Source organism: Capnocytophaga sp. oral taxon 412 str. F0487 (genome assembly GCF_000271925.1).
In the GTDB taxonomy this organism is placed as follows: domain Bacteria; phylum Bacteroidota; class Bacteroidia; order Flavobacteriales; family Flavobacteriaceae; genus Capnocytophaga; species Capnocytophaga ochracea.
The window spans coordinates 1-57671 of sequence record NZ_AJZR01000039.1; the positions used below are offsets into that span (position 1 = coordinate 1).

Consider the following 57671-nt stretch of genomic DNA (forward strand, 5'->3'; position numbering starts at 1 on the left):
TTGGTGTGACGGTCATTGGGTCAGGTACTACCGTAATGGTCGGTGTACCCACCTTAATTACGGCAGTAGCTGTTTGACAGTTACTATTTGGATTAAGCGCTTCGCACTCTTTATAAGTAATGGTATAAGTACCTGCAGGTGTATTAGCAGGGATAGTTACCACTCCATTTTCAGGATTCAAGACAGGAACGTTACCACCGTTGATAGGAGTAGCAGGCACTACATTGGTAATAGTTACCGTGCCACCAGTTCCAGCTGTTGGTTTAGTACCTCCTAAACTATCATTGTCAAGTACACTGATTGTGGTTTGAGTTGTTAAACCATTAGGTATGTTAAAGGTATCGTCTTTCACTACTAAAGGAGTTACTCCTAAATGAATAGTAGAAGTACCTGTTTTTGTGTTACCAAAAGTGTCTTTGGCTACAAAAGTAACTGTAATAATACCGCCTGGTACTGTACAAAGGTCAGCAGGAGTATTATAGTTATTTGTAATAGTTGCTATCGCACCACAAGTATCGGTGGCGGTAGCTGTGCCGAGCCAATTGCTGATAGCCGTAGTAGTCGTAGTTGAGTTGCACACTATATTTAAAGGAGTAGGTGCTGTGAAAGTAGGAGCAGTAGTATCGTCTACTGTTAAGGTAACGGTTACGATGCCACTAGTACAGCCCGCAGTGCTAAGAGCGCGTACATAAGCCGTTTGGGTAGTGCGAGTGGTTACGTGAGTAATCATAACAGGTGCCGTAGTGCTTGAAACAGTAGCTGTAGGGGCAGTGTACCAAAGCAAGGTAGTACCCGTAGGGGCAGTTACATAATTAGCAAACGACACAACATTACTAGTTGCTGTTGGACAAAGAGTTTTACTACCGGTAATAAGGGTAGGTAAAGCTACAGTAAGTACATCTACCTTAGCTACAGTACTTGTAGCTACGCCACAAGAACCAGTTACTACCGCATAGTAATAAGTAGTGCCCGTAGCTGTAGTAGGAGGTGTATAGGTAGCTACGTTAGCTCCCGTAATAAGAGAGCCTCCCGTATTGTTATTGGTTGTATTAGAATACCATTGATAAGCAAGAGTGCCTTCACCCGTTGCTACTACATTGAGAGCTGTAGCTGTAGCATCCTTACAAATAGGAGTTGTAGGAGTTACTGGCTGAGTAGTGATAGTAGTAACCGCTTGTTTAGTATAAGTGAACTCATTAGAGTATACCGTAAGGTTATCACATAAACCTACTATATCAGCTGTATATCTTACCCTAAAAGTAGCACCACTTGGAGTATTATTAGGATTTATAGAGAAAGTACGTATCCGAGCATTTGCATTATTGCTATATACTTGATCGTAATAGTTTTCCCAAGGAGAGGTAGGTGTTTTACGATATTCTAATTGGTAAGCAAAGAAATTACCTCCTCCCAAATTTTTAATTTTATTGCTATAATCGGGAGCAATAGTAGCCTGAGCACTTATAGTACTATTTGTATTACAAATACCATTAATATTATTGTAATTAGGAGTATTAATAGTAATGATATCCGAAGCGGTAAGTACTTGTACTCTTGCTACTGTACTGGTTACTGTACCACAAGTACCCGTAACTGCTACGTAGTAGTAAGTGCTACCCGCAGTTGTAGTAGGAGGTGTATAGGTAGCTACATTAGCTCCCGTAATAAGAGTACCTCCCGTATTGTTATTAGTTGTATTAGAATACCATTGATAACTAAGCGTTCCTTGCCCAGTAGCTGTTACACTAAGAGCCGTAGGTGTAGCATCTTTACAGTAAGCTACTGAAGTTGCAGGTTGAGTTGTGATAGTAGTACTAGCGTTTACATTCAGTTTTACCTCATTAGAATATTTAGTGAGAGTACCACAGAATTCTGCACTATTACTATAAGTATATTTTATCCTTACTGTAGCCTCATTGTAAGCTAATGCTTTTAAAGCACTAGGCTTATAGGTAAGGTCATTAGTCACACTATTGTTAGTTGTAATTGTTTCCCAAGTAGTGCTACCTTTCTTTTTAGCTTGTAATTCATAGTTAAGCGTTCCTCCTGCATAGGCTGGAGTAATGGTAGCTTTAGCAAGATAAGAAGGAGCATTTCCTGTATTATCACATACTGTTTGCTCTGTGAGAGCTGTATTTACTGTAATAATATTTGCTTTTTTTACCGAAGTAGGACACATCTCTACCAAATAGCCTGCCGCTTGTGCATCACTACTGTCCTCTATGGTTATTTTTGTAAAAGGTTTACTAGAAGTTACTTTATAAGCTATATCTGTTACCTTTGTAGGGTTCTTTACCGAAATAAGGCGACTGTTAGCACTTGGATTAGTTACATTTACATCGTTTCCATTACATCTAAAAGCCTCTCTGAGAGTAATATCACCACAGTCTACACTAACTTTTGCTCTATCATAAGCGCTAATACCATTTCCACCTCCCATTCCTACAAACCAAAGTTCAGCTTCTGTTACAGGCTCTTCAAAAGTATAAGTAAGTGTTTTAATATTGTTGTTACTATTAAGTACCCAAGGTAAATCGCCACTATAGCTACTTTGGCAATAAATAGAACTCCTAGGCTCTCCTGCATTCGAAAAATTACCCTTGCCTGTATAAGAACGCGTTACCTTTACTCCTCCCATAGTAGCGGTTGCATTTTGTTCTCTTCCAAACTGAGCGTTAGGCATTGTATCACAACTTGCATCTGCAATAATAGATGCTAAACAAATTTCCACGAAGAAACCATAACCACCTGTTTGTCGTTGTTTTTCTATAACTTGTAACACAAGTTCTGTAAAAGGCTCTGTAGAAGTAATCCCTATTTTAGCATCCGTAGTCTTATGATCTATAGATGATATTTCATTACCAGAGACAGTAAGTAAATTATTCTCACCACAAGTAGAACGTGCGTGTAAAGTTGCCGTTCCTTTATTAGTTGTTATTTTAACCACATCTATATGAGGATAAGATTGCCATCCACCAGACTTACGTGTTCCACTATAACCAAAGGCTGCTAAAAAAACTTCAACATCTATTACGGGCTTACTAAACTTATAGGTAATTTTGCTTACCTTGTTAGAGTCCATAAAAGGATATTTCTTGCCACCAAAAGTATTCTTACGAGATTTACCACAATAGGTTTCGTCACTTTGCGTATCTCCAGGAATAGTTTCCTGATTAGAATACATAATCTTATCAATAGACCAGCCTCTCGTTTCTAATATGCGAGTTACTGTAATACCTCTAACAACAGCGGTTTCTTCTACTCTTTTTTCAGTAGGTGTACCTACTGTTGTATAAACAACAGGCTCAGGCATAGAATTACAAGACTGCACTTGTGCTTCTACCCCCTCAAAAGAGATTAAGAAAAATGCTATAGCTAATAGAATTTTAGTGATATTTTTCATTCTTGTTTTGTAAAAAGACATTGTTAGTGATTTATTTTGGGCGCAAAATTAGTAAAGATTTTTTACATTCTCTACACTGAAGCAATAATTAACACAGTTTTAACAAGTTTAAGGGTAAAAACAACCGTTTTTAATTCTTTTTAAATCTCTTTTTCTTTACACTTTCTACTCTTTACCTTTCCTTACTTGTGTAAAAAATAACACTGTTATATCTTCTGTTTCTGCTGTAATCTGTTTTCTCTTTCATAAGGTAGGTATGAGCTATAAGAAACGCATTAGCCGAAAGGGAAAAAGGTAGCTTCGCTACAAAAAGTCTCGCACAGATTTTACAGAAGTATACTGTAAAAAGAAACTGTAAATCAGAGTTATATATTGAACGGACATTAACTCTTAATTTCGTGTGTTTGCTCTATTTGCTAATCGTTTTGCTTGTTGTGTTACGACTTTTTTTGTATCTTTGTCCCCTCATTTCACTGTTAAAACTATGTTTCAAGGAGTACTTCAAAAAATGCTTACCGAATGGGCTGACCCCATACGGTATTACTTGCCAATGAAAGGCGATTTTGTGCTGATGAACCAACTCATCGGAAAGGATATAACGCTCCAATTTGTACGCTTTCAGTGTATGAATTGTGGGGAAAATAAGCCTATCTTCCGTCAGGGTTATTGCAAAGAGTGCTTTTTTGAAGTCCCTCAAACCGCCGATTGGGTGATGCACCCCGAACTTAGCAAAGCGCATTTAAACATCGAAGAGCGCGATTTGGGTTATGAGCAACAAATGCAGTTGCAACCGCATTATGTGTATCTTGCCAATTCCAGCGACGTAAAAGTGGGGGTAACACGCAAATCACAAGCTCCAACCCGCTGGATCGACCAAGGGGCGCACGAAGCGCTTATACTTGCCGAAGTACCCAATCGCTATTTGGCAGGCATCGCCGAAGTCGCTCTTAAAGCTCATATAGCCGATAAAACTAACTGGCGCAAAATGCTCACCAACCAAATCACTCCCGTAGATTTATTGCGAGTAAAATTAGAGGTGCGCGACTTTGTCCCCGACCAAGTACAACCTTACATCACCGAAGATATCACCCCTTTGCACATTCATTTCCCCGTAGAAAAATACCCTACCCAAGTACGCTCTCTGCAACTGTTGCAAACCCCTACTTATAGTGGTAAACTAATGGGCATCAAAGGGCAATACCTTATTTTTAGCGACAACACCGTCTTTAATGTGCGAGGTAACGAAGGACTGGTGATTAATTTACAAATTAACTGATTTTTCAATTAATTTTTATACCTTTGCAAAAAAAGAATAATTATGTGTGTATTAGTATATCCAAAAGATGAAACCCAAAAAGCAGTGCTAACTTCGTTTTTAGAAGAGAAAAATATAGATTTTGACTATAATATTTCAGATAGTGAGACTTCTAATGAGTATTTGCAAGTGCTTTTGAAACGAGCTAATGAAATTACAGAAAATCCTGAACAAGCAGGAAGGGCTTTTGATGAATTTGATAAAAAAATGAGAGCAAGATATGGATTTTGAGCTAATGATTCATCGTCAAGCCGAAATAGACTTGGAAGAAATTGTAGTTTACTACAATAAAATAAGAGAAAATTTAGGATTTGAAGTATATGAGGAGATTTATAGCTATATACAAGAAATAAAAAGTCGCCCCTTTTCTTTTAGAAAAGAAATAGAACAAGTGCGTGTTTGTTTTACTAAAAGATTTCACTTTGGTATTTATTTTCTTATTGTAGAAGAATTGTCAAAAATTTGGATTATAGGAGCTATAAATGCTAAAGAAGACCCTAATAAATTATTGAGAAGACTTACTATTATCAATATTCCTCAAAAATGATTGATATCATACACTTTGCCAAAGGTGCGAGCCGCACAGGCAGTTGTAGCACGACGTGCAATTAGAACCTTTGGCAAAGTTTTTTATCTAATAAAAACAAGTGTATTTCCTTCTGAAAACTTTTCTGAGAACGCATATCCATCAGTGTTAAACCCTTTCAAATCTTCTACTGAGCGAATCTCGTTTTCTGCTAAAAAACGCACCATACGACCCCGCGCTTTCTTCGCATAAAAACTAACGACTTTCAGCGTATCTCCTTTATAATCTTTGAAAATAGGTGTAATAACGGACACTTTTAGCTTTGTGGTATCAATTGCCTTAAAATATTCTTCACTGGCAAGATTGATAAACAATTCTTCTTCTTGTAATTCGTCGTTCAATGCGTGAGTGATTTTGTCTTTCCAAAAAGCATATAGATTTGTAGCCTTCCCTACGGGTAGTTTGATGCTCATTTCCAATCGATAAGGCGTGATAAGGTCTAAGGGTTTAAGCAGTCCGTATAGCCCAGAGAGAATACGCAAAGACCTTTGCAACTTATCCATTTGCGTTTCGGAGAGAGAATAGGCATCGAGTCCTTCATACACATCGCCATCGTAAGCAAAGAGTGCCGGACGCGCATTTTGTGGAGTAAAAGGCAATGAGAGCTGTTGGTGTCGTTGCCAATTTAGGTCGGCGAGCTTTTGGGAGATATGCATTAGGTTTATGAGTTGCTTTGGAGAGAGTGCTTTAAGGGCAGTGCTTACCTCGCCAATTTCCTTTGGGAAAATAGCCGAAGAGTGTACGGTAGTAGGTAGGGCTGATGTTTCGTTAATGGTTTTGGCAGGAGAGATAACGATTTTCATAGTGATATATAATTAACGGGGCAAAGTTACAAAACAAATGACAATTCGCAATTGATAATTGACAATTGAATAGGGGTGAGACATTTGATAGACTTTAAACGGAACTATGATGGCTTTATAGTGGGTCTTCAGTGGGTCTACAGTGGCTCTACAGTGGGTCTACAGTGGGTCTACAGTGGCTCTACAGTGGGTCTACAATGAAGACTAACCAAAGATTAATAGAATACTAATAGAACTTACAATGTTGTTACTATCAACTGTATCTCTCGTTCTGTGGGTCGAACTTGTCCGACCTAAAATAATTAACTACTATTTTTCATTGTTATTTAAAAAGAAATGCTTATCTTTGCGCGAATAAACACCCGTGTAACTTACACTATGAAATACATTATTACCCTTATGGGATTATTTAGTTTTGGAATGACTCACGCTCAGATTCAGCGTGTAGAACCGCCTTTTTGGTGGGAAGGAATGCACTACAGCCAAGTGCAGGTATTGCTCTATGGCAAAAACATCGCTCAGTACAATGTGGAGAGCGATTTGCCTATTGTAAACATACTGAAAACAGAAAACCCTAACTATCTGTTTGTAACCGTCGATACCAAAGATAAAAAAGCGGGCAACTATACCATTTCGCTATTGCAAAAGAAAAAGAAAGTGGGCAGTGTTCGCTACGAATTAAAAGCGCGTCGTGAGGGCTCGGCTTACCGCAAGAGTTTCGACAGCAGTGATATGATTTATCTCATTATGCCCGACCGCTTTGCCAATGGCAAACCCGACAATGATTCGCACCCTGCACTTACTGATAAGCTCAACCGCTCAGATTCTTTCGGTCGTCACGGGGGGGACATTCAGGGGATTATCGACCATTTGGATTATATACAATCCTTAGGTGCTACGGCTATATGGAGTACGCCCTTATGTGAGGACAACGAACCACAACATTCTTATCACACTTATGCCCAAACCGATGTGTACAGAATAGACCCGCGTTATGGTACTAATGAAGAGTACCGACAGCTCTCAGCGGCTTTACACAAGCGCGGTATGAAGCTCATCAAAGATTATGTAACCAACCACTGGGGCAGTCAGCATTGGATGCTGAAAGACCTGCCTTGCTACGACTGGTTACACCAATTTCCTGGTTATGGACAGAGCTCTTTTAGGATAACTACTCAGATGGACAGCAATGCCTCGGAATGGGACAAAAAGTACTGCGAAAAAGGTTGGTTTGCACGCTCTTTGTCTGACCTCAATCAAGCGAACCCATTGGTACTAAACTACCTCACCCAGAACGCGATTTGGTGGATAGAATACGCCGACCTCGACGGTTTGCGTGTGGATACTTATCCGTATAACGACAAAGCAGGCATTGCCCAATGGACGAAAGCTATTACTGATGAATATCCTTATTTCAACATTATGGGCGAGGTATGGCTTACTGAAAGCGCACAAGTGTCGTATTGGCAAAAGGATAGCCCTATTAGTGCGATACAAAGCTATAACACCTACCTGCCTACGGTAATGGACTTCCCGCTCTTCGGTGCAATAGGTGAGGCTTTCCGTACCACACCTTCGTGGGACAAAGGTATGATGCAACTCTACGACAACTTTGCGAACGACTTTCTGTATAAAGACATCAACAATCTGCTCATCTTTGCAGAAAATCACGATACGGCACGTATCAATCACGTATATCCTAAGATAGAGGATTATAAGATGATTATCACATTGCTAGCAACGGCACGTGGTATTCCGCAATTGTACTACGGTAGCGAGATAGCAATGGCAGGCGACAAGAGTAAGGGCGATGGAGATATACGACAAGATTTCCCTGGTGGCTGGGCAGGCGATACGCAGAACGCTTTTAGCGCTTCGGGGCGTACGGCTACTCAGAAAGAGTATTACGATTTTACGGCTAAACTCTTCAATTGGCGTAAGGACAAAGCCGTAATTCACTACGGGAAGACCAAACAATACTTGCCTGAAAATGAAGTGTATGTCTATTTCCGTTACAACGATACCGAGACCGTAATGGTAGTGCTCAACAACAGCGAAAAGAGCCAAACGCTCCACCTAAACCGCTTTGCCGAGAGTTTGGCGGGATTTTTGAGGGGGAGAGATATTATCTCGGGGAAAGAGGTCTCTCTGAGTGGTGACACTTTAGAAATATCTGCTAAAACTCCTATGCTCATTGAATTAAAATAACAAAGGTATATGATGAAAGAACCTATTAGTTTAGATACAGCCTTACAGATTGTAGGCTCATTAAAAGTAAGGGCTATTAAGGAAAAATCTACTTTAACTAATTTGGTAGAGAAGGATGCGTTAGACCAAAAAATTAAAATGTATTTAAAGGAAGAAAAAATGCTATATGGTACTGATGATATGGCAAGGCTTTCTGTTATGGATAAAGTAGTACATTATTATAGTCCGCTAATAAAACAAATGAATGGAGTGCTATAAAATTGAGGATATTTTTGAAAGAGAGAAAGCAGACCTTTTATCAGGTTTAAAATCTCAAGAAAATCCTATTGCCTTTATATTAGGAGGACAGCCTGCATCAGGAAAGAGTGGTCTAGCAAAAGCTATCCTAAGACAATTTCCTGACAAAGATTTTCTTTTTGTAAATGGAGATATTTACAGAGAGTTTCATCCTAAGGCTAATGAGCTTATAAAATATCCTGAGAGATACTCAACAGAGACGCAAATATTCTCTAACTTTTTTACAGAATCACTTATACAAGAGGCTATTATCCATAAATACAATATCATTGTAGAGGGTACTATGCGCAATCCTGAAGTACCTTTGCGTACGGCATTGTCTTTTAGAAAAAACGGTTTTAATGTGGAAGCTTTTGCGATTGCAGCTCCTGCACTCTTTACCGAATTAGGTTTTTATTTGCGCTATCAAGAAGAAAAAGATTTTCAAGGATATGGACGATTGTCAGATAAAAATTCCCACGACAGAGCAGTAGAAGGCTTACTTCACTCATTAGACCGTTTGTACAACGAAAAGGCGGTAGATAAAATACATCTTTACAATTATCAAGCTGAAAAACATTTAGAAACTTTCTCATTGAGGGAACAGCAATGGGATATAAATATTTTGCCTTCTACAGAAGTTATAAAAGCAAGGAGACAACAATTTCAGGATAAGACACTTCGTTTGCAACTGATAGCACGAGCTTACTCTGTTATACCGCGAATGTCCCCACCTATAAAAGCTATAGTAGAAGCACTTATAGAGCAGTTAAAAGACTAAAGAATGAAAAACATCATTACAATAGGATTGCTAATAGGGTGTGTGTTCTTTGGGAAAGCACAGAGCGAGGCGGATAAATGGCTAAAAGCAGTATCGGCACAACAAGGTATTGCCATTGAGTGGCAGGAGCGCAAAACCTCTCTTGCTTCTGAGGGTATTCGCTCTTTTGTGGGTTACTACCAAGACAATTTTGTAGCGACCCTTTCGATAGGAGGACAGAGCGTGTCGGGGAGTTTCCACTACCGAGATACATCGTATGAGATAAACGAGCAAAAAGGACAATTGGTCTTTTCGCCTAATAAAGATTTCCGATGTGGCACTACCGATACGCCTCATTTGCACCCAAGCCCTTCGACAGCACGTCCTACAATATTAGCCGAAGAAACCGCTCCTACCATTGCCAACACACAAACACTAAGAATATACCGCTTGGCAATGCATATCCCTTATAGTACGTTTAGCACAGAACACTTAGAGAAAAACATACAAAAAGTAAAAACATTTTGGGCAGATACTGAAAACTTCTTGAATGAAGTGTACCTACGCGATTTAGGAGTGCGTTTTGAATTGGTAAACGATGAGCGTCTCATCATCAAAGACGAAAGCAAAGAGACTTTTGCAAGCTTTCACAATGCCGATTACGTTAAGGATCATTCAACAAAGGTTATCAATGAACTTATAGGAGAAAATAGTTATGACGTGGGTATCTCTCTTGCATATACCGCTTCCTTAAAAAAAGGAGTAAGAGGATTGGCTTATCTTAAAGGTGTTTATCAGGCTAATACCAAAGCTGATGCCGTAGCAGTACTTACCAAAGAAGTCATAGCTCACGAGATAGGACACTTATTCGGTGGTAAACACACTTTTGGTAGCTATAAGGGCTCAGAAGCCTACGATAGTGAAAAGACGGAGTATGACAGAGGTACTTCGGTGATGAGCTATGGCAGTCCGCGTGACTTTTTCTCGCTGTCGAGCATTCAGCGCATACGGGAACTATTGACGAAAGTACCCGTGAAAGCTCACGACAAGACTTTCACTACTCAAGCCCCTCGCATAGACCACAGCAAGATTAAAAGTCATTATACAATTCCCAAGGGTACTTTCTTTCAATTCAATATCCCCGCTATCGACCCCGATAGTGCAGAACTGCTATACACCGTAAACCAACACGATGTGCGCAATGGTGCTGAAACCCCTATAACACAATACATTATCTACAAACCTACTCCTGCTAACCCTGTAACTATCAAAACAGAGTATCATAAAGACTCAGGTAGTGTAATAGCCAATAGTGGCTTAGCTCAACAAACTACGGGTACTTTTACCTTTTGGTTGGGGGTGAGCGATGCACAACCCCAACAGTCAGCTGATTATATAGTACAATACGATTTGGCTGAAACCAAAGTAACGGTAAAAGACGGTACCCCCTTCAAAATTACGACTACCCCAAAAAGCGAATACAAAGGAGGTACTCAACTCACCCTTAGTTGGAACGTAGATAATACTATTTTCAAAGACACCAAAGTGCGTATCCTACTCTCAGATGATTTAGGCAAGACGTTTAAACATATAGTAGTAGCAGAAGCCGATAACAATGGCAGTAAAGAAATCACCTTGCCTAATATTAGCACTACCCAAGCCGTCTTAAAAGTAGAAGTAATCGATGGTTTAGCCTTTGACCTTACTAACTACAACCCTAAAAATGGAGGTTTTACCATTGAAAAGAATTCAGCCCTTCCCGAACCTCTCCTTTGGGCATCACTTCCTAATCATCTTACCCTTTCTTGTGAACAATCTATTCCAGCCGTAACACTTCCTACTGTTACAGGTGGTTGTACTCCTGTGGTTACCCTTCAAAAAGAAGAACGCATCAAAGGCAATTGTGACTATACTTATACTATCAAACGCATTTTTATAGCTACCGACACTTGTAACCAAACACTTACTTATACTCAAACTATTAACGTAATAGATAAAACTCGCCCTACTTTTGTAGAGGCTTTACCCCAAAATATGAGTATTAAAGAAGGTGAAACAATCCCTACCCAAGTAACGCTCACCGCTACTGATAATTGTGGCACCGCTACTGTTACGCCTTCTCATAAAGAAGTAAAAACTAATGGAAAAGTCTCTCAGCTTATCTATATGTGGGAAGCTAAAGATGCTTGTGGCAATGTTACTACCCACCAGCAAATTATTACCATTGTACCTAAAACAACTCCTATACCTCTTACTTGGGCAACACTTCCTAACAATATAACCGTAGATTGTGCCAAAGCTATTCCAGCTGTGCAAACCCCTACCACACAACGAGGCTGTGCTAAGGTAGTGATTACTCGCGCCGATAAAGAACTCAACAAGCGATGCCTTAACAACTTCACGTTAGAGCGTACTTTTACCGCTTCCGATGGTTGTACAACTCTTACCCATACCCAGCGTATTACCGTAGCCGATACCACCCCACCTACTTTTGTAGGGACTTTACCTCAAGACCTCACGATTAAAGAAGGAACACCTATCCCCCAACAACAGAGTATTTCAGCAGAAGATCCTTGTGCAGGACAACCTACTGTTACAATGTCTCCAAAAGAAGAAACTCTCACTAACGGAAAGCTCTATAAAGTTGTTTATAAGTGGGTAGCGTGTGATGTGTGTGGCAACAAAAGGGTGCATACGCAAACCATTATCATTACCCCAGTAATACCACAACCACCTACACCGCCAATAGTTCCTTCTGTTAAAGAAGTGGTGATTTACAATGCCGTTTCTACTCAAAAAGGCTCAGATAACTATTTCAGAATAGAAAATACAGATGAAAACCGACCTATTACCTTACTTATTTTTGATGAAATGGGCTTGAAAGTATATGAAAGTAACCATTATCAACAAAAAGGTGAATATTTTAGAGGCTATCCTAATGTAAAAGGAGTGATAGGAAGCAAACGCTTAGCAGGTACTTATTTCTATGTGGTTACCTACTATTTCAAAGGACAGCAAGAAACAAAAAAGGGATTCCTATATGTAAGATAACTTGTTAAATTTTGCTTGCTATTTGTTAATTGTTTTGTACCTTTGCGCCGTTTTTTAAAACCAAACTAATGAAACATATATTACACTACTTACTTTGGCTATGCCTAAGCATAGAGGTAGCCAATGCACAAACTAATATCCAAAGTGTTATAGCTCTTTTTGCTGAAAAACCCTCTGTAGAATGGGCTCCCCCTATTCCTAATTCACCTTCTATGCTCGTACAATGGCAAGCGCGAACTACTTCTAATGGTTTCTACTCGTTTGTAGGTTATTACCAAGATCATTTTGTAGGTGTTATCAGCTTTGACAAACAGCAGTTAAGCGGTGAAGTGTTTTACAGAGGAAAGTCCTATGTATTGGGAACTTCTCCCCAAGGAATGCTCACTGTAGAGGCGGTAACCGATGAACACGATTGTGGTGCGAGTTCTTTGGGAAAACAAGCCCTCACTGCCCGCAATTTCTTTCCCGAAGGCAATGAAGATAAGAACGACCCTCCTATCGAGCAACCTGAGATTTACAATTCACTTTATCCTAAAGCGCTCATTCACACCGATGGCGTATTCAGGCACTACCGCTTGGCAATACCGGTGGATTACAGCATTTACAATTCGGTATATTTTAATAGAAATGTAAATAAAATCAAAACGTTTTGGTATGCCACCGTTGCCTTTATGAATGAGTTATATCGCAATGATGTGGGGGTGGATTTTACTTTGGTAGATGATGAGGCACTTATTTTTACAACTGAAGAAAATCATTTATTCCGCAGAAGGGAAGCTGCTAATGAAGTGGTAAACAACGGTACTATCACCTTAAATAAGAAGTACGACCCTAAGAAGTACGATTTGGCAGTGATCCTAACTGATTATCGCGAGAACTACAATGGTTTGGCAGCGGTCTATGCAGTTTATGAGCAACACAACAAAGCTAACGCGGCAGCACGTCCTATAAAACCTTCTACCATTGCCCACGAAATAGGACATATGTTTGGTGCAGACCATACATTTTCTAACGGAGGACAATATTCTAGTAAAACTGAAACAGGCTCGGGTCAGTCGATTATGAGTTACGGTCACGAGCACCCACGCGATTTCTTTTCGCTTATAAGTCTGCAAGAAATACGCAAATTCTTGGGTAACTCTATGGCGTATTACGCCGATGAAGCACGTACCCAAGAGGCAGGTAAACGCGTAGAAGGTACAGGCTCTAACCTTGTTTATGGAGTAAAGAGCAACAACCGCCCCCCAGTGCTCGATAGAACGCATTTAAAGAAAACTTATACCATACCCGAAGAAACTTATTTTCAATTCTATCTCAACGCTACCGACCCCGAAGGCGATGCGCTTACTTATATAGCTCACCCCGCTGATAGGCGTTTTCACTCTACCAAATCTAACGCTCGCTTTATAACCTATAAGGGAAGAGCTGAAAGAAATATACGCTTTGAAACTACTTGGTTTGAGAGTGAACGCAATACCTTTGTACCCATAGGAGCTGCCGATTCTTACAAAGAAGGTAGTTTCACCTTTTGGTTAGCTGCTGCCGATCATAACAAAGACAATAGTAACCACGTAGTGAAATACGATGTAGAAGAGGTACAAGTGAAAATAGTCAAAGGTAAACCTTTTGAAATACAGAATTTCGACAATGGTAGTTGGGAGCAGAACAAGACCTACAAAGGAGGTCAGACAATTTCGCTTCATTGGCAGGTAGACGAGGCTATTTTTACCAAAGATAGTAAGGTGCGTATCCTTTTGTCAACCGACTCTGGTAAAACCTATAAGTATGTATTGAAAAAAGAAGTAGCTAATAATGGTACTTGCCAAGTAGAGCTTCCCAATATATCCGTAGGCACTACTCGCGGACATTTTGGCAAACAAAGAGGACAAGGCATCATCAAAATAGAAGTAATCGATGGCTTGGCTTATGCATTGTCTTGTACAAAGCCTTATCACGTAGGAGGTTTTATGATACAAAAAGACCCTACAAAACCTGAAACTACGCCAGAACCAGAACCTCAGCCTCAACCAGAGCCCAACCCGCAACCTCAACCTCAACCACAGTCCCAACCACAACCTAACCCAACCCCCCAACCCAACCCGCAGCCTAACCCTCAACCACAGCCTAGCCCGTCAGACTCTTCTGATTCATCAACATTACCTAATGCAACAGCTATTATATACAATGCTGTCTCAACTACTAACCCCGAGAACTATTTTAAAATAGAAAATGCTGACGAAGATCGCCCTATCTCGGTGCTCATCTTCGATGAAATGGGACTCAAAGTATACGAGAACAACTATTACGGCAAAAACGGTGAAGTGTTTAGGGGTTACTCTAATCTAAAAACTATAAGTAACAAACCTCTTGCAGGTACCTATTTCTATATAGTTACCTATTATAAAGATGGTAACTTAGAAGAAAAGAAAGGATTCCTATATGTAAGATAATCGGATTTCTTACCTGTTACCTAATACTAACGACTAATAACTAACAACAAATGAAAATATCAAAACTCTTACTACTCTGCTTCTTACTAACAGCAGTAACCAACGCACAACAAAAAGCTATTGAGGTCATACGCCTTTTTGATACAAACACCTCAGTACAATGGAATGTTCCTGTCAAAGGAAAATCTATATCGTTCAGTTGGCAAGCACGCCCCAATAGCCTTGCCCAAGAAGGCTTCCGCACTTTCGTTGCCTATCACAATGGCAATTTTGCAGGAACGCTCTCAATGAATAAAGCTACCCTATCAGGTGAAGTATGGCACGATGGTCATTCTTATTTCATCAACACTGAAAACGGAATGATCAAAGTTACTACTGATAAAGAGCACTTCACTTGTGGCACTTGCGCCGATGGGCAATGCTCCCAAGCCACAACTCCCACTTCCCAAAGACTACCTATGCAACTCGCGCCTGCTAATGCGATGACTGCACGTGGGGCAATACTGCACGAAGAAGCACTTCCGTCTGACGACAAAAAAGTGCTTTACAATACCAATGTACTCAGAACCTATCGTTTGGCTATGCTCATCGATTACAGTTTCTACAAAGAACGTTGTTATGGTGACATAAATAAGGTAAAAGAATTTATGACAAAAGTAGAGGCAGGACTCAATGAGGTATGCGGTAGAGAGATTGGCTGTCAATTTACTTTGGTGAACGACCCTCGTCTTATCATCACTACCAAAGACAAAGAAATATACGATTACCCTGTGGTAAGAGAGGTAGTGAATAGAGCGACTTCAGATTTCAATAACCTTATAGGCGAAAAGAATTACGATGCAGGTATTGTCTTTTCTATATACCGTGATAACCGTGGTTTGGCGCATTTGGGTGAAATTACAGGGAAACTAAAAGGTGGCTGTATCGCCAATCACGAGTTTTATATCATCCTTCACGAATTAGGACACTTATTAGGCTCTGCACACACCTTTACCATAGGAGGAGCAACCGCTTCTTCTCATACCGAGCCCGATAGAGGGAACTCTATTATGAGCTATATCAATGACCCTAACGGCACTTATTTCTCACTTCCGTCTATATACACCATCCGTAACCGTACCAATTTGCACGATGCCTATTACAGCGATAAAGCCCGTACTCAGTTGGTAGGCTTGCCACAAGACAATATCCCTTACGGTGAAGTTTCTACTAACCGTGCCCCTGTAATCCAACGTTCTACCTTAAAGAAGGAATACAAACTCCCCAAAAATACTTACTTTCAATTCAATATAGAAGCAACCGACCCCGATGGCGACCCCCTTCTCTATATGGCACATCAAGCCGATTTTAATCAATTTGGCAAAGCGCGTTTCCCTTCTAATCGCCCTACCGAAAGCAACCATATAGAGTTCTATCAACCCTATAGAAAAAATAATAACACTAATGAATGGGAAAAAGTACTTTATAAGTTCACAGGTGAAAACGAAACCGGCATTTTTACTTTTTGGTTAGGCGTATGCGACGGTAAAATAGGAGCTTACAAAAACGGAAAACCGCACGTAGCGCTCTATGATGTCTATGAAACCAAAGTAAATATAGTAGAAGGTAAGCCTTTTAGGATAACTAATATAACTAAAAGCAGTGCCGGAAAATTTAAATATGGTAAAGAAACTACTATCTACTGGGATGTTGATAAGAATGTTTTTGGCAACGATAGCAAAGTGCGTATACTCTTTTCAGACGATTATGGAAAAACCTATAAATACGTGTTAGCTGATGGAATACCAAACAACGGACAAGCTACGGTCATTTTTCCTACACAAGCCAAAGGGTGGAAAAATTCTAATCTTTTTGTAGAAGGTCTCTTTAAAATAGAAGTACTCGACCATATTGCCTATGCTGTGAGCACTGACACCCCAGGCACTTTGGATATGCACAGCCCTGACATTACCTTTAAAAATTTGCCTGAGCCTGTGATAACTGTTAAAAAGAATGCTATTCCCGAAAAACCTAACGTTACCGCCGAATCTCATTATTGTGGTGCTAATAAAAAAGCTGAGGTAACTTTTTCAGAAGAAGACCATACTACCTATTTATTGCGCAAATGGGTAGCAAAAGATAAATGCAACTATTCTGCTACAGCACAGCAATTTATCTATTACGAAAAAGAAGCGCCTACTAAAACCTTGCGTTTTGTAACTCCTCTTCCTGAGGATAAACACGTACAATGCCGAGGCGATATCCCTGCCAAAGCTGAATTAAAAGCAGAGGGAGCCGAAAACATTCACATAGACTATGAAGAAGAGTTTAGAGAAGGCGACCGTAAGTCTTACAAACTCACTCGCTCTTGGATAGCCTATGCCGATGGAGCTTTGCCTATCCGTTATACCCAACAAATTTTCCTCAAAGACACTCAAAAACCAGTGCTCTCGTCTTACCCTCCAAGTATGACCGTAAAGAGCGACGCCGATGTGCCTGTAAGAGAAAACCTCACTGCAACCGATAATTGTGATGGAGCTTTACAAGTAGTATCTAGCCAAAGCAGTGAAGACAAAGACGGTAAAAAAATAGTGCGCTACGTGTGGTTCGTAGAAGATAGCGCTCATAACGAAAACCGTTATGAACAAGTAATCACTATTGACCCTAACGCTCAAAATCATCAACCACAACCACAACCACAACCACAACCTCAACCTAACCCACAACCTCAACCGCAACCTAATCCGTCCGACCCGTCCAAATCACCCTCTGCGACACTTATAATATATAATGCTGTCTCAACTACTAACCCCGAGAACTATTTCAAGGTAGAAAATGCCGATGAAGATCGCCCTATCTCATTACTTATTTTTGATGAAATGGGCTTAAAAGTGTATGAAAATAACCACTATCAGCAAAATGGTGACTATTTCAGAGGCTACCCTAACGTAAAAGGAGTGGTAGGTAGTAAACGCTTAGCGGGTACTTATTTTTATGTAATTACCTACTATTTTAAAGGACAACAACAAACCAAAAAAGGAATTTTATACGTAAAATAGATATTACTAAAAATATAATTGATAAATGAATAAGATAGATATTTTATTACTGGTAATTCTGGCTTTCGGAGCTGTACGTGGCTTTATGCGAGGGGTTATCATCGAAATGGCATCGCTATTAGCTATTGTGATAGGTATCTATGGGGCGATACACTTTTCGTTTTTTACTGCCTCGTTGTTAGACAAGATTCTACCTGCCGAAAAACAAACCTTGGAGATCTTTGCATTTGGTATTACCCTCATTGTATTAATGCTGGGGGTAATGCTCTTAGCTAAAGTCCTTACCCAGATGCTCAAAATTGCCGAACTCGGTCTTCTGAACCGTTTAGCAGGAGCCTTGTTTGGCTTACTCAAAGTGGCTGTAATTGCAGGGTCGATGTTCTTGTTTTTAGAGCGTACCTTTCAAACCGAAAAGTGGCTCTCAGCCTCCGCTTTGAGTGAATCTCTTCTGTACAAACCCGTAAAGAGTATCAGTCAAGTAGTATACGCCAATGTATTTCCCGAGAAAGAGAAAAAAGAAGAGAAAAGTGAATAGTAAATGGAAGGGTTAGTCTATAAATCTACAGGAAGCTGGTACACAGTGAAGGACGTTGCTACGGAGCAGTTCTACGAGTGTCGTATCAAAGGCAAATTTCGCCTAAAAGGCATTAAGAATACAAATCCCATAGCTGTGGGTGACCGCGTGCTCTTTCGTTTGGAAGAGAGCAACAGAGGCGTCATTACCGAGATAAAAGAACGCGATAACTACATCATTCGTAAATCGGTAAACCTCTCTAAGCAAACTCATATCATCGCTTCCAATATCAACCTCGCTTTTTTGGTAGTAACCCTCAACAATCCGCCTACCTCTACTACTTTCATCGACCGTTTTTTGGTAACTGCCGAAGCCTATGGCATCAAAACCGTATTGCTTTTTAACAAAGTAGATACTTATACAGAAGACGAGCTCACCGAAGTGAAATACCTCGCTTCAATATACCGCAAGGCAGGTTATGAATGTATAGGTATTTCAGCTACTACGGGCAAAAATATCGATAAGGTAAAAGCTACTATGGAAGGAAAAACCTGCGTGGTATCAGGGCATTCTGGTGCGGGCAAGTCTACTCTCATCAATGCCATAGCTCCCAATTTACATCTCAAAACTGCCGAAATTTCTCAGCAACATCAGCAAGGTCAGCACACTACCACTTTTGCCGAGATGTTCGATTTGCCTTTTGGGGCACGCATTATCGATACTCCAGGTATCAAAGGCTTTGGTATGGTAGAAATCGAAAAAGAAGAACTCACCGACTATCTTCCCGAGTTTTTCGCTCTCAAACACCAATGTAAGTTCAATAACTGTCTCCATACCGATGAACCCCAATGCGCTGTAAAAGCAGCCTTAGACCGCGATGAAATCGCTTGGTCGCGCTACAAAAGCTATCTCCAAATCCTAAAAGGCGAAGAAAGCGTATACCGAGAAGGCGAAGGAGAGTAACGCAAAAAACAATATTAAAATAAAACACCTCCCTCTTACAAACAACAGACCTCCAATAGGAGGTCTGTTTTCTTTCGTTTTATTTCTGCGCAAATGCCCTTTATAGCAGTTTGAAAATCAAATCTTTATATAGCTATCCTATACCAATCGTCCAAGATTCGTATAAGCTTCCTATAAGCTTTCTATAAGCTCCCTACTACTAAAAAAGAGGTTATTTAAAGAATAAATGTGGGAAAAGAGTTTCGATTGGTTTCTTAACGAAAGCTATTTTTAATGTTGCTCCGAGAAATCCCCAACCATAACTAAAAAACTGTACCAGAAGTGCCCAAACCGATAAAAATCCTATCTTCACACTGCGGTTCTCTCGGGCACTGTCCCACCCTATCAATATAAAATAAGAAACGTATACAAGCAAGGGAGCGATGTGTCCAAAAAAGGCTAACAGTATAGCGCCACAAAGTCCCAAGGCAAAGCAAGTGGGCAACCAAAAAGTCAGCTTGCGCGTTTGTGGGTGCCAATGGTTAAGGATAGCCCGCGTCTGTCCAAATTTGCTCACTTGGGTACGGAATTTCGCCCACGAAATGCGCCGTTTGTGAAACACAAAAGCGGTAGGGATAAAAGCCGAATCAAAACCCTTTTCCCAAAGGCGTATCACTAAATCAGGGTCTTCACCAGGGTGTATTTTCCCAAAACCTCCCGTCGCCTCAAAAGCTTTACGCGATAAACCCATATTAAAACTGCGAGGTTCAAACCGCTGAATACGCTTTTGGCTACCGCGAATGCCCCCCGTAGTCAGCAAAGAAGTCATCGTATAGTTAATAGCTTTCTGAATATCGGTAAAGTCATCGGTAGCAGTATCCGAGCCCCCAAAACAATCTACGTAATGGGCTTGCAAGAAGTCATCTACCGCTTCCAAATAATGAGAAGGCAAAATGCAATCGGAATCTAAAATGAGAAAATAATCGTGCTGAGCGCGTTGCATACCGTAATTGCGCGAGTCGCCCGGACCTGTATTAGGTTTAGAAAGATAAGTAATCGATAAATCGTTTTGGTATTTTTTACATATCTGCTCTGAGGTAATAGTAGAGCCGTCCTCTATCACTACTACTTCAAAATCACCTTCGTAAGTTTGTGATGCAAGACTGTTTAGCAGTTCGTCAAGTTCCTCAGGGCGATTGTATATAGGGATAATAAAACTATATTTCATCTGTTAAAGTAATGTTAAAATTAAAAGATTTTGTAACATCTCTATAATACCATACGTATAATATGCGTATAAGAATCGACAAAATTAAGGATTTTTTCTGAATGAGACAACTAAAAATTACCAAACAGGTAACCAACCGTGAAACTGCGTCTCTTGATAAGTATTTGCAAGAGATTGGTCGTGTAGATTTGATTACTGCTGATGAAGAGGTAGAATTGGCACAACGCATTAAGGCAGGCGATGTAGCCGCCTTAGAAAAACTCACCAAAGCCAATTTGCGCTTCGTGGTATCAGTAGCTAAACAATACCAAAACCAAGGGCTTACCCTGCCCGACCTTATTAACGAAGGGAACTTAGGGCTCATCAAAGCAGCACAACGTTTCGACGAAACCCGTGGATTCAAATTCATTTCCTACGCCGTATGGTGGATTCGCCAATCTATTCTCCAAGCCTTAGCCGAACAATCCCGTATTGTGCGCTTACCGCTGAATAAAATAGGTTCTATCAACAAAATTAACAAGATGTATGCTTACCTCGAGCAGGCGAACGAGCGTGTACCTTCAGCCGAAGAGATTGCGCGCGAACTTGATATGTCAGTAAATGATGTGAAGGAATCTATGAAGAATGCAGGTCGCCACATCTCTATGGACGCACCTTTGGTAGAAGGAGAAGACTCTAACCTTTACGACGTGATTCGCAGTAACGAGTCACCTAACCCCGATAAAGCTTTAATATTAGATTCTTTGCGCACCGAGATAGAGCGTGCGCTCGAAACGCTTACCCCTCGCGAAGCCGATGTAGTTCGTTTGTATTTCGGTCTTTCCGACCAGCACGCAATGACCCTCGAAGAAATAGGTGAAACCTTCGACCTCACTCGAGAACGTGTACGTCAAATCAAAGAAAAAGCAATACGTCGCCTTAAACACACTTCCCGTAGTAAAATTCTAAAAACATACTTAGGCTAAGTGCGAGCTACACAAGCAATAATATCACACACTTTGCCAAAGTGTGAAACTTTGGCAAAGTTTTTTTCTTACCTCTTATCTCTTACCTAAATAATGGACTACACTTGGAACTTTAAACCACTACCACCGCAAGCCATTGTCGCTACTTTGCAACAAGAGCTCAACATCAGTGAGCCTTTGGCGATTCTTTTAGCACAACGAGGTGTGACTACCTTTCAGCAAGCAAAAGATTTCTTCCGTCCTACACTCTCACAATTACATAATCCTTTCCTGATGAAAGGAATGAAAGAAGCCGTTGCTCGTTTAGATCGAGCCTTAAAAAGTAACGAAACAATCCTTATTTATGGTGATTACGATGTCGATGGTACTAGCGCCGTTTCTTTAATGGAGCGCTATCTTAGCAACTTCACTTCTAAATTGCACACCTACGTCCCTGACCGATATACCGAAGGCTATGGTATTTCTTTTCAAGGAATAGACTATGCCGAGGCGCAAGGTTGTACCCTCATCATTGCGCTCGACTGCGGTATCAAAGCCATTGATAAAGTAGAATATGCCAAAGAAAAAGCCATTGACTTTATTATTGTCGACCACCACCGTCCTTCGGAACAAGTGCCCGATGCTATTGCCGTGCTCGACCCCCAGCAAGCTGATTGTCCTTACCCATATAAAGAACTCTGTGGTTGTGGTTTAGGGTTTAAATTAGCCCAAGCTTATCACGAGTATTTACAACGCCCGTTCAGCGAACTCATTCCTCTTTTAGACTTAGTAGCCGTCGCTACTGCTGCCGATATCGTACCAATGGACGGCGAGAATCGCTGTTTGACGTACTTTGGATTAGAAGTACTCAATAATAATCCATCGGCAGGCGTAAAAGCGCTTTTTGGAGAGCATCAAGGTAAAATTACCATAACCGATGTAGTGTTCAAAGCAGCACCTCGTGTGAATGCAGCAGGACGTATAGAACACGGCAAATACGCTGTTGCTCTCCTCACCGAAACTGATGAAGAACAAGCCGTACTTAAAGCTAAGGAAATAGACGCACTCAATACACATAGGAAAGAGCTGGACAGCAGTATCGCCGCCGAAGCTCTCAACCAAATAGAGGCAAATGGCGAGCAAGAACACTATACGTCGGTAGTGTTTAATGAAGAATGGCATAAGGGGGTGATAGGCATTGTTGCCTCTCGCCTTATAGAGCATTATTATCGTCCTACGGTAGTCTTTACTAAGAGTGGTAATAAGTATGCTGCTTCAGCGCGTTCGGTACAAGGATTTGATATTTACGAAGCTTTGGAACAATGCAGTGAGTATTTGGAGCAGTTTGGTGGTCATAAATACGCTGCCGGACTCACTTTGCGCCCTGAACAGTATCCGCTTTTCAAAAATGCCTTTGAAGAAGTAGTAAAGCAAACCATAGACTCTTCGTTTCGTATTCCCAAACTCTTTATAGATACCGCTTTGCCATTGAGCAAACTTACCCAAAAGTTGTATAACGTACTCAAACAGTTCGAGCCTTTTGGTCCTCTGAATCTCCCTCCGCTCTTCTATGCCGAAAACGTAATAGATACCGGCTTTGCCAAACGTATCGGTAAAGATGAAGAACACTTAAAACTCACCTTAAAAGAAGTAGGTACTACCTCGTATTACGACGCAGTAGGTTTTGGCTTAGCACATAAACTCCCCATAGTAACCTCTGGCAGACCTTTCAGCATAGTATATTCAATAGAAGAAAATCAGTGGAATGGCAGAGTAAGTTTACAGTTACAAATAAGAGATATAAAATAAAAAAGAGGTTATTAGAATACTATTCCAATAACCTCTTTTTTATTTGTTTCCTTACCTATTTCAAAGCCTCTAACGCTTTAACGTAGTTAGGCTCGTCTGTGGTTTCAGCTACTTGTTCTGTATAAACCACTTTCCCTTGCTCATCTAAAACTATTACACAACGTGATAATAACCCTTTTAAAGGAGTATCAGTAAAGACAATAGGGTAATGCTTTGCAAAATCACCTCTAAAGTCTGAAAGCATAGTGAGATTGTCTATTCCTTCAGCAGCACAAAAGCGAGTAAGTGCAAAAGGAAGGTCTTTAGATACACAAAGGATAGCTACATTGCTGAGTTTAGAAGCTTCCACGTGAAATTTGCGCACAGAAGCTGCACATACCCCCGTATCTACACTCGGAAAAATATTTAGTACAACTTTCTTTCCTTGAAAGTCTTTGAGTGTTACTTCAGCTAAATCATTCCTTACAGCTGAAAAATTAGGAGCTATAGTACCCACTTTGGGAAGTTCTCCAACAGTATGAGCTGGTTGTTCGTGAAACGTAATATTTGCCATAAAATATAGTTATTATTAATAATATGGAAATAAACAAAAATAGTGCCAAGGATTAAGTTTATAATAGAATTATTATTGAATACTTTCTGCAATGATATAACCACCCGTCCACGCATTTTGGAAGTTAAACCCTCCAGTAATAGCATCAATATCGAGTACTTCTCCTGCTAAATAGAGCTGAGGGTATAGCTTGCTCTCATAAGTCTTAAAGTTGATTTCAGAGAGTTTTACACCACCTGCTGTTACAAATTCTTCTTTGAAGGTAGCTTTGCCCTCTATGGGAAAACGATATTGGGTAAGAGCTTCAGCCAGCCGACGCAATTGTGTTTTGTTGAGCTCTGCCCACACTTGTTCAGGGGCGACTCCTGCATTTCCTAACAGAGCAGACCATAAGCGTTTGGGGAGTTCAAAAAGTGAGAAGCTTTGTATTGTTTTGCGTCCATTGTGTTGTTTAAACTCTTGGAAAACAGAGAGCGTTTCGTCATAAGAAAGCGCCTCTGTGAGGTTAGCGGTGAAATTTACTTCCATTAAGCATTGGTAGTTACATTCAGCTAGCACACGAGCCCCCCAAGCCGAGGCGCGCAATACCGCAGGTCCGCTAAAACCCGTATGGGTGAAGAGTAGCGGAGCAGTCTCAGTTATTTTTAGTGATTTTCCTTCTTTGCTAAGCAAACGTACAGAAGCATTTACAGCAATACCCGATAGTTCTTTTGTCCATTGGGTGGAAGTATGAAAGGTAAACAACGAGGGGACTGGTGGTATGATAGTATGCCCCAAATTAGCTAACAATTGCCATATTTTAGGATTACTGCCGGTGGTAATGACTACATTTCGAGTAATGTAGGTCTGCTTGGGCGTACTTACTTGCCAACCTTTGGGAGTAGGAGAGAAGGCTTGTACATTCTGCTCAGTGAAGAGCTCTATATGGTGTCTTTTTATTTCGTTGAGGAAGCAATTTACAATGCTCTCCGAAGTATTAGAAATAGGAAATACACGACCATCAGCTTTAGTTTTGAGAGGGACACCGTGAGCTTCAAACCAGTCCATTGTATCACCACACATAAAACGGAGGAAAGGACTGAGAAGTTCCTTACTGCCACGAGGATAGTTCTTTACGAGTTCTTGGGGAGTAAAGGTAGCGTTGGTGAGGTTACAGCATCCTCCGCCCGAAATGCGCACTTTGTGGAGTGCTTCTTTGCTTTTTTCGAGGATAACAATCTTAAAGTTAGGGTGTTTTTCAGCAGTATTAATAGCGGTGAAGAAGCCAGCAGCTCCTCCACCGATAATAAGAAGGTCGTACATAGTTATTTTACCCCAATAAAATTGAACTTATCGTCAAATTTGAGTTCTTGATCGTCGGTAAGTTCTGCTTCATATTTCTTTTTACTAAGGTTGCGCGATACTTCTTTGATAGATTCAAAAGGGAAAGTGGCACGTACGTGTGCTAATATTTTTTCGGGCACTACGTGATCGGGCACTTTGCCGTGACGAGCTTTAAGCTCTTTCCAATCGCCATCGCCGTTAAACTCTATTTCAAGTCCATCGCGAAAGATGACGGTGTACTCTTCGTCCTTGTAATCGGTGTCTTTCCATACCGAAGCGATGTGGTCTACCAAGAAATGCTCGCGCACAAAGTTGATAGCATCGGCAGGAAGGTCGTTAAAAGTTACTTTTTTGTCTTGTGCTGAGGCTACGCTGAAGGTAAGTGTAGCAGCAATGAGTAATAAAAAACGTTTCATTTTAGTCGTCTATTTTTAAGAATTTACCATTTAAGTTAAAAATGAGTTCTACCCCGTTAGAAAGGTCTACTTCGTATTTAGTACGCCCTTTTTTAATTTCTTTAACGATTACATTAGGGTAGTTTTTGTGCACATACTTAGTAATTTTTGTAGGAACAATCTTGGGCGAAACTTGTCCGTTGCGTGATTTCACTTCTTTCCAATTGCCATCAGCACGAAACTCTATTTCTGTGCCATCAGCAAAGAGCACGGTGTAGTCCTCTACTTTGCCTTTCTCGGTATCTTGCCATACCGAAACGATGCTATTAGCAGAAAAATGTTGCTTAATAAAACTTTGTGCACTAGCAGGCAAAGTACTTATAGGTACAAGACCTTCGTCTTGAGCGGTAGCCACTCCAAAAGCAAGTAAAGAGAAGACTACTGTTGATAATGTTTTGAATGTATTCATCTTTTTATAATTGATATGTTTTAGGCGACAAAGGTAGTTAAAAATAAAAAAAGTACCAAATGAATGGTACTTTTTATTAGTCGTCTATTCTTAGGAATTGTCCTTTAGCATTGAATTCCAAATCAAGTCCGTTGGCGAGTTCTACCTCATAGCCATAGCGTTTCTTTTGGATTTTGTAGATATCCGTCTGAGGGTAGGTTTTCTTTACGTACTGAGCGATACCATTAGGAATGAGTTTTGCAGGTACAGCCTGAGTGCGAGTTTTCACTTCTTCCCAGTCTCCATTGGCATAAAATTCAATTTGAGTACCATCGTTAAAATACACTTTGTAATCTTGGTCGTGGAAATCGTCGTCTTTCCATACCGATGCGATATCATTTACTTTAAAGTGTTGTTTTACGAAAGCTTGCGCCTTAGCTGGTAATTGTTCAAAAGTAATAGGAGTGTCTTTAGCTGATACGTTTTGTACTGCTATTACAGTCAATAAAAAAGTGGTGATAATTGATACTAATTTTTTCATTGTTTTAATCTGTTTTTAAGTTTAACGCTGCAAAGATACTACCTAATTTTGGAAAGAATTGGGAATAATTATCCGTCCATCTACCATCACCAGCTTTCTATCTGCCATAGTAGCCAATTCTTCATTATGGGTGACAATTACAAATGTCTGCTGAAACTCATTGCGCAGTTGGAAAAAGAGTTGGTGTAGTTTTTCAGCACTTTCGGAATCGAGGTTGCCACTGGGTTCATCAGCGAATACTACCGAAGGGTGGTTCATCAGGGCGCGTGCTACCGACACTCGTTGTTGTTCGCCTCCTGAAAGGGCATTGGGCTTATGGTCGGCACGCGAGGTGAGGTGCAAAAAGTCTAAGAGCTCCATCGCGCGCTTTTCGGCTTCTTTCCTGCCTACCCCTTTGATGAGTGCAGGAATGCAGATATTCTCCAAAGCAGTGAACTCGGGCAACAACTGGTGAAATTGGAAGATAAATCCGATATGTTCATTGCGGAATTTTGCCAAGGCTTTGGAGGATAACGACAATATATCCGTACCATTAATCACCAACGACGATGGCTTATCGGTATCAGGACTGTCCAAAGTGCCTAAGATGTGTAACAGGGTAGTTTTTCCTGCTCCTGAGGCACCTACTATTGATACAATTTCGCCTTTGGCAACGTTCACCGATACGCCTTTGAGCACTTCTAAATCTTTATAGGTCTTATGAATATTGGTAGCTTGAATCATTTATTTGGCATTTTGATAGATATATACTTCGGTAGCGCCTATGCCGTATTTGGCATATTCGGCATCGTAGAAAGTAACATTAGAATAACGTCCTAACAGGAATTCTAATTCGGTGCGCAACACACCTTCGCCTACTCCGTGAATAAACACTACCCGCTGGATACGCTGTGCAATGGCAAACTCTAACTGCCGACGAGCGGTTTCGAGTTGTAGGGTGAGCATATCGTAATTGCTCATATTTTTTGTAGAGTCAATCAGTTGCTCAATGTGCAAATCTACTTCCATTGGAGGGATGTTACGCTCTTTTTTAGTGAGTGGCGATTTGTTTTTGCGCTTGCTCACCACATCTTTGCGCAAACTTTCTTCATCTATATTTGTAAAAGCACCTTTTAGAGGTGCTTCTTCTTTAATAACAATTATTTCCTCAGGGCGAAAAGCGAGCTCAAACCCCTCAGTAGTAAGCACAGTTACCTGCTGAGGTGTAAGGCGCACTATGTGTCCTTTAATGGTATCGTCTAGTACTTCTATGTAATCTCCTATGTTCACTGTGTCAATTTGTAAATTTGCTAATTTGCCAATTTGCTAATTATCTTCTGGGTTTCTTATTTTCGTCGCTGGGTCTTGAAAGTCTTCCTCATTTCTTGAGGATAGGTTGCGCGAAATGCGATAGATACCTATCATCAGTAGGCTTATACCTATGATGAGCAATGCTTGGTCGTATTTGGGAAAAAGATAACGCGACAGTGCTACCAACACCCCTAAAATCATTAGTATGTAATTCATTTTTTATCAGGTTTTAGGTTTCAGGTATCAGGTATCAGGTGTCAGCCTAAAACCTGACTCCTGACACCTAAAACCTATTTAATTGCCAATATTCCTTTTGCGAGTTCAATCATTCTTGGGTCGCCCGTGTGCTTATTAGGCTCGTCTGAAAGTTTTACAGTAGGTACCCACTCGTTATCGCTGGTAAGTACCCCAGTGAGCTTCATCACTATGTTCATCGGACGTAAGCCTACATCATTAGTGAGGTCGGTACCTATCCCAAATGAAATACCTATTTTACCTTTACAAGCTTCGGTAATTGCTTGTACTTTCTTAGGGTTAAGTCCGTCAGAGAAGATAATGTATTTTGATAGTGGATCTATACCCATTTTCTTGTAGTGTGCTATTGTCTTTTCGGCAAAGACTATAGGGTCGCCACTATCGTGACGCACACCGTCGAACAACTTGCTAAACTTCTTGTCGAATTGCTTGAAAAACACATCGGTAGTATACGTATCGGATAGTGCTACCCCAAGGTCGCCACGGTACACATCCACCCAGTGTTCGAGAGAGAGTGCATTAGCCATTTTGTAGCTGTACTCAGCTGCGTGGAACATAAACCACTCGTGAGCGTGAGTACCTATGGGTTTTACCTTGTATTTCATCGCAAAATGCACGTTGCTGGAACCTATAAAGGTTTGGTTGTAGCCTTCCATTAAGGTATGCATCACGATGTCGTGTACGTGATATGAATGGCGACGACGGGTACCAAACTCGGCAAATACCACTTCTAATTCTTTGTATAACAGTTCTTTTTCACGAGTATTGGCTATCACCTGCTCGTCTGTCCAAGCGGTCGCTTTGGTGAGTTTATAGAAGAGCTCGCTAATTATAGAAAGTAGGGGCACTTCCCAAAGTATCGTACGATACCAATAACCCTCAACAGTTACCTGCAAGTCGCTACTGTTTTGTTCGATATGCACTTCCAAAGGGTCATAGCGATACCCTTCCAAAAAGTCTAAATACAGCGGACTCAAATAGGGGCAGTTATCTATCAAAAACTGCTTTTCGGCTTTGGTAAGTTTCAGTTTTGCCATATTGTTTACCTCTTCTCTCAAAGCCTCAGCAAAGCCATCGGGGAATTCGTGTTTGCCACGGTTGATAAAAGTGTAACGTGCCTTGTTTTTAGGAAATAATTGCACTACGCCACATTGCATAGTGAATTTGTAAAAATCGTTGTCTAATAATGAGTTTAGGATTGCAGACATATATTTTCAATTAACAATTTACAATGGATAATTAGTAAGTTCAAAAAACTTATTTTGGGCAAAGATAATAAATAAATTGCAATTATAACCGATTGCTTCCTAATTCTATTCCACCTATTTTTCGTCTTAGCTTCGGTTTAGATTCGCCTTAGGTTCGCTTTAGCTTCGATTAAAAAGAAATTAAATGTAGATAGTAATCATTTAGAATGATTTCTCTACCTGATTCAATGCTTCCAAGATAATATCACAGCCTTCTTTTATTTCTTCATCGGTGAGGGTAAGTGGAGGAGAAAGTCGTACGGCACGGTGTTCAAACAAGAGCCAATACACAATGAGTCCCCTATCTTGACAGTAATTCACTACAAAATCGGCGATTTCGGCAGTCTTAACGATAACCGCTAACATCAGTCCTTTACCGTTCACGCTTTCAATGAGTGGGTGTTGCAAATACTTGCGGAAGAGTTTTTCTTTCTCTAAGGTTTCAGCCATTAGGTCGGTAGTGAGTAGCTGGTTGAGGGTTGCCAACGAGGCAGCTGCTATTACAGGGTTGCCTCCAAAGGTAGTGATATGCCCCATTTTAGGACTGTGCGCCAAGAGTTGCATACGCTCATACGACGACACGAATGCCCCTACCGGCATACCGCTTGCCATACCCTTGCCTATTGCGATAATATCGGGGGTAAAGCCATAGTTTTGGAAACCAAAGAGCTTGCCGGTACGTCCGAAACCTGGTTGTATCTCGTCGATGATAAGCAGGGCGCCTACTTCTTCACAACGGCGTTTTACCTTGATAAGATAGTCGTTTTGGGGTTCGATAAACCCTGCTCCCCCTTGGATACTTTCCAAGACCACACCTGCCGTACGTTCGGTGATTTTCAGGATATCGGCTTCGTTGTTGAACTCTATAAAATCTACATCAGGAATAAGCGGACGATAAGCGCGTTTGCGTTCTTCATAGCCCATTAGGCTCATCGAACCTTGTGTATTGCCGTGATAAGCGTTTTTGGCAGCGATGAGTTGAGTTCTTCCCGTAGCGCGTTTGGCTAATTTTACTGAGCCCTCAATAGCTTCCGTACCGGAGTTTACCAAATAGGTAGTATTGAGTTCAGAAGGTAACTGCTCAGCAAGGAGTTTGCAGAAGTCTACTGCTGGTTTTTGTACGTACTCGCCGTATACCATTACGTGCATATAGGTAGCACACTGCTCTTGGATAGCCTTCACCACCGCAGGGTGACAATGCCCCAAAGTGCAAGCCGATACACCTGCTACAAAATCTAAATAACGCTTGCCATCGGTAGTATAGATATAGCTACCCTCGGCGCGTTCTACCTCCAACAATCGCGGATAAGGTGAGGTGGGGGCTTGATATTTTAAAAAATCGTGTTGTTGATTCATACTTTTGATTCTTAACTTTTCATTTTTCACTATTGCCCGTCTAATAATCTATCCAAGCTTACAATGTCTTGAATGAGCACTTGTCTTGCCTTACTGCCTTCAAACGGACCTACTACACCTGCGTGTTCTAATTGGTCGATGAGGCGACCCGCGCGGTTGTAACCTAATTTCAGTTTGCGTTGCAAGAGGGAAGCCGAACCTTGTTGGGCATTCACTACCACTTCGGCAGCTTCGCGGAACATAGGGTCACGCTCCGAGGGGTCGAAGTCTAAATCTACACCCTCTCCCTCAGGTCCTACATACTCAGGAAGCAAGTACGCATCGGGGTAAGCGCGCTGTGCCCCAATAAAGTCGGTAATGTGTTTTATTTCGGGGGTATCTACAAAAGCACATTGTATACGTACGGGTTCATTTCCTTGCGAGTAGAGCATATCACCTCGTCCAATGAGCTGTTCTGCTCCCGAGCCGTCCAAGATGATTTTAGAGTCTATTTTAGAGCTTACCTTGAAGGCAATACGCGTAGGGAAGTTGGCTTTAATAATACCAGTAATCACATTGGTCGATGGGCGTTGAGTAGCGATAATCAAGTGAATACCAATGGCTCGGGCAAGCTGTGCCAAGCGAGCGATAGGGAGTTCCACCTCCTTGCCTGCTGTCATTATCAGGTCGGCAAACTCATCTACCACCAATACGATGTAAGGTAAGAAGCGGTGTCCCTCGTTAGGGTTGAGTTGTCGCGCTTTAAACTTAGCATTGTACTCTTTGATGTTGCGCACTTGGGCATTTTTCAGCAGTTCGTAGCGGTTGTCCATCTCTATACAGAGGGAGTTCAGCGTGTTCACCACCTTTTTATTGTCGGTAATAATTGCTTCTTCACTATCGGGCAATTTAGCGAGGAAGTGACGTTCTATACGCTCAAATATCGAGAGTTCTACCTTTTTAGGGTCTACTAACACAAACTTCACTTCGGCTGGGTGCTTCTTGTAGAGTAGCGAACTGAGCACTACGTTTATCCCTACCGATTTACCTTGTCCGGTTGCCCCCGCCATCAGTAAGTGAGGCATTTTGGTAAGGTCGGCTACAAAAGTTTCGTTGCTAATTGTTTTTCCGAAGGCAATAGGCAGTTCCATTTCGGCGTGTTGGAATCGCGGTGCGGTAATCATCGTGCGCATATACACCATTGTAGGCTTCTTGTTTGGTACTTCAATACCTATCGTACCTTTCCCTGGAATAGGTGCGATAATACGAATACCAAGTGCTGCCAATGAAAGGGCTATGTCGTCTTCTAAGTTCTTGATTTTTGCAATACGTGTCCCCGCTTCGGGTACAATTTCGTAAAGAGTAACGGTAGGACCTATGGTCGCCTTTATCTTCTCTATTTTAATTTTGTAATCGTTTAGCGTTTGTACGATTGTATTCTTGTTTTCCTCCAATTCCTCTTGGTTAATAACAATACCACTGTCTTTGGGGTCGTCTAAGAGGTCGAGTGTAGGGAAACGGTAATCGCTAAGTTCTAACGTTGGGTCATACTCTCCATAGTTCTCTACCAATTGCTTAGCCAGAGCCTCGGGGTCTATTGCCTCTGTTGGCTGAGTAGGCGTTACCGTAAAATCAGGTTGTTCCTCTTCGGGAATATTAGTGATTTCCAATCCTCCCTCTTGTCCATCAAGGCGCGGAATTTCCTTTTTATGGGTAAAAGGGTCTAACTTTTCGTTTTCACCCTGTGGAATGATAAAGTCTAAATCGCCCTCATCAGTAGTAAATTCTATGGAGTTAGGCTCTTTTTCTATACTTTCAAAGCTGTTTTCCTCCTCATCGCCTTGCTCCTGTTCTTCTTCTCCTTCGCGTTTCAGTTTAGAAAATGTGTTTTGGAAGAAAGCAACAGCCTTTTCAGTAGTGAGATTTAGTTTGAAAATGCCATAGAGTACCACTATAAGTACCAAAAGGAGTATAGTGCCCAATTTGCCCAAATAGTCTTGTAGAAAATGGTTTAGTTCATAGCCCGAAACACCTGCTAATATAGTAGCTTTCCCTCCCAAAAATCCTAAGGCGGTTGAAGTGAATACCATTAACAGAATCCCCCAGAACCAGCGGTTTAGCAATGGCTTTTTCATATTTAGGATAAGTTTCATCCCTGAGAGAAATAGAAGCCACACAGGAAAGATAACTGCCAGTCCAAAACCTTTATATACAAATAACTGCCCCAAATAGGCTCCTATCTTACTGCCTATATTGTCAGCAATTTCTTCCCGATTGCTCAAATCTGCCCATCCACTTTGGTCAGTCTGCCACGAGAAGAAGAATGACGAAAAGGTAAATACCAAATACAGCGATAGCAGTACTAAAAATACGCCAAAAGCCAATTTGCGCTGTTGAGGTTTATTAGTATCCTTCTTCTTCTTTTGTGTTTCTTGTGGTTGTTTCTTTTTAGCCATTTATAGTTAAGCGTTTTTTCAATTAAATTTTATGTAACGTCAGTTCAATTGCCTTTTACCTACTTGATTCTGAACCTCATTTATTCTAATTTCTGAGACCCAGTCTCACTCCTTGTATTTCACTTCTTCCAAAAATTGCACCTCATACAAGTTGCGGTAATAGCCGTTTTCTATTTGCAACAACTCCTCGTGATTGCCTATTTCCACTATCTTCCCTTTGTCTAACACTATTATTCTATCAGCTTTTTTCACGGTGGTAAGGCGGTGTGCAATGATGATGGACGTGCGCCCTTCGGTCATCTTATCGGTAGCCTCTTGTATGAGCTTTTCCGAATGCGAATCTACTGAAGACGTTGCCTCGTCCAAAATAAGAATTTGTGGTTTGTGTACATAGGCGCGCAAGAAAGCTATCAGCTGGCGTTGTCCTGCCGAAAGCATAACCCCACGCTCTTTCACGTTGTAATGATATCCCTCTGGCAAACTCATCAAAAAGTTGTGAACTCCTATACTCTTAGCAGCCGCAATCACTTCTTCTTCGGTGATAGCAGGATTTTTCAAGGTGATATTGTTGTAAATACTATCGGCAAATAGGAATACGTCTTGCAATACGGTAGCAATGTGCTCTCGTAGCGAACTGAGGGTATACTCCTCAATGTTCACCCTATCGATGTAAATCGCCCCCGAAGTCAAGTCGTAAAAACGGTTTAGCAAATTGGTGATAGTGGTCTTCCCTGCACCCGTTGCTCCTACAATCGCAATGGTTTCGCCTTCTTTTACCTCAAAACTAATGCCGTGCAAGATTTCTTCTCCTGCTACGTATTCAAAACGGACGTCTTCAAACTTAATATTACCTTTCACCTCCTTCAACTCTTTCTCACCTCCAGTTTCAGTATCCGTTTCAGTATCCAAAATAGCAAATACGCGGTCAGAAGCGATAATGCCCATCTGCAAAGTGTTGAACTTATCGGCTATATGCCTAATAGGTCGGAATAATTGTTGTGAGAGCTGTATGAAAAGAAAGATATTCCCTAAGTCGTACACGTTATCTCCTATAATTTGCCGACCGCCAAACCACACAATCAGCGCAATGGTAATCGATACACACAAGTCGCCAATCGGAAAGAAAATAGAGTTGTACCATATCGTTTTCAGCCACGCCTGTTTGTGTTTCTCGTTTATCTTTTTGAAATTCTCCAATTCTTCGCGCTCTTGCGCAAAAAGTTGTAATACTTTAATACCCGAAATGCGCTCTTGTACAAAGGCGTTTAGGTTTGCCACTTGGTGACGTACCTCCACAAAAGCAGCGTTCATTGAACGTTGAAACCAACGCGTAAAGTACAAAATAAGAGGCATCGTAGCATAGCTGATAAGCGCCAATTTCCAATCAATCACAAACATTACAATCGTGATAACAAACATTTTCAGTAAATCGCTTGCCATCTCAAAAAGCCCCGAACTGAAAATTTCGCCTATCCGTTCCATATCGTTCACTGCACGCGTTACCAATACCCCTATGGACGATTTGTCAAAATACCGCATCTTAAAGCGCAACAAGTGCGCAAAAAGCTTTTCTCGCACATCGCGTATTACCGTTTGCCCCAGCCAGTTAGAGTAATAAGAAAACAGAAACTGCATTGTTACTTCCGCGCATAGTAAAGCTATGAGTATGTACACAATGCGCACTAAACCCTCGTAATCCTTAGGAGTGATATAACTGTCAATCGCTACTTTTATCAGGTAAGGTTGTGCGGTCGAAAAGATAGACGATAGCACTGCAAAGAGAGCTACGGCTATAAATACCCCACGATAAGGTTTTACAAAGTGCGACAGCTGACGAAAAGTATGTTTAGTCCGAGATGTTTTTTCTGACATTGTTTTCTTTTAAGGTGGCAAAATTACGAACTAATTCCCAAATCCCCAAATTTAACACTCGTCATTTATTCCCTGTTCCCGTCATACTCCCCCTAGTGCCTATGCCCTAAGGCCTAATGACTATTTCTCTTTCTTTCGCCTCGAAACCCCGTTTTTAACATTTTTAGCGTTGTTGTATTATATTATGAATCAACTATTTATACACTTTTTCTATACCAATCGTCCAAGATTCGTATAAGCTTCCTATAAGCTCTCTATAAGCTAACCCCACCCATCTTACAGCTTTTTTTCACCAAAAACCCTTCCTCACCTCTTCCGAATTACTCCGTTTCCTTCCGAATCCTCCAACCCTCCACATTTGCTAATTTTCAAATTTGCTAATCTGCTAATTTTTCCCCGCCCGTCGTGCTACGACTGCCTGTGCGGCTCACACCTTTGGCAAAGTTGATTATTGGCATTCCCGGTATTATTGGCATTATTGGCATTATTGGCATTATTGGCATTACTGGTTTTTTCGTCATTTGCTATTTCGCAATTATTTTGTACTTTTGCACCCAATAACTCAAAAAACAAACAAGCGTATGGCTAAGAATGTAGTGATTGTAGAGTCGCCTGCCAAGGCTAAAACCATTGAAAAGTTCTTAGGTAAGGACTACAAAGTAGTGTCCAGCTATGGACATATTGTCGATTTGCCCTCCAATGAACTGGGCGTAGATATCCAGCACGGTTTTAAACCTAATTACCTCATCTCTAACGACAAAAAAAATCTTGTAAAAGAACTCAAAGCACTCACGTCCAAAGCCGAAGTAGTATGGCTCGCTTCCGATGAAGACCGTGAAGGAGAAGCAATTGCGTTTCATCTTTCCGAAACACTCAAACTAAAAAAGGAAAATACCAAGCGCATCGTTTTTAACTCCATTACCAAATCGGCAATTGAAAACGCTATTAAAACCCCTCGTGGTATCGATTATAATCTGGTGAATGCTCAGCAAGCACGCCGTGTGCTCGACCGCCTCGTGGGCTATGAACTCTCTCCCGTTCTGTGGAAAAAAATTAAAAGCGGACTATCAGCAGGACGCGTTCAGTCGGTAGCAGTACGCCTTATCGTAGAACGCGAACGCGAAATACAAGACTTCAAAACGCAATCCTCTTACCGAATTACTGCCGAATTTATCACCTCAGAAGGCAAAGTTGTAAAAGCCTCTTTGCCTAAAAATTTCGACACACAAGCCGAAGCTGAAAACTTCTTACAACAGAATATCGGAGCGCATTTCAAAGTGCAATCATTAGAAACCAAACCAGCTAAGAAAATGCCTGCGCCCCCCTTCACTACTTCCACCCTCCAACAAGAAGCCGCACGCAAACTGCACTTCTCAGTAAGCAAAACAATGACGGTAGCCCAACGCCTCTACGAATCTGGTTTTATAACCTATATGCGTACCGATAGCGTGAATCTTTCACAAGAAGCGCTCAACACTGCCAAAAACGCTATCATACAACTCTTCGGAGCTCAGTACAGTCAAGTCCGCAATTTCGCCACTAAAAGCAAAGGCGCACAAGAGGCGCACGAAGCCATTCGTCCTACCGATATGAGTCGCACTTCTATCTCTGCTGAACCCGACCAGAATAAGCTATACGAACTGATATGGAAACGCACCCTTGCCTCACAAATGGCAGATGCTCAAATAGAGCGCACTACCGTAAAGATAGAAGCCGATAAGCACAAAGAATACTTCATAGCCAATGGCGAAATGGTACAGTTCGATGGCTTTTTAAAAGTGTATTTAGAAAGTACTGACGACGAGGAAGAAGAACAAGAAGGAATGCTCCCCAATCTCAAAAAAGGAGAAGCTCTTACGCATCGTTATATTACTGCTACCGAGCGTTTCACTCGTCCACTACCTCGTTATACTGAGGCTTCGCTGGTGAAAAAGTTAGAGGAACTCGGTATCGGACGCCCATCTACTTATGCTCCTACCATTTCTACGATTCAAAACCGCGGATATGTGGAACGTAGCACACTCGAAGGTGAAGTGCGCCCCTATCAGCAACTCACCCTTGCAGGCAATACTATCAAAACACAAACCCTTAGCGAACGAGTAGGTGCCGATAAAGGCAAGCTTGTTCCCACTGATATAGGTAGTGTAGTAAACGATTTTCTCGTTTCCCATTTCGATACGATAATGGACTATAATTTCACTGCCAAAGTAGAAAATAGCTTCGACGAAATAGCCGAAGGCACTGAGAATTGGACAAAGATGCTCACACAGTTTTATAACCATTTTCACCCCGTAGTAGAAAATGTTGAAAAGCATACAGGTCGTGAAACAGGTGAACGCGTGCTGGGTACCGACCCTAAATCAGGTCGCCCTCTCAGCGTACGCTTAGGTCGTTATGGAGCTATGGCACAAATAGGTAATCCCGACGATGCCGAAAAGCCTATTTATGCAAGTCTATTGGCAGGTATGTCTATTGAAACGATTACTTTTGAAGAAGCCCTCAAACTTTTCGAACTTCCTCGTCAGTTAGGCATTGTCGATGGTAAGAATGTAGAAGTGAATGTAGGGCGTTTCGGACCTTATGTGCGCTACGGCGATGCTTTTATATCACTTGATAAAGGTGAAGACGTTTTCAGTGTAACTCTCGAGCGGGCTAAGCAACTCATCGGCGAGAAGAAAAAAGCTGACGCTCCTATTGCCACCTATCAAGGAGTGGAAGTTACCAAAGGTGTAGGTCGTTTTGGTCCCTTTATTAAGTGGAACAACACTTATATAAACGTTACCAAAAAGTACAATTTCGACCGTCTTAGTCAGCAAGATGTAGAAGAACTTATAGAGGATAAACTCAAAAAAGAATCGGAAAAGGTAGTAAAAGAATGGGACGAAGGAGCTATCCGTATAGAGAAAGCCCGCTGGGGACGCTTTACCCTCCTCAAAGGTAAAACCAAAGTAGAACTCCCCAAAGACACCGATATAGCAACTTTCACCAAAGAACAAGCTCTTGCCCTCCTTACCGAGAAAGAGCCTAAACCTAAAAAAGCCCCTTCTAAAAAGAAATAATACAATAATAATAGGCTATCAAAAAGATAATATTTCTTTCTTGATAGCCTATTATGTATCATAAAATAAGTATTTTTATAATACTGTTTTTTTCAATTCTGCAATCGTTTGGGTAGGGTTAGTAGCATTGAAGATAAAACTGCCTGCTACTAAGGCATCAGCACCTGCCTCTACAAGTGCTTTGGCATTCTTTAAACTCACTCCACCATCTATTTCTATAAGTGCGTGTGCCCCTACTTGTTCAATAAGTGCTTTAGCTTGACGCACTTTCTTATAAGTATTTTCAATAAATGACTGTCCACCGAATCCAGGGTTCACACTCATCAGCAAGAGTACGTCTATATCTTGAATAACATCTTCTAACAAAGCGACAGGTGTATGCGGATTGAGGGCTACCCCTGCTTTCATTCCTTCTGCTTTAATTGCTTGTATAGTGCGATGCAAGTGCGTACACGCCTCGTAATGCACAGTAAGTATATCACTACCGAGCTTAGCAAAAGTGCTAATATAGCGGTCGGGGTCAATAATCATCAAGTGAACATCTAACGGTTTGGTAGCGTGTTTGTGAATCACTGAAAGCACGGGCATACCATAAGAGATATTAGGCACAAAAACACCGTCCATAATATCGATATGAAACCAATCGGCTTCGCTGGCGTTTACCATTTCCACGGCTTGTTGCAGGTTGCCGAAATCGGCAGCTAATAATGAAGGAGCGAGAATCATATTTTTAATGTTTAATGATTAATGTTTAGTGATTTATTTATGAAGCAAAAGCAATTTTTAGTATACCATCGTCATTAGCCAACACTGCCCTCTAGTGAAATCTCTAGGAGTTTTTGAGCTTCAACAGCAAACTCCATTGGCAATTTGTTAAGCACTTCTTTGCCAAAGCCATTTACGATGAGTGAAATCGCTTTCTCGGTATCAATACCCCGCTGATTGCAGTAGAAAATCTGGTCTTCACCAATCTTAGAGGTAGTAGCTTCGTGCTCTATTTGAGCAGTAGGGTTTTTAGCTTCTATGTAAGGAAAAGTGTGCGCTCCACAGAGGTTACCCATCAACAGGGAGTCGCATTGAGAGAAATTGCGTGCATTTTTAGCATTAGGCACTACTTTCACCAATCCACGGTAGCTATTTTGTGATTTTCCTGCCGAAATACCCTTAGAGATAATCGTAGATTTGGTGTTATTGCCTAAGTGTATCATCTTAGTACCTGTATCGGCTTGTTGGAAGTGGTTAGTAACCGCAATAGAGTAAAATTCGCCTATAGAATTATCCCCTTTGAGTACTACTGAAGGGTATTTCCAAGTAATAGCAGAGCCTGTTTCTACTTGTGTCCACGATATTTTGGCATTTTTCTCAGCCAAAGCGCGCTTGGTTACGAAGTTATATACACCGCCTTTACCGTCTTTATCACCAGGAAACCAGTTTTGAACGGTAGAGTATTTAATTTCGCCTCCCTCCATTGCGATGAGTTCTACCACTGCGGCGTGCAATTGGTTTTCGTCGCGTTTGGGCGCCGTACAACCTTCGAGGTAAGAGACGTAAGCTCCTTCATCAACAATGAGGAGGGTTCGCTCAAACTGTCCTGTTCCTGCTTGATTGATACGGAAATAAGTAGAAAGCTCCATAGGGCAATGCACCCCTTTGGGTACATAACAAAAAGACCCATCAGAAAAGACTGCTGAGTTAAGAGCTGCGTAGAAATTATCGGTTTTAGGTACGACGGTACCAAGGTACTTACGCACCAAGTCGGGGTGTTTTTGTATCGCTTCGGAGATAGAACAGAAGATAATGCCTCGTTCTGCTAATGTTTTTTGAAAAGTGGTTGCTACTGAAACGGAGTCCATCACTACGTCCATTGCTACGGCAGGTTTTTCTTCTTCTACTCCCGCAAGGCGTTTTTGTTCTTCAAGAGAGATACCGAGTTTTTGGAAAGTTTCCAATAGCTGAGGGTCTACCTCATCAAGGCTGTTGAGTTTAGGTTTCTGTTTAGGAGCAGAATAATAAGCAATATCTTGAAAGTCGGGAGTTTCAAACTTGAGATTTGCCCAATGAGGAGGCTCTTCCATCGCTTGCCACGCACGGAAGGCTTCTAAGCGCCAATCGGTCATCCACTGGGGTTCGTTTTTCTTTTTAGAAAGGGCTATTACCACTTCCTCGTTGAGCCCTTTAGGAAAAGTTTCTGATTCGATATCTGTATAAAAGCCGTATTTGTATTCGCTGTTTTCTAATTCTTCTTTAAGTTCTTCTTCTGTATATTTAGTCATAATTGCTTTTAGATAAGAGGTAAGAGATAAGAGGTAAAAACTCCTCTTATTTATACCGAGATGCGATTTTACAAAGCGCAAAGATAGTACTTTAAATTGAATCTAAAATACTATCTTTATAATTATTTTGTTTGAGAGATAGAGTTTGCCTATAGTTAAGCTATTGGGTAAGACTGTCTAACAACTGATGTACTGCATCACTATTCCAGCGTGCAATGCCGTCTTTCTGAGCGCGTACATAACCGTTTCTATCTACTATGTAACCTGCAGGAATCTTATCGGGGTCAAAAGGTTTTTTAGGAGCTTCGATAATGAGGTAGGTAACTTTGAAATGAAAATTGCGCTTTTGCATCATTTCATCTACTGGCTCGGGAAGCTCATTGGTGATGATGTAAAAATCCACTTTATCCTTATAAGCATCGTAGAGTTTTTCGACTGCATAAAGATCGGCTACACTGATTTCACGCCAAGAAGAGAAGAAGTATACAAATGATGGTTTCTTACCTTCGGTTTGGGAATAGTTAAACTGCACATTATTGCGGTCTTTTAGTTGCCAATCGAAGTCTATTTTACGAGCTTTATCAGCGGGAATAATATCTACCGAGCCGGCGAAAATACGCTGTAGTAATATCTTACTTTCGTACCCCAAAGGAGTTACAAAGAAAGAGAGCACAAAAAGAATAAGTAGTAGGTTGAGTATGGTACGTTTTTTCATAAACTAATTTTATTGATAGCGATTGCAAAGGTAATACTTTTTTTCTAATTGGGAAACTTACTTCAATATCAGAAATCAAATAGCTTTTCGTGTTACTCATCTATTTAATTTATAATCAATTACTTTTTGCTTCCTGTAATTGCACATTTTAAAGCTAATACACTCCCCAAATGTACTCCCTCGTGTGAAATATTGAAGTAAATAGCTTCTTCAATAGTATTGAGTTCGTACTCTATGCCCGTTACATAATGATTATAATGCTTAAAAATTCCTTTTTGATAATCAGTTTCGAGCCAATTTACAGTGCTGATGAGAAGCTCTTTTAGTTCCTCTATCTCGGCAGAAGTAGGGATATGCCCATCAGGAATGGTGCCTTTGCGATAACGCTCTACAAACTCAGGGGTGAGATAAGTAGGCAGGTCGCTATTGGCATAGCAATAATTTTGCTGGGTAACCACGCAGTGAGCGAGATTCCACAAGATATTGTTTTTAAAGCCCGCAGGAATGATTGCTAATTCTTCGGGGGTAAAGCTATTGAGCAATTTGAGTTGTCGCTCACGCAATTTTCGGTATAAAGTAAATACTTCTTTCATATATTTAAAAATCAAAATCAAAGTCGTTAAGTTCATCTAATTTAGTACTCTCTTCTTCCGTAAGCGCTTCTTGCAAGAGTTCGGCAGTAGCTTCTTTACCAGTACCCCAAAGGTCTCCTAAAAGTTCAGCGATACTGTTCTTTTGGTTGGGCTCAAAATCGGAAAAAGCACGGCGCAAGAACACTACCGAGCGCATAAACTGCTCTTCGTCCAACTGCCGTACATAGTTGTCTAACTCTTGCCATATAATCGTACGCGATAACAATGCGTATCTATTTCTTCCTGAAAAGCCTTCAAACCACGAAGCTCCTAAATCGGCGGGGACACCTGCTGAAAGACGACGAGACACTTCTTTGCCACATTGTTCTTCAGTAGCTAAATTGTGCTCTAACAATATAGCAAAGGCTACCCCCGAGAGCTTGGTGTTCACATCATCGCGCCACGCAAGGTGGGTGAGTTCTTTTTGCCACGTTTCGGTATCTACCAATTCGTATTGCTGTTCGGCTATGAACTCCATAGTATTGATAGCTTCTACAATTTGTTTAGAGGCTTTGTCATCACAAGATGAAGCATCTATCAGTAATAACGAAGCACGGAGGAAAAGCTGTTGCAAGATAGGTTTCAGCGGTTCGAGATTGAACTGACGCAGGTCGCCATACTGTATAAGCACCGAGAGCTCGTGTGCAGCAAAGGCAGTTTCGGCAAAACTATTACTATCTACCAAAAGGCGTTGCAAGGTGCTGAGCGCATTGCTAAAAATATGCGTAAGCTGACATTCGCAAGCCTGCCTAATGATTTTAGCTACTACTGAAAGGTCGGTGCTTTCGTTGAGCTGTTCTTTAAGTACAAAGGCGGTTGCTATTTCAAGAGTTTCACCTTTAAGGTTAGCTTCTACGATTTCTATTTCGACCTCAGGACTCCACTGCAACACCCATTTCTCTGCCCACGAGGCTTTATCCTGCTGTACGTGCTGCTGAGTGGCAAAGTGAATGCCCAACACTTCCAAGCGATGAAGGAATGTAGAGCGATTTAGGTCTATAAAAGCAGCTTCTTTGGTCTTTACTTTTAAGTTCTCACGCAGGTCGAGGGTGAGGTCTTGCGCTACTGCCGATTTGTAGTTAGTGAGCTTTAAGCGTTTCAGCTCTTGGTTCATATCCTCTTGTACAGGCGTCTGACTCACCCCTTCGGGTAATGCTCCAATAGCCGTACCGATATCTACCTTATTGATAGCTTCGGCTACCACAGCAAGGTCTCCCCCGCCAAAACAAGTAACCACTGCATCGTGGAGGTCTTGCAACACAGGGTAAGAACCACCTTTCATAGCCGAAAGCACATTGGCAAGGCGCACCGCTTCAATTACGCTAGCAGAAGAGGCATTTTGCCCTTGATCACGCAAGATTTTGGCTACTTTGGTGAGATAGACAGCTGAGAGCTGATTGAGGGTGTTTTCGTGCATCGCTTGCCACATCAGTTCAAAGTAATAAGGAGCCGTATTGCCCGCTCCGTACCCCGTACGACTGCTGAGACGCAAATAGGAATAAGGCATTAGGGTGAGTTGAGAGGTAGCTTTGGGAAGCTTTTTGAGCTCGTCATCAGTCATAGCAGGTAGGCTGTTTTGGATACCTGATAAGTGGTAAGCCCCTACAATTACTACTATTTCTTCGGGTTTGAACTCGGTGCAAGCCTTAGCAATCTCACGTTTCATATATGCCTCACGAATGAGATTATACGAGAAATCGAAAGGCGCGTCTTCATATTCTTTATCTATGACCATTTGGCGCATTTCACCCGATTGTAAGGCAAGTGTGGGTGCAAAAGCATCGGGATTGAGATTGTGTTCAAAATGGCGTTCCCAATAATCTTCATAGTCGGTTTCGCCCCCCTCTTCGGCTATTTGCTTGTAGAGGGTATTGTGGTAGAGATAAAAATCTTTGGCTTTTTCGGCTTCTTCCTCAGTGCGTTGCTCCTGCTTCAATTTCAGCATATTCTCCGAAGGCAAATCGATGAAACGAAGTGTTACCTTCTTCTTTACTCCCCAACATATTGCTTGATATTCGGGAGAATAAGACGCAAATGGATAAAGCACTGTTTCGATAGGCAATTCGGTAGTATAACCCAGCATAGCGATAGGAGGTTTTACCCCTTTTTGCGCTATTTGAGACATCAGAGGGGTAGCATCGGCAGGACCTTCGATGAGAATACACTTGGGGTTGTTTTCCTCTAAGAAGGCAATTAAATGATAGGCTGCCGAAGGCGACAGATGCCTTACACCGAAAAAGTGAATGTTATTCATAATAACTGAGGGTGCGTTCTATAATTTGTCGGGGTTCACCATTGATGAAGGTCGTTTTGGCAATCCAATTACCTCGATTATCGTATTTATACTCGTAAGTCGCTACATTCTTCTGTTTTTGAGGTAGTTTATTTTCTGCTTGTAGTTTGATACAATCTCCTTGACTATTGTACTTTTTGGTAGTAATATTCACCAACTTATTGTCTTTGTCGTAAGTGCGATTACGTTCGGCTAAATGCTGTTTATTGAACTTGCTTTCTACCCTTTGCAACAGATTGCCCTGAGCATCGTAGTAGCGCATCTCGACAGGGTCGCCTTGTTTGTTGTAAGTATAAGCTATGGTAGACTCTAACTGATTGGCGTGATAAGTTTCCTCTTTTAGCACTTTGCCATTGGTATCTACTTGATAGTTGTAATGCGTTTTTAAGAAGCCCCCAGGTGAATAGGTCGCATCTTTGATAAGATAACCTTCGGGGTTGTAGACATAAAGAGTTTTATCGGAATTGTAACGGGTTTCAAACAGTTGCCCTTGCGGATTGTAATAGTATTCCATACGACTGTACAACTCACCGTTTTTGAAGAAAAAACGCATTTGAGTGAGATATCCATTGGGGTTGAAATCTTTTTGAAGATTGTCGAGATTACCTATCTTGACTACTGTATCCAAATCGCGGTCGATAGCTCCTTTTACGAATGTTTTTCCTTGGGTAACTACCTCATAAGGGATACTGCGCTGACTTTTCACTTTTCCTTTGAGTCCTGAGAGTTCCCAATCGGTAGGGGCTTTGTGTTGAGCGGTGAGGATAGTGGTTGCGATAAATAGGATAGATGTGATTAGATATTTCATTAGTTATGAGTTAAAAGTTATGAGTTATCAATTAAGAGTTATGAATTGTGCAAAGGTAGGGATTAATTATGAATTGGCAAAAAAAGAAAGAGGAATTGATTATTTTTAGTCAATCCCTCTTTCTCGTTTAATCAAAATTCAGTATTAAATTACTTCATTGAGGTAGGCTTTGAGCATCCAAACGGTTTTCTCTTGTCCGGATATAAAGTCACTCATTAAAGAATTAGTACCTTCATCACCTATTTCATCAGAGAAGTTCAAAAGTTCTCTTTCCAAAGGTAATAAAGTGCTAATGGTATTGATTATCAGGCGTACGGTTTTATCATCGTCGAAAATGTTTTCGCCTACGGGAACAGAAGTGTGCTTTACATAGCTTTCGAGAGTGTGAAAAGGCACGCCACCGAGGGTAAGAATACGCTCAGCTATTTCGTCGACTTGTTCTTGTGCGGTATTATAAAGTTCTTCGAACTTCACGTGTAGTTCAAAGAAGCGTTTTCCTTTTACGTTCCAGTGTACACCGCGCAAGTTTTGATAATACGTTTGATAATTGGCAAGCAATACATTTAGCAAGCTGATTTCTTTTTCTACTTTGGCTTTATCAAGCCCTAAGGTATTTAAACTCATAATTTGTTATTTTAAAAATTCTACGGTGCAAAGGTAGCAGTTTTTTTGCAAAGAAGAGCTACTAGATTTATAGATTTTTTTAATTATAGAATAATAGTAATTAATAGTAGAGAATGAGAGAATGAGAAAATGGGAAAATGAGAAAATTAGCAGATTAGTAAATGAAGGCGGAGAAAAACGAAAGATTTCAGAAGAAGGTTAAGAGGAATTTTGATGAAAAAAGGCTATGAGAAGGGTGGGGGTAGCTTATAGGGAGCTTATAGGAAGCTTATACGAATCTTGGACGATTGGTATAGAGAAGGTATGTAAAAAGTTGATTCATAGTATCATACAACAGCACTAAAAATGTTAAAAACGGGGTTTAGAGGCGAAAGAAAGAGAATCCTCACCCCGTTCACATACTCTCCTATTCGGAGACTTCTCCCAAGGAGAGGGGGGAATATGGCGACGGAAAGAGAATAGGCGGGTTGGGAAATTAGAGAATTAGAAAATTTGGAAATTAGCAAATGGAGTGGGAGGTTCTAGCTCTTAGGGCATAGGCAATAGGGGAGTATGACGGAAAAGAGAAATTAGGGACGAAAACATACCCCTTTAAAGAGGGAGTGTGGCGACGGAAAAGTGAGGAAATGAGGAATGACAAGGGACGAATGACGGAGGAGATGTGGAGAAAATTTGCCGTATATTAACTAATAGATAAAATGGGAAAAATGACTGATGAGTAAATAATTTTTTGTGTTTTGCTTTCTAATTAAAATAAAAGTTGTACTTTTGCCGAACTTTAATGAAAATTATATATGGCAACTTACAAAAAGAACAACAACCGACCTAATAGACAAAAAGATACCGAGCATTTAGACGAAGCACAACAGGCTCAATTACACAAAGAAAGTACTACTGCTGAGGTGTTTGATGCCCTCGATGCAGGCGCTACTCGCACCGAAGATTGGGTAAAACGCAATCAGAAGATTATTATTGGAACTCTCATAGCCGTAGCTGTCATAGGCTTGGGTTATTTGCTTTACCAACAGTTTGTGAAAGCCCCTAGGGAAAAGAATGCTGCTAATGAGCTTTTCTTTGCACAACAGTTCTTCGATGAAGCGATGGAAGCTACTGATGCTAGAGCGCAGGATTCCCTCTTTAAAGTGGCTATCAACGGTGGAAAAGGAAAATATGGATTTAAGCAAATTGCCGAAAATTACAGCGGTACCAAAGCTGCTAACCTCGCTGAGTACGGTATGGGTATGGCTTATATGCGTTTGCGTGACTATAACAACGCAATAAATTACCTTAAAGAGTTCGACTCTACCGATGATATTTTCGGAGCTTTGGCTTATGGAAATATAGGTGACGCTTACCTTCAACAAAAAAATAACGCTGAGGCATTGAAATATTATATCAAAGCTTTTGAACATAGCAAAAATGACTTTGTAACTCCGTTATACCTGAAAAAAGCAGGGATAGTAGCTTCTTTGCAAGGTAAAAAAGACGATGCCTTGAAATATTACGAGCGCATCAAAGACGAGTACCCTACCTCAGAAGAAGCACGTACTATCGATATCCTTATAGGGAAAATTAGTCAATAATTAATGGCAACAGAAAACAAAAACTTATCACAATACGATAAAAAAATAATCCCAAATGCGGAATCTCTTCGCTTTGGGATTATTACTTCTCAGTGGAATGAGCAGGTAACTTACGGAATGCGCAATGGTGCTATTGATACCCTTAAAGATTGTGGTGCTATTGATGACAATATACTCTTATGGGAAGTACCAGGTAGCTTTGAATTGGTGCACGCTGCCAAGCGAATGCTCGATACTACCGAGGTAGACGCTATTATTGTAATAGGCTGTGTGATACAAGGAGAAACTCGTCATTTCGATTTCGTGTGCCAGGGTGTTACCCAAGGTATTGCCCAGCTCAATGCGGAACAAAGTGAAGTACCTGTTATCTTCTGCGTCCTCACTGATAATACCTTCCAGCAGTCGCTTGACCGCAGTGGTGGTAAGCTCGGTAATAAAGGCGTAGAGGCGGCTATTACTGCAATAAAAATGGCGGTGTTAGGGAAGTGAAAAGAGAAAAGTGAAACGTAAAAGGTTGGAACAATTTTTGCAATGCAAATGTTGTTAAAGTCGTTAGATTTTAAAAATAAATAAAGAAAATCAGAATGAAATACATCATTGCATCTATACAACATTACCTTTTATTTACTTACCCAGCTATCGCTGTTTTTGTCTTTTACCTTTTACCTCTTACTTCTTTCTCGCAGAAGCGTGATACTATTTATATTTTTGACCAACAATTTTATTCAGGAGATACTATTCGGCTTGCTGAGGTAAGTGTTTTTGGTAAAGAACATTACTTTGGTGATGCAGAAGCTCAAAAGCGCTATTTGCTACTCCGCAGTAGGGTGAAACGCGTGTATCCGTATGCCAAAATGGCTGCCGACCGGCTCTATACAATGGAACGTACGATGGATACTATGCAAAATAAACGACAAAAGAAGGTGTACGTAAAACGCACCCAGCGCTATATTGAAGACCACTTCACCGACGAACTCAAAAAACTTTCCCGCTCGCAAGGGCGTATTCTCATTAAACTCATTCACCGCCAAACTGGAAAAACGGCTTACGAATTGGTAAAAGACCTGCGCAATGGTTGGAATGCTTATTGGTATAACAAAACCGCGTGGCTGTACGACCTTTCTCTAAAAAAAGGCTATGACCCTATGAATGTAGAAGAGGACTATTGGATAGAGGAAATTATCTTGCGGGCTATCAATAGTGGTGAATTAGAATACCAAACCCCAGCTTTACTATATAACTTCTCAGACCTTGTAGAACAACGACAGAAAAGACTTCAAAAGCAATTAGCAAATTAGCAGATTTGCAAATTAGCAAATTATTTGTACCTTTGCCGAAAATAAAATAGTACTAATGGAGTTATACTACGCTTTTTCAGTAATTATCGTTTTAGCAGCCTTGTTTTCGTACGTGAATGTTCGCTACGTAAAACTGCCTATGACCATAGGTATTATGGTGATTGCTATGATGATATCGGTAGGCGTACGTCTTTTCGGAGGTGAAGTATTTACAGGGCTTGCACACCGTCTTGAATCGCTTTTACAAGGCTTTGACTTCACCGAAATACTGATGGGAGCAATGTTGAACTTCCTTCTCTTTGCAGGAGCTCTCCACATCAATATCAACGACCTTAAAAACTACAAAATCTCCATTTTTACTTATGCAACTATCAGTGTAGTACTTTCGGCTTTCTTTATATCAGTCTTGCTGTACTACATTGCTCCTTTGGTAGATATCCATATTCCTTACGTTTATTGTCTGCTTTTTGGTACGCTTATTTCCCCAACTGACCCTATTGTGGTGTTGGGAGTACTCAAACAAGTGAAAGTACCTAAACGTATTGAAACTAAGATTACGGGTGAATCGCTTTTTAACGATGGGGTAGCGGTAGTAATGTTTGCCGTAGTGCTGAAATTGGCTACTAATAGCACTTTTGAGCCTTCGTTCTTTGCTATTACTAAGCTCTTTCTCTTGGAAGCAGGAGGAGGCATTTTCCTCGGAGTGCTCTTGGGATGGATAGCTTCTCAAATGATGAAAAAAGCCGATGACTATCACGTGAGTGTACTCGTCACTTTGGCAGTGGTAATGGGTGGTTTTCTTATCACCAAAGCATCCCACGTTTCTTCGCCTCTGGCAATGGTAATTGCAGGACTTTTTGTAGGTAATGTAGGCAAGAAAGCCAGCAGTGCAGAGAATAAAGATTACCTTGAAAAGTTTTGGGCAATCATAGACGAGATTATGAATGCTATCTTGTTCCTATTCATAGGATTTGAGATGCTACTGATAGACAATCTAACAGAGCAGTTCCTTTTAGGCGGGGTAGCTATTCTCGTATGCCTCTTGGGGCGTGCACTGGCGATTTATATTCCTGCCAAAACGATATTACGCAAGGTAGCTACCTATTCGCGAGGCTCGCTCATCACAATGGTGTGGGGGGGTATTCGCGGGGGAGTATCTATCGCCTTGGTACTCTCTATCCCTGCTGATAAAGGAGGATTTAAAGAAACACTGTTGCAAATTACTTATATTGTAGTATTGTTTTCCATTTTAGTACAAGGTCTTACCGTAGGCAAAGTGGCTACCAGAGCCTTGTATCGCGATGAGGTGATGACACGCTTGAAAAGAATGAAACAACTGCAAAAAGGGAAACAATCATAAGACTTTAAAGAAGAATGAGAAAGCAAAAAGATAAAGGATTGGTAAGTGCCAAAGAAGTAGCCAAAGCGATTAATATTGATAAACTTGGCTTCTTGGGTACTTTTGGAGGATGGGCACTGATGAAGTTGCTCCGTATCTCCAAGCTCAATGCTATTTACAACCGAAATAAACACTTTGAAGGGTTAGACTTCCTAAACAAACTGTTAGATGAGTTTGAAATAAAGTTCGAAATACCCGAAGAGGATTTTAAGAATATCCCCAAAGAAGGGGCTTTTATCACCATTTCTAACCACCCATTGGGGGGAGTTGATGGTATTCTGCTACTCAAATTACTCTTAGAAAAACGTCCTGATTTCAAGATTATGGCGAATTTTCTCTTGCAACGTATTGAGCCTTTAGCGCCTTATGTATTGCCGGTAAACCCCTTTGAAGACCGCAAAGATGCGAAATCTAGCGTGGTGGGCTTTAAGCATACCATTGCACACCTCAAAGAGGGCAAACCCTTAGGTCTTTTCCCTGCGGGGGAAGTATCGGTAACCAAAGAGGGGCAACTGATGGTGGATAAGCCTTGGGAAGAGGCAGCTATGAAACTTGCTAAGAAAGTGAAAGTGCCTATTGTGCCTATCTATTTTCACGCCAAAAACAGTAAGTTGTTTTACTTCTTGGCAAGCATCAGTGATACGTTGCGCACGGCTAAATTGCCCTCAGAATTGCTTACACAGAAAGAACGCACTATTTATATACGCATAGGTAAGCCTATTTCGGTAGCTATGCAAGATGAGCATACCGATTTGGAAGATTTTACCGAATTTCTACGTAAGAAAACTTATATATTAGCTAATGCTTTAGAGCAAGATAAGAAGTTTTTACCACTCACTAACGTGTTGAAATCAAGCAAGAGCGGTAGCAATCCTCAACAGATAGAAGCGCCTATCAAACAAGACCTCATAGAGAAGGAAGTTGATAACATCACCAAAAAAGATTACCGACTGCTCAAAAACAACAACTACGAGGTATTCTTAGCACCTTATCAAGAGATTCCTAATATAATGAAGGAAATAGGACGCTTACGTGAAATTACCTTCCGCGAAGTAGGGGAGGGGACTAACGCTTCGTCTGACTTAGATAAGTTTGACCTCTATTATCATCATCTTTTCCTTTGGGATAACGAAGCTAAGAAGATAGTAGGAGCTTACCGTATGGGCTTAGGGGCTGAAATATTTCCTAAATACGGCATCGAAGGCTTTTATACCCACGATTTGTTCCGTTTTGAGCCCGAATTATACGATATGATGAGTAAAACCATCGAGATGGGGCGTGCTTTTATCATTTCAGAATATCAGCAGAAACCTATGCCACTGTTTTTGCTGTGGAAAGGGATTGCTCACACCACTTTGCGTTATCCGGAACACTCATATCTGTTGGGTAGCGTGAGTATTAGCAACCAGTTCTCTGACTTTTCTAAATCGCTGATGATAGAGTTTATGAAGTCGAACTTCTATGACCCTTATATTGCACAGTATGTACGCCCTAAAAAAGAGTTCAAAGTAAAACTCAAAGACGAGGATAAAGATTTTATTTTCGACGAAACCAAAGCCGACCTCAATAAGTTCGACAAACTCATTGACGAACTCGAACCAGGAAACTTGCGTTTGCCGGTGCTCATCAAAAAATACATCAAACAAAACGCCAAAGTCATTGCTTTCAATGTCGACCCACTTTTCAACAACTCTGTAGATGGATTGATGTATATTCGCATCTCCGACCTCCCTGAAAGCACTATGAAACCCGTGATAGAAGAGTTTCAAGCCGAACTCGAAGCTCGAATGAAGAATAATGAATATGAATAAATATTAGAAACCAATGAAAAAGATATTATTTTTAGTAGCATTACTACCACTGACTCTTGTTGCACAAACTGTGATTGTGCCTAATCGTTATACTTTCCAAAAGGAAGATAATCAGTACCAGCTGAATGCACTTACGAAGTTTTTACTGGAAAAACAAGGTTTTAAAGCATATATGGAGAGCGAAGTCCCTGCTGAACTGCTTCAAAACCCCTGCGATGCACTGAAAGCCGACGTGAAAAACCAATCGAATATGATGACCTCTAAGGTGCAATTTATCCTCACCGATTGTGCTAATAAAACCGTCTTTACTTCCGAGATAGGTAAAAGTCGTGAAAAGGAGTTTAAGAAGTCGTATCAAGAAGCCTTGCGCAATGCCTTTGAAGGGAATGCTTTAGCAACTTTTAGGTCGGAATACAAAGCACCTGTTACTACTCAAACGGCAATGGCAACGCTTACTCCTGCACAACCTACTACCATAGCAAAAAGCAATACTCAAATAATAGAAGAAGACCCCTATATAGAATTTTTATATGCTAAAAAAGTAGATTTCTCATACGAATTGTATGATAAGAAGACTAATGAATTGCGTTATAAAATCAAACCGACTCTTACCCCGAATACATTCGTAGCTTATGATTTAAAAAATAATGAATTTGGAGTGCTTGAAAAGGACGGCTCCACATTCTATAAATTTACTTTGTTTAAAAAAATAGAGGATAGAGGTCATACATTTTTAGCAAATATCCAATTCACACTTTAACCCCTTGTACAGCAAAGCTGAAGCAAAAAAACTACGCGAAGACTTCTGGATTTCCTTTGGCAAATCCTTCCCTCGGAAATGGACGCTTTACAATACCAAGATAAAGGATTTCAGCTTTAAGTTTTCATTCGACACCCGTAAAGCACGGGTGCTCCTCGCTGTGGAAGACCCTGACGAGGTAACACGTAGTTTGTACTATAACAAATTGTTGTCGCTGAAAACCATTCTGCAAGAACAGTACCTCCCTGACGTTGTTTTCGAAGAGCACTTTCTATTGGACAACGGTAAAGAAATCAGCTGTGTGTATGTAGAATTGCCAAACGTAACCATTCACAACAAAGCTACTTGGCAATCAGCGATGGAGTTCCTCTATCAATCGATGTTGCAGTTTGAAACCTTCTGGGCAGAGTACAAAGACATAATACAAGAAGAAAAATAAGCACTACTTACCTCTGTATAATCCTTTAAAACTTTAAGAAAAGATTAACATCGAACCTCATTCTCACGTAACTTTTTTGTCTTACCTTTGCATAGAATAAGGTAACACCCTCAAAGAGGAAGTGTTTTTTACAATAAAAGCACTTCCTTTTCTGTATTTATTAATATTTAATGAATTGGTAATTATGAAAGAAAACATCAAAGATAAAGTCGTGATTATTACAGGAGCCAGTAGCGGGCTCGGCGAAGCTACTGCCCTTTATTTAGCGCAGTATGGTGCTATAGTCGTAGCGGTTGCGCGCCGTAAAGACCGCTTGGAATCGCTAGTGAAACGCATCGGCTCTCAAGGCGGTAAGGCTCTTGCCATTGTATGTGATGTTACCAAACGTGAGGACTTGGAACGTGTTGCCCAAGAAACGCTCAAAGCTTACGGTCGTATAGATGTGCTGGTAAACAACGCTGGACTTATGGCACAGGCTCCTCTCGAAAAGCTTAAAGTAGACGAATGGGACAAAATGATTGATATCAATATCAAAGGGGTACTCTACGGTATTGCTGCAGTACTCCCAACGATGCAGAAGCAACATAGCGGACATATCATTAACTTATCCTCAGTAGCGGGTTTGAAGGTAGCGGCAGGTCGTGGTACGGTGTACAGTGGTACTAAGTTTGCTGTAAAAGCTATTAGCGAAGGTTTACGAGTGGAGACCGCTAAAGATAACATTCGCGTGACTACCCTTTACCCAGGCGCAGTGGAGAGTGAACTTAAATATGGTAGCTCCGACCCCGAAGCTAGCGCAGGTATTCAGGCTTTTTATAAGGAATATGAGATTCCTGCCGATTCAGTTGCCCGTGCTATTGCATATGCTATTGAGCAACCAGAGGACGTAGCTATCAATGAGATTACTTTGCGTCCTACTAAACAAGAATTTTAATTCAAGTATAACATCTAACTTATGATAAAAAACTTTATTAACAGACCCGTACTATCAACGGTAGTCTCTATCTTAATAGTGATTTTAGGAGTATTGGGGATTATCTCTTTACCTATCTCTCAATATCCTGATATCGCCCCTGTAACGGTACAGGTATCGGCTAACTATGCAGGTGCCAACGCCGAAACAGTGCTTAAAGCGGTGGTGATTCCGCTGGAAGAACAAATCAATGGGGTTGAAAATATGGATTATATTACCTCATCGGCTTCTAATAGTGGTTCCGCAAATATTACTGTGTATTTCAAACAGGGCACTAATGGCGATATCGCGGCGGTAAACGTACAAAATGCAGTGTCGCGTGCCAACTCTATTTTGCCATCGGAGGTAACCCAATCGGGGGTAACGGTGCGTAAACAGAGCTCAGGTAACCTGATGTTTCTTACTTTCTTTTCTGAGAATAAAGAGTTAGACGATGTGTTTCTGCAAAATTACTTGAGCATCAATGTGATTCCTGCAATCAAACGTATCAGTGGGGTAGGGGATGCCAGTGCTTTTGGGGGTAAAACCTATTCTATGCGCATTTGGTTGAATCCGCAAAAACTCCAAGCCTATGGGCTCAATCCTACTGAGGTAACTGCTGCAATTTCAGCTCAGAGTAGAGAAGCAGCTGCGGGTACTTTGGGGCAAAACAGCGGTAGTAGCTATGAATATGTGATTAAGTACAAAGGAAAATACACCCAAGTATCGGAATATGAAAATATAGTACTCAAAGCTTTAGATGGGGGTCGTATTCTCCGCCTTAAAGATGTGGCTAAGGTAGAACTCGACGCGCTCGGATATACAGGATTTTCAGAAAGCAAAGGTCGTCCTGCTGTGGCAATGGGTATCTCGCAAACGCCAGGCTCTAATGCTCACGAGATTATCCAAAATATCGAAAAGCTCTTAGACGAGTTGAAACCTTCTTTGCCCGAAGGGATTACTTATACTATCAACTACAACGCCAACACTTTCTTAGATGCTGCCATTTCTAAGGTAGTGTCTACCCTCTTGGAGGCTTTCTTGTTGGTGTTCTTGGTGGTGTATATCTTCTTGCAAGACTTCCGCTCTACGCTTATTCCTGCTATTGCGGTACCAGTGTCTATCGTGGGTACTTTCTTCTTCTTGAATCTCTTTGGCTATTCTGTCAATATGCTTACCCTCTTCGCCTTGGTATTAGCTATCGGTATAGTGGTGGACGATGCTATTGTGGTTGTCGAGGCGGTGCACGCCAAGATGGAACAAACTCACGAGAAAGCTAAACCCGCTACAATTTCAGCTATGAACGAGATTACAGGAGCGATTATCTCTATCACCCTTGTGATGGCAGCAGTGTTCGTGCCGGTAACCTTTATGGGTGGTACTACGGGCGTCTTCTACAAACAGTTTGGGGTAACTCTGATTGTAGCCATCGTGATTTCAGCTATCAATGCACTTACTCTCAGTCCGGTGCTTTGTTCGCTCTTCCTCAAACCTCACGGCAATAAAGAATATGAAGAAAAGTCGTGGTTCGGCAAGTTCTTCCACAAGTTTAATATAGCTTTCAATGCCGCTACGCATAAATATGGGCAAACCTTTACCTTCTTCCTTCGTCATAAATGGGTAACCTTAGTGCTCTTACTTATGGCAGGAGGTGGTATCTATTTTGCCAATAAAAGTATGAAATCGGGGTTTGTGCCCAGTGAAGACCAAGGGTTTGTGATGATGGATGTATCTATGATTCCTGGGGCATCTATGGAACGTGTCGCCAATATTATGCGTGAGGTAAACGAAAGTCTTTCCAATATTCCAGGGGTGGAAAACGTTACCTTTGTAACGGGTCGCGGTATGATTTCAGGCGAAGGTAGTAATAATGGTATGGGTTTCTTCAAGCTGAAACCTTTTGAGGAACGTTCTAAACTCCCAGGTCAAGACATTCAGTCGATTATCAACAATGCCTTTCGTGCTGTTGCTAATATCAAAGATGCCAATGTGATTTTCTTCCAACCGCCTTCCGTGCCTGGTTTTGGTGTAGGAGGTGGGGTATCGTTTGTACTTTTGGATAAATCCGGAAGTGATATCAGTGAGGTGAACAAGAATGCACAAGAGTTCTTGGGTGCCCTGATGCAACGTCCCGAGATACAGTTTGCTCAAACCTCTTTCAATGTGAACTATCCACAATACCAAATGGATATTAATGTAGAACGCGCTATGCAATCGGGTATTACGGTGAGTACTATTCTATCGACCTTACAGAATTATATAGGGGGCTTCTATGCAACTGACTTTACCCTTTATGGAAAGCAATACCGTGTAATGGTACAATCGTTGCCCGAAGCGCGTAAAGACCTCAATAGCCTTAATAGCTTATTCGTGAAAACAGGTAGTGGAACAATGGCACCTATTACCGAGTTTGTAACTCTTACACGTACTTTCGGTCCGCAATCGCTCAGCCGTTATAACCTCTTTACTTCGGTGTCTATTTCGGCTCAGAACAATCCTGCCTATAGTACAGGTGATGCTCTGAAAGCAGTACAAGAGGTGGCTGCCCAAACCCTCAATAATAATTATGGAATCGACTATACAGGTTTGACACGTGAAGAACAGAATGCAGGCTCACAAACCATTCTCATCTTCTTGCTCAGCTTGGTGTTTACTTATTTTATTCTTTCAGCACAGTATGAGAGTTACCTATTGCCACTATCAGTGCTCTTTTCATTGCCTTTTGGTATCTTTGGAGCGTATTTAGGACAATGGCTTTTTGGATTAGAAAATAATATCTATTTCCAAATTTCCCTCATTATGCTAATGGGACTCTTAGCTAAAAACGCGATTTTGATTGTAGAATTTGCTGTGCAACGCCGTCGTATGGGTGAAAGCCTATCTAAGGCAGCTATCAATGCCGCAATGGCGCGTTTGCGCCCTATCTTGATGACCTCCTTTGCCTTTATCGTTGGTTTGATGCCATTGGTATTTGCCTCAGGGGTAGGAGCAGCAGGAAACCGTTCAGTAGCTACGGGAGCCGCTATCGGTCAGCTTATTGGTACCTTTTTCGGACTTGTTGTGATTCCGGTATTCTTTGTATTCTTCCAAGCGATACAAGAGAGTATTAGTGGTCATAAAGAAAAAGAAGAGATATTTGTAGAGCCTACGGGAGAATATTAAATGCCTGTGGTGCTACGACAAAAAAGGCTGTCTGTTAAAAAGCAGACAGCCTTTTTATTTTCTATTACAGCACATTATTTCTAGGTCGTTTTTGCGTCCAATACTTTGCCAAAGTTGGAAACTTTAGTAAAATTGATATCCCTTTTGTATCGCAGTCCGTATAAATCTCATTTCTTTAGCTACTAAATCAGTTCTATAAACCTCGTAGATTTGTGAAATCTGTGCAATCTGTAGGATTTTTTTAATTATCTAATGTTTTAATATACCGAGCTCACCGTAAAAAGAAAGTAGTAACATTGCTTTTTATCTGTTAAAAACGCTATTTTAACACTTTTTCTTCAATAAAGATATAAGGGCTTTTTACCTATTGATATCCAATATTCTAACACCTTTCCTTCGTCTTAGATTCGTCTTAGGTTCGTCTTAGCTTCGCTCTACCTTCGGTTAAACTTCAATTAAAAGATAACAAGGGTTTTTCTAATATTTTACTGATACATAATGTTTTAACGTTTTTGATGCCACAAAAGACTACCAAGTGTTCTACTTTCTAAACTTTAAAAAAATTGCAAAGGTTTAAAAGTTATTAACATTTTTTCAGCAGTGCTCTCACTTCTTTTAAATTGACTTGAACTCACGTAATAGAAAATAAAAAAGGCTATCCTAATTAGGATAGCCTTTTTCCTTAATTTTTATTTGTAAGTTCTTATTTTGTAGGGTATTTGATTACTCTACGATATTAGCGATACTTACACGGTTCCAATCTGGTTCACTGAACATATCACCGATACCATTACCTTCAGCTTGGATTCTATCAGCTGAGA

At 41.0% G+C, this 57671-nt stretch carries 45 protein-coding genes and 1 pseudogene (1 of these 46 running past the window's edge); 23 read left to right on the forward strand and 23 right to left on the reverse strand.

The window, feature by feature from the left end; all coding sequences use genetic code 11:
- Positions 1 to 3403, reverse strand: a pseudogene (locus tag HMPREF1321_RS06445) (hypothetical protein); the annotation flags it as partial.
- Positions 3404 to 3887: 484 nt separating this feature from the next.
- On the opposite strand from HMPREF1321_RS06445, the gene HMPREF1321_RS06450 reads away from it, so the two are divergent.
- Genes HMPREF1321_RS06450 through HMPREF1321_RS06460 form a run of 3 tightly spaced genes read left to right on the forward strand, consistent with a single transcriptional unit; the run spans position 3888 to position 5265 of the window.
- Positions 3888 to 4679 carry a DUF2797 domain-containing protein gene (locus HMPREF1321_RS06450; RefSeq protein WP_009421898.1) on the forward strand — a complete coding sequence of 264 codons (792 nt, stop codon included), beginning with the start codon at positions 3888 to 3890 and terminating at the stop codon, positions 4677 to 4679.
- Between the two features lie 42 nt (positions 4680 to 4721).
- Positions 4722 to 4949, forward strand: coding sequence for a hypothetical protein (locus HMPREF1321_RS06455; RefSeq protein ID WP_009421903.1), 228 nt, complete (start codon positions 4722 to 4724; stop codon positions 4947 to 4949).
- Positions 4939 to 5265: a hypothetical protein gene (locus tag HMPREF1321_RS06460; RefSeq protein WP_009421892.1), complete on the forward strand. Its 327-nt coding sequence runs from the start codon at positions 4939 to 4941 to the stop codon at positions 5263 to 5265. Before HMPREF1321_RS06455 ends, HMPREF1321_RS06460 begins: the two co-directional genes overlap by 11 nt.
- A gap of 83 nt (positions 5266 to 5348) precedes the next feature.
- Here HMPREF1321_RS06460 and yaaA read toward each other — a convergent pair whose 3' ends face one another.
- Positions 5349 to 6107: a peroxide stress protein YaaA gene (yaaA, locus tag HMPREF1321_RS06465; RefSeq protein ID WP_009421897.1), complete on the reverse strand. Its 759-nt coding sequence runs from the start codon at positions 6105 to 6107 to the stop codon at positions 5349 to 5351.
- Positions 6108 to 6443: 336 nt separating this feature from the next.
- Between yaaA and HMPREF1321_RS06470 the strand changes: the two genes are divergently transcribed.
- From HMPREF1321_RS06470 to rsgA, 8 genes are all read left to right on the forward strand, one after another.
- Positions 6444 to 8315, forward strand: a complete 1872-nt coding sequence (locus HMPREF1321_RS06470; RefSeq protein ID WP_009421921.1) for a glycoside hydrolase family 13 protein — start codon at positions 6444 to 6446, stop codon at positions 8313 to 8315.
- Between the two features lie 12 nt (positions 8316 to 8327).
- The gene (locus HMPREF1321_RS06475; protein WP_009417563.1) at positions 8328 to 8573 is read left to right on the forward strand and encodes a hypothetical protein; all 246 of its coding nucleotides are present in this window, start codon (positions 8328 to 8330) and stop codon (positions 8571 to 8573) included.
- The gene (locus HMPREF1321_RS06480; RefSeq protein WP_009421886.1) at positions 8560 to 9372 is read left to right on the forward strand and encodes a zeta toxin family protein; all 813 of its coding nucleotides are present in this window, start codon (positions 8560 to 8562) and stop codon (positions 9370 to 9372) included. Before HMPREF1321_RS06475 ends, HMPREF1321_RS06480 begins: the two co-directional genes overlap by 14 nt.
- Before the next feature lie 3 nt (positions 9373 to 9375).
- A complete protein-coding gene (locus HMPREF1321_RS06485; RefSeq protein WP_009421901.1) occupies positions 9376 to 12402 on the forward strand; it encodes a reprolysin-like metallopeptidase in 3027 nt (1008 codons plus the stop codon).
- A gap of 68 nt (positions 12403 to 12470) precedes the next feature.
- Positions 12471 to 14852 carry a reprolysin-like metallopeptidase gene (locus tag HMPREF1321_RS06490; RefSeq protein ID WP_009421916.1) on the forward strand — a complete coding sequence of 794 codons (2382 nt, stop codon included), beginning with the start codon at positions 12471 to 12473 and terminating at the stop codon, positions 14850 to 14852.
- 50 nt (positions 14853 to 14902) lie between these two features.
- Positions 14903 to 17890 carry a reprolysin-like metallopeptidase gene (locus HMPREF1321_RS06495; protein ID WP_009421902.1) on the forward strand — a complete coding sequence of 996 codons (2988 nt, stop codon included), beginning with the start codon at positions 14903 to 14905 and terminating at the stop codon, positions 17888 to 17890.
- Between the two features lie 25 nt (positions 17891 to 17915).
- Complete coding sequence (locus HMPREF1321_RS06500) at positions 17916 to 18425, forward strand: CvpA family protein (protein ID WP_002673548.1); 510 nt, start codon at positions 17916 to 17918, stop codon at positions 18423 to 18425.
- A 3-nt stretch (positions 18426 to 18428) separates the two neighbouring features.
- Entirely contained in the window at positions 18429 to 19367 is a 939-nt protein-coding gene (rsgA, locus tag HMPREF1321_RS06505) for a ribosome small subunit-dependent GTPase A (RefSeq protein ID WP_009421876.1), read from the forward strand.
- A gap of 211 nt (positions 19368 to 19578) precedes the next feature.
- Here rsgA and HMPREF1321_RS06510 read toward each other — a convergent pair whose 3' ends face one another.
- Positions 19579 to 20574 (reverse strand): glycosyltransferase, encoded by a 996-nt coding sequence (locus tag HMPREF1321_RS06510; protein ID WP_009421922.1) that lies wholly within the window; start codon positions 20572 to 20574, stop codon positions 19579 to 19581.
- Positions 20575 to 20675: 101 nt separating this feature from the next.
- Between HMPREF1321_RS06510 and HMPREF1321_RS06515 the strand changes: the two genes are divergently transcribed.
- Both HMPREF1321_RS06515 and recJ read left to right on the forward strand, forming a co-directional pair.
- Entirely contained in the window at positions 20676 to 21539 is an 864-nt protein-coding gene (locus HMPREF1321_RS06515) for an RNA polymerase sigma factor RpoD/SigA (RefSeq protein ID WP_002673542.1), read from the forward strand.
- Positions 21540 to 21632: 93 nt separating this feature from the next.
- Positions 21633 to 23327 (forward strand): single-stranded-DNA-specific exonuclease RecJ, encoded by a 1695-nt coding sequence (recJ, locus tag HMPREF1321_RS06520; protein WP_009421884.1) that lies wholly within the window; start codon positions 21633 to 21635, stop codon positions 23325 to 23327.
- 55 nt (positions 23328 to 23382) lie between these two features.
- Here recJ and tpx read toward each other — a convergent pair whose 3' ends face one another.
- The 12 genes from tpx to HMPREF1321_RS06575 form a co-directional block, all read right to left on the reverse strand.
- The gene (gene tpx / locus HMPREF1321_RS06525) at positions 23383 to 23880 is read right to left on the reverse strand and encodes a thiol peroxidase (RefSeq protein ID WP_002673532.1); all 498 of its coding nucleotides are present in this window, start codon (positions 23878 to 23880) and stop codon (positions 23383 to 23385) included.
- Between the two features lie 72 nt (positions 23881 to 23952).
- Positions 23953 to 25182: an NAD(P)/FAD-dependent oxidoreductase gene (locus HMPREF1321_RS06530; protein WP_009421904.1), complete on the reverse strand. Its 1230-nt coding sequence runs from the start codon at positions 25180 to 25182 to the stop codon at positions 23953 to 23955.
- A gap of 2 nt (positions 25183 to 25184) precedes the next feature.
- Positions 25185 to 25619: a PepSY-like domain-containing protein gene (locus HMPREF1321_RS06535; RefSeq protein ID WP_009421883.1), complete on the reverse strand. Its 435-nt coding sequence runs from the start codon at positions 25617 to 25619 to the stop codon at positions 25185 to 25187.
- 1 nt (position 25620) lies between these two features.
- Entirely contained in the window at positions 25621 to 26067 is a 447-nt protein-coding gene (locus tag HMPREF1321_RS06540) for a PepSY-like domain-containing protein (protein ID WP_009410442.1), read from the reverse strand.
- A gap of 76 nt (positions 26068 to 26143) precedes the next feature.
- The gene (locus HMPREF1321_RS06545; protein ID WP_009421914.1) at positions 26144 to 26587 is read right to left on the reverse strand and encodes a PepSY-like domain-containing protein; all 444 of its coding nucleotides are present in this window, start codon (positions 26585 to 26587) and stop codon (positions 26144 to 26146) included.
- 42 nt (positions 26588 to 26629) lie between these two features.
- On the reverse strand, positions 26630 to 27310 hold the full coding sequence (locus tag HMPREF1321_RS06550) for an ABC transporter ATP-binding protein (protein ID WP_009421911.1): 681 nt from the start codon (positions 27308 to 27310) through the stop codon (positions 26630 to 26632).
- A complete protein-coding gene (locus HMPREF1321_RS06555; protein ID WP_009421900.1) occupies positions 27311 to 27856 on the reverse strand; it encodes a Smr/MutS family protein in 546 nt (181 codons plus the stop codon). It lies immediately after the preceding gene.
- A 36-nt stretch (positions 27857 to 27892) separates the two neighbouring features.
- Positions 27893 to 28093 (reverse strand): hypothetical protein, encoded by a 201-nt coding sequence (locus HMPREF1321_RS11600; protein WP_009421888.1) that lies wholly within the window; start codon positions 28091 to 28093, stop codon positions 27893 to 27895.
- Between the two features lie 74 nt (positions 28094 to 28167).
- On the reverse strand, positions 28168 to 29340 hold the full coding sequence (pncB, locus tag HMPREF1321_RS06560) for a nicotinate phosphoribosyltransferase (RefSeq protein ID WP_009421917.1): 1173 nt from the start codon (positions 29338 to 29340) through the stop codon (positions 28168 to 28170).
- A gap of 201 nt (positions 29341 to 29541) precedes the next feature.
- On the reverse strand, positions 29542 to 30735 hold the full coding sequence (locus tag HMPREF1321_RS06565; protein WP_009421923.1) for an aspartate aminotransferase family protein: 1194 nt from the start codon (positions 30733 to 30735) through the stop codon (positions 29542 to 29544).
- A gap of 29 nt (positions 30736 to 30764) precedes the next feature.
- A complete protein-coding gene (locus HMPREF1321_RS06570) occupies positions 30765 to 33170 on the reverse strand; it encodes an FtsK/SpoIIIE family DNA translocase (protein WP_009421908.1) in 2406 nt (801 codons plus the stop codon).
- A gap of 105 nt (positions 33171 to 33275) precedes the next feature.
- Positions 33276 to 35042, reverse strand: coding sequence for an ABC transporter ATP-binding protein (locus tag HMPREF1321_RS06575; protein WP_009421894.1), 1767 nt, complete (start codon positions 35040 to 35042; stop codon positions 33276 to 33278).
- A 581-nt stretch (positions 35043 to 35623) separates the two neighbouring features.
- On the opposite strand from HMPREF1321_RS06575, the gene topA reads away from it, so the two are divergent.
- Complete coding sequence (gene topA / locus HMPREF1321_RS06580) at positions 35624 to 38101, forward strand: type I DNA topoisomerase (protein ID WP_009421909.1); 2478 nt, start codon at positions 35624 to 35626, stop codon at positions 38099 to 38101.
- Positions 38102 to 38176: 75 nt separating this feature from the next.
- Here the strand turns inward: topA and rpe are convergent, their stop codons facing one another.
- The 7 genes from rpe to HMPREF1321_RS06615 form a co-directional block, all read right to left on the reverse strand.
- Positions 38177 to 38827, reverse strand: a complete 651-nt coding sequence (rpe, locus tag HMPREF1321_RS06585; protein ID WP_009421877.1) for a ribulose-phosphate 3-epimerase — start codon at positions 38825 to 38827, stop codon at positions 38177 to 38179.
- Between the two features lie 74 nt (positions 38828 to 38901).
- Positions 38902 to 40374, reverse strand: a complete 1473-nt coding sequence (gene sufB / locus HMPREF1321_RS06590) for a Fe-S cluster assembly protein SufB (protein ID WP_009421889.1) — start codon at positions 40372 to 40374, stop codon at positions 38902 to 38904.
- A 160-nt stretch (positions 40375 to 40534) separates the two neighbouring features.
- A complete protein-coding gene (locus HMPREF1321_RS06595; protein WP_009421918.1) occupies positions 40535 to 41089 on the reverse strand; it encodes a TlpA family protein disulfide reductase in 555 nt (184 codons plus the stop codon).
- A 119-nt stretch (positions 41090 to 41208) separates the two neighbouring features.
- A complete protein-coding gene (locus tag HMPREF1321_RS06600; protein ID WP_009421924.1) occupies positions 41209 to 41682 on the reverse strand; it encodes a DinB family protein in 474 nt (157 codons plus the stop codon).
- Positions 41683 to 41686: 4 nt separating this feature from the next.
- Complete coding sequence (locus HMPREF1321_RS06605) at positions 41687 to 43975, reverse strand: DUF5682 family protein (protein ID WP_009421887.1); 2289 nt, start codon at positions 43973 to 43975, stop codon at positions 41687 to 41689.
- A complete protein-coding gene (locus tag HMPREF1321_RS06610; protein WP_009410596.1) occupies positions 43968 to 44822 on the reverse strand; it encodes a hypothetical protein in 855 nt (284 codons plus the stop codon). Before HMPREF1321_RS06610 ends, HMPREF1321_RS06605 begins: the two co-directional genes overlap by 8 nt.
- 144 nt (positions 44823 to 44966) lie before the next feature.
- A complete protein-coding gene (locus HMPREF1321_RS06615; protein ID WP_002673505.1) occupies positions 44967 to 45446 on the reverse strand; it encodes a Dps family protein in 480 nt (159 codons plus the stop codon).
- Positions 45447 to 46240: 794 nt separating this feature from the next.
- On the opposite strand from HMPREF1321_RS06615, the gene HMPREF1321_RS06620 reads away from it, so the two are divergent.
- From HMPREF1321_RS06620 to HMPREF1321_RS06660, 9 genes are all read left to right on the forward strand, one after another.
- Entirely contained in the window at positions 46241 to 47029 is a 789-nt protein-coding gene (locus tag HMPREF1321_RS06620) for a tetratricopeptide repeat protein (RefSeq protein WP_009421880.1), read from the forward strand.
- Between the two features lie 3 nt (positions 47030 to 47032).
- Positions 47033 to 47518 (forward strand): 6,7-dimethyl-8-ribityllumazine synthase, encoded by a 486-nt coding sequence (gene ribH / locus HMPREF1321_RS06625; RefSeq protein WP_009421899.1) that lies wholly within the window; start codon positions 47033 to 47035, stop codon positions 47516 to 47518.
- A gap of 95 nt (positions 47519 to 47613) precedes the next feature.
- On the forward strand, positions 47614 to 48327 hold the full coding sequence (locus HMPREF1321_RS06630) for a DUF4294 domain-containing protein (RefSeq protein WP_009421893.1): 714 nt from the start codon (positions 47614 to 47616) through the stop codon (positions 48325 to 48327).
- A 55-nt stretch (positions 48328 to 48382) separates the two neighbouring features.
- Positions 48383 to 49687: a cation:proton antiporter gene (locus tag HMPREF1321_RS06635; RefSeq protein WP_009421915.1), complete on the forward strand. Its 1305-nt coding sequence runs from the start codon at positions 48383 to 48385 to the stop codon at positions 49685 to 49687.
- Positions 49688 to 49701: 14 nt separating this feature from the next.
- Complete coding sequence (locus tag HMPREF1321_RS06640) at positions 49702 to 51537, forward strand: GNAT family N-acyltransferase (protein ID WP_009421906.1); 1836 nt, start codon at positions 49702 to 49704, stop codon at positions 51535 to 51537.
- A gap of 13 nt (positions 51538 to 51550) precedes the next feature.
- Positions 51551 to 52297, forward strand: a complete 747-nt coding sequence (locus HMPREF1321_RS06645; RefSeq protein WP_009421878.1) for a hypothetical protein — start codon at positions 51551 to 51553, stop codon at positions 52295 to 52297.
- Positions 52298 to 52301: 4 nt separating this feature from the next.
- Complete coding sequence (locus HMPREF1321_RS06650; RefSeq protein ID WP_009421881.1) at positions 52302 to 52736, forward strand: DUF4268 domain-containing protein; 435 nt, start codon at positions 52302 to 52304, stop codon at positions 52734 to 52736.
- 184 nt (positions 52737 to 52920) lie between these two features.
- Positions 52921 to 53670, forward strand: a complete 750-nt coding sequence (locus tag HMPREF1321_RS06655; RefSeq protein WP_034575817.1) for an SDR family oxidoreductase — start codon at positions 52921 to 52923, stop codon at positions 53668 to 53670.
- A gap of 21 nt (positions 53671 to 53691) precedes the next feature.
- A complete protein-coding gene (locus HMPREF1321_RS06660; RefSeq protein ID WP_009421913.1) occupies positions 53692 to 56850 on the forward strand; it encodes an efflux RND transporter permease subunit in 3159 nt (1052 codons plus the stop codon).
- Between the two features lie 723 nt (positions 56851 to 57573).
- Here the strand turns inward: HMPREF1321_RS06660 and HMPREF1321_RS06665 are convergent.
- Positions 57574 to 57671, reverse strand: the 3' end of a protein-coding gene (locus HMPREF1321_RS06665) for an OmpA family protein (RefSeq protein ID WP_009421885.1). 1072 nt of this gene lie beyond the right edge of the window; only the last 98 of its 1170 coding nucleotides appear in the window; the start codon falls outside the window, past its right edge; it ends in the stop codon at positions 57574 to 57576.

Bases quoted from the DNA above. Each gene is read 5' to 3' on its own strand.
- HMPREF1321_RS06450 (WP_009421898.1), top strand. From the start codon at position 3,888: ATGTTTCAAGGAGTACTTCAAAAAATGCTTACCGAATGGGCTGACCCC.
- HMPREF1321_RS06455 (WP_009421903.1), top strand. From the start codon at position 4,722: ATGTGTGTATTAGTATATCCAAAAGATGAAACCCAAAAAGCAGTGCTA.
- HMPREF1321_RS06460 (WP_009421892.1), top strand. From the start codon at position 4,939: ATGGATTTTGAGCTAATGATTCATCGTCAAGCCGAAATAGACTTGGAA.
- yaaA (WP_009421897.1), bottom strand. From the start codon at position 6,107: ATGAAAATCGTTATCTCTCCTGCCAAAACCATTAACGAAACATCAGCC.
- HMPREF1321_RS06470 (WP_009421921.1), top strand. From the start codon at position 6,444: ATGCTTATCTTTGCGCGAATAAACACCCGTGTAACTTACACTATGAAA.
- HMPREF1321_RS06475 (WP_009417563.1), top strand. From the start codon at position 8,328: ATGAAAGAACCTATTAGTTTAGATACAGCCTTACAGATTGTAGGCTCA.
- HMPREF1321_RS06480 (WP_009421886.1), top strand. From the start codon at position 8,560: ATGGAGTGCTATAAAATTGAGGATATTTTTGAAAGAGAGAAAGCAGAC.
- HMPREF1321_RS06485 (WP_009421901.1), top strand. From the start codon at position 9,376: ATGAAAAACATCATTACAATAGGATTGCTAATAGGGTGTGTGTTCTTT.
- HMPREF1321_RS06490 (WP_009421916.1), top strand. From the start codon at position 12,471: ATGAAACATATATTACACTACTTACTTTGGCTATGCCTAAGCATAGAG.
- HMPREF1321_RS06495 (WP_009421902.1), top strand. From the start codon at position 14,903: ATGAAAATATCAAAACTCTTACTACTCTGCTTCTTACTAACAGCAGTA.
- HMPREF1321_RS06500 (WP_002673548.1), top strand. From the start codon at position 17,916: ATGAATAAGATAGATATTTTATTACTGGTAATTCTGGCTTTCGGAGCT.
- rsgA (WP_009421876.1), top strand. From the start codon at position 18,429: ATGGAAGGGTTAGTCTATAAATCTACAGGAAGCTGGTACACAGTGAAG.
- HMPREF1321_RS06510 (WP_009421922.1), bottom strand. From the start codon at position 20,574: ATGAAATATAGTTTTATTATCCCTATATACAATCGCCCTGAGGAACTT.
- HMPREF1321_RS06515 (WP_002673542.1), top strand. From the start codon at position 20,676: ATGAGACAACTAAAAATTACCAAACAGGTAACCAACCGTGAAACTGCG.
- recJ (WP_009421884.1), top strand. From the start codon at position 21,633: ATGGACTACACTTGGAACTTTAAACCACTACCACCGCAAGCCATTGTC.
- tpx (WP_002673532.1), bottom strand. From the start codon at position 23,880: ATGGCAAATATTACGTTTCACGAACAACCAGCTCATACTGTTGGAGAA.
- HMPREF1321_RS06530 (WP_009421904.1), bottom strand. From the start codon at position 25,182: ATGTACGACCTTCTTATTATCGGTGGAGGAGCTGCTGGCTTCTTCACC.
- HMPREF1321_RS06535 (WP_009421883.1), bottom strand. From the start codon at position 25,619: ATGAAACGTTTTTTATTACTCATTGCTGCTACACTTACCTTCAGCGTA.
- HMPREF1321_RS06540 (WP_009410442.1), bottom strand. From the start codon at position 26,067: ATGAATACATTCAAAACATTATCAACAGTAGTCTTCTCTTTACTTGCT.
- HMPREF1321_RS06545 (WP_009421914.1), bottom strand. From the start codon at position 26,587: ATGAAAAAATTAGTATCAATTATCACCACTTTTTTATTGACTGTAATA.
- HMPREF1321_RS06550 (WP_009421911.1), bottom strand. From the start codon at position 27,310: ATGATTCAAGCTACCAATATTCATAAGACCTATAAAGATTTAGAAGTG.
- HMPREF1321_RS11600 (WP_009421888.1), bottom strand. From the start codon at position 28,093: ATGAATTACATACTAATGATTTTAGGGGTGTTGGTAGCACTGTCGCGT.
- pncB (WP_009421917.1), bottom strand. From the start codon at position 29,340: ATGTCTGCAATCCTAAACTCATTATTAGACAACGATTTTTACAAATTC.
- HMPREF1321_RS06565 (WP_009421923.1), bottom strand. From the start codon at position 30,735: ATGAATCAACAACACGATTTTTTAAAATATCAAGCCCCCACCTCACCT.
- HMPREF1321_RS06570 (WP_009421908.1), bottom strand. From the start codon at position 33,170: ATGGCTAAAAAGAAACAACCACAAGAAACACAAAAGAAGAAGAAGGAT.
- HMPREF1321_RS06575 (WP_009421894.1), bottom strand. From the start codon at position 35,042: ATGTCAGAAAAAACATCTCGGACTAAACATACTTTTCGTCAGCTGTCG.
- topA (WP_009421909.1), top strand. From the start codon at position 35,624: ATGGCTAAGAATGTAGTGATTGTAGAGTCGCCTGCCAAGGCTAAAACC.
- rpe (WP_009421877.1), bottom strand. From the start codon at position 38,827: ATGATTCTCGCTCCTTCATTATTAGCTGCCGATTTCGGCAACCTGCAA.
- sufB (WP_009421889.1), bottom strand. From the start codon at position 40,374: ATGACTAAATATACAGAAGAAGAACTTAAAGAAGAATTAGAAAACAGC.
- HMPREF1321_RS06595 (WP_009421918.1), bottom strand. From the start codon at position 41,089: ATGAAAAAACGTACCATACTCAACCTACTACTTATTCTTTTTGTGCTC.
- HMPREF1321_RS06600 (WP_009421924.1), bottom strand. From the start codon at position 41,682: ATGAAAGAAGTATTTACTTTATACCGAAAATTGCGTGAGCGACAACTC.
- HMPREF1321_RS06605 (WP_009421887.1), bottom strand. From the start codon at position 43,975: ATGAATAACATTCACTTTTTCGGTGTAAGGCATCTGTCGCCTTCGGCA.
- HMPREF1321_RS06610 (WP_009410596.1), bottom strand. From the start codon at position 44,822: ATGAAATATCTAATCACATCTATCCTATTTATCGCAACCACTATCCTC.
- HMPREF1321_RS06615 (WP_002673505.1), bottom strand. From the start codon at position 45,446: ATGAGTTTAAATACCTTAGGGCTTGATAAAGCCAAAGTAGAAAAAGAA.
- HMPREF1321_RS06620 (WP_009421880.1), top strand. From the start codon at position 46,241: ATGGCAACTTACAAAAAGAACAACAACCGACCTAATAGACAAAAAGAT.
- ribH (WP_009421899.1), top strand. From the start codon at position 47,033: ATGGCAACAGAAAACAAAAACTTATCACAATACGATAAAAAAATAATC.
- HMPREF1321_RS06630 (WP_009421893.1), top strand. From the start codon at position 47,614: ATGAAATACATCATTGCATCTATACAACATTACCTTTTATTTACTTAC.
- HMPREF1321_RS06635 (WP_009421915.1), top strand. From the start codon at position 48,383: ATGGAGTTATACTACGCTTTTTCAGTAATTATCGTTTTAGCAGCCTTG.
- HMPREF1321_RS06640 (WP_009421906.1), top strand. From the start codon at position 49,702: ATGAGAAAGCAAAAAGATAAAGGATTGGTAAGTGCCAAAGAAGTAGCC.
- HMPREF1321_RS06645 (WP_009421878.1), top strand. From the start codon at position 51,551: ATGAAAAAGATATTATTTTTAGTAGCATTACTACCACTGACTCTTGTT.
- HMPREF1321_RS06655 (WP_034575817.1), top strand. From the start codon at position 52,921: ATGAAAGAAAACATCAAAGATAAAGTCGTGATTATTACAGGAGCCAGT.
- HMPREF1321_RS06660 (WP_009421913.1), top strand. From the start codon at position 53,692: ATGATAAAAAACTTTATTAACAGACCCGTACTATCAACGGTAGTCTCT.